Genomic DNA, 54,729 nt, shown 5'->3' with positions numbered 1-54,729 from the left:
GGGGCGGGGGGGGGGGGGGCCCCCCCCCCCCGCGCCCCCCCCCCCCCCCGCTACTCAAACCTCAGGAATTCGGCAGCAACAACCACATCCGGCCGCCCTGCTTCATCTTGCCGGCCAGATCGCCGGCGTCGTCGCCGAGGCCCCAGAAGTAATCGGCGCGCACGCCGCCCTTGATCGCGGAACCCGTGTCTTGCGCGAAGACGAGGCGATTCATCGGCGAGTTCGTCAACGGACGCGTAGTCTGCAAAAACACCGGCGTCCCAAGTGGAATCGAAGTCGGATCGACCGCAATCGACCGCTCCGGCGTCAGCGGCACACCCAGCGCGCCGATCGGGCCGTCCGCGCCGCCGCTCGGCACGCTTTCTCCAGACGGCATCTCACGGAAGAACACGAAGCGCGGATTCGTATCGAGCAGCGCATCGACTCGCGTCGGGTTCGCGCGTGCCCACGCCTTGATGCCCTGCATGGTCGCCTGCGCGGGCGTCAGTTCGCCGCGATCCAGCAGCCAGCGTCCGATCGACTTGTACGGCTGATTGTTGGTGCCGCCAAAGCCCAGACGCACCACGCTGCCGTCTTCCATCACGATGCGCCCGGACCCCTGCACCTGCAGGAAAAAAGCTTCGATCGGATCATCGACCCACACGAGTTCGTTACCGTTGAGCACACCCGCGCGCTCGAGTTGCGCACGCGCCGGCAGCGGCGCGCCCGTGCGATAACTCGCCGGCCAGCGATACAGCGCGGTCTGATACACACCGTGCCGCGTACGCGAACCACGCAGCAAGGGCTCGTAGTAGCCCGTGACGAGACCGTCGAGCGTGCCGTCGGTGTTCGCTAACTGGAATGGCGTGAAATAGGCTTCAAAAAAAGCCCGCGCACTGGTGACGTCGAGGTCGTCGATTTGCGAGGCTGCGGCACATGCGCGCGCCCAGTTCGGTTGACGCGCGAGTCTCACGCAGTTTTGCCGCAACGCGGCCGTCGCGCCGATCAACGAGTCGTCCTGCCAACCCGGCACCTGCTGCCACGCAACGGCCGTCAGCCGTGTCGCAGCAATCTGTCCGGGTATGATCGCGGCACCCGTGGGTGGCGAAACCGAGGGCCGAACCGCACCGCCGCCGCCGCAGGACGCCAGCATCACCGCAACCGAAAGCGCTCCGAGCCATGCTCCGGCCGTGCGGACAAAACGCATACAATGTTCGTTCTTGATGGAAACCGCCATGTCTGATCTGTTCGACGAATACCCGATGCTCATCTTCGCGCTGGAATCGCTCCTCGCGCTCTTCCTGCTCGTCTTTATCGTTGTGTGGACGTCGTCCGGCAAGAAGAAAGCGGCGCGCGCCAACGCGAGTGAACAGCAAAAGCAGCAAAAATCGCAGTAAAGCTGCGCGTTGCACCGCGCATTGAGCTTCTTAAAGACCGCGGACCACGCCCTCGGTTCAATGCAAGGTGCGCGGCATGCGCAGGATGAACTCCGGCACCGGCGCTTCGAAACGCTCGCCGTCCTCGGCCACGCAGAAGTACTCTCCGCGCATGGTGCCGACCGGCGTGGCAATCACCGCCCAACTCGTGTATTCGAAATGCTCGCCCGGTTTGAGCAACGGCTGATGCCCAACCACGCCAAGGCCCTTCACCTCCTGCACGTTCTTGTCGCTGTCGGTGATCACCCAATGACGCGCGATCAATTGCGCGGGTACCTGGCCGGTGTTACGGATAGTCAGCGTGTATGCGAACGCATACTGGCGGCGCTCCGGGTCCGACTCTTCGGGCAGATATTGCACCTGCGCCGAGACGCTGAATTCGTACTGGCTCATCCTGATTCCGGTCTGCTGAAACGGGGTGTTAAAAAACGCGGGAAAGCCCGAACGCCAATGGTTTGCGGGCGCATTGGCGATGCGGCGCTGATGGTTTTGGCATTCTGCTTGATGCGCGGCACGCCCGCAACCGGACAAATCCCTTTGGCCAAGGGCCAATAAGGCGTTTTGTCACCTTCGCCGCTTGAACGTGAGCGGGACTCGACGCGTCCGCGAACCGCTTCGCTTGCGCACAAAACGGTAAAATGGCGCTTTCCCGCTTGCCTCCGCCCCCGCCATGACGCAATTTCGCATCGCTCCAAGCATTCTGTCAGCCGACTTCGCCCGCCTCGGCGAAGAAGTCCGCAACGTTGTCGCCGCCGGCGCCGACTGGATTCACTTCGACGTGATGGACAACCATTACGTGCCGAACCTGACCATCGGTCCGCTCGTCTGTGAAGCGATCCGCCCGCACGTCGACGTGCCGATCGACGTGCATCTGATGGTGCGCCCGGTCGACCGCATCGTCCCGGACTTCGCCAAGGCCGGCGCGAACCTGATCAGCTTTCACCCGGAAGGCTCGGACCATATCGACCGCACGCTGTCGCTGATCCGCGACCACGGCTGCAAGGCCGGCCTGGTGTTCAATCCGGCCACGTCGCTGAATTATCTGGATCACGTAATGGACAAGCTCGATCTCGTGCTGATCATGTCGGTGAATCCGGGCTTCGGCGGCCAGTCGTTCATTCCGGAAGCCCTCAACAAGCTGCGCGAAGCACGCAAGCGGATCGACGCCTACAAGGAACGCACCGGCCGCCAGATCTTCCTGGAAGTGGACGGCGGCGTGAAGGTCGACAACATCGCGGAAATCGCGGCGGCCGGCGCGGACACGTTCGTGGCCGGTTCGGCGATTTTCGGCCAGCCCGACCACAAGGTCGTGATCGAGAAGATGCGCGCGGCACTCGCCAACATCCAGCACTGAGCACCCACGCATAACCGGCACGCACGATGACCACTCCGTTCCCCGCCCCGACTTTCACCGGCCCACGCCTGCAAGCCGCGATCATCGACCTCGACGGCACGATGATCGATACCGCCGACGACTTCACCGCCGGCCTGAACGGCATGCTTGCGCAACTCGACGCGGAGGAAACGTCGCGCGAGGAAGTGGTCGGTTATGTCGGCAAGGGTTCGGAGCATCTGATCCGCAGCGTGCTGGCGCCGCGCTTCGAAACGGAGCATGCGCAGGACCGCTTCGACGAAGCGCTCGCGATCTATCAGGAGGAGTACGCGAAGATCAACGGCACGCACACGCGGCTGTATCCCGATGTCGAAGCCGGCCTGATCGCCATGCGCGAGGCCGGTCTCAAACTCGCCTGCGTGACCAACAAGCCGCATCGGTTCGCGGTGGAGTTGCTGCAGCAGTACGGGCTCGCGCAGTATTTCAGCGTCGTGCTCGGTGGCGACAGCGTGGCGAAAAAGAAGCCGGATCCGCTGCCCATGCTCACGGCCGCGGCGCAACTTGGCGTCGAACCGCAAGCGACGGTGGCCATCGGTGATTCGGAAAATGACGCGCTGGCAGGCCGCGCGGCGGGCATGGCAACGCTCACGGTGCCGTACGGCTACAACCATGGCCAAGCTATACAAACAATAAAATCCGATGGTATAGTTGGTTCGCTGCTCGGCGCCGCCAAGGCGATCGCAGCGCACCATTCCACGACTTGAAAAGTCCTCATCCTCATGTTTCTGAATAAAAAACGGAGTCTGATTAGCATCGACCGGGGAGCCTGGCCCTGGCGTCGCTGGTCGCGCTAACCTCGCCTGAGGTACGCTGAAGCTCGTCTTCGGCAACCGTTTTTTACTTCGCTGCGCTCACGCGTTTTTTCCATCATCTTGTTTCGCTGCATCGGTTGATTCGGCCTGCGTGTACCCGCAAAGTACAGTTGTGCGCTGAAATCCCTTGCACGCGTCGATGGGAAACTCGCGCCGGTCGGTATCATCGTGTCGACACGTCGAACGAACGCCCGACCGGCCGCGCAATGACCCGCTTTGTCCGACGCACACTGCCGCCGGACCACCGTACAGGATCGGAACATGACCGAACTCGAATTCCAGTCCCTCGCCAATGAGGGCTTCAACCGCATTCCGCTGATCGCCGAAGCGCTCGCCGACCTCGAAACCCCGCTCTCGCTGTACCTGAAGCTCGCGCAGAGCGAACGCAACGGCGCGAACTCGTTCCTGCTGGAGTCGGTGGTGGGCGGCGAACGTTTCGGCCGCTATTCGTTCATCGGACTGCCGGCGCGCACGCTACTGCGCACCCGCAACGGCGTGTCGGAAGTGGTGCGCGACGGCAAGGTCGTCGAGACGCACGAGGGCGACCCGCTCGAATTCATCCAGCAATTCCAGGGCCGCTTCAAAGTGGCGCAGCGCCCCGGCTTGCCGCGTTTCGCGGGCGGTCTGGCCGGTTATTTCGGCTACGACGCGGTGCGCTACATCGAGAAAAAGCTCGCGCACACGGCGCCGAAAGACGATCTGAATCTGCCCGACATCCAGTTGCTGCTGACCGAGGAAGTCGCGGTGATCGACAACCTCGCGGGCAAGCTCTATCTGGTAGTTTACTCCGACCCGACGCAGCCCGAGGCGTACACAAAAGCCAAACAGCGTCTGCGCGAACTGCGCCAGCGTTTGCGCACCACCGTGCAGCCGCCGGTCACTTCGGCGAGCGTGCGCACCGAGACCTACCGCGAATTCGCAAAAGACGACTACCTGACGGCCGTGCGCAAGGCGAAGGAATACATCGCCGCCGGCGAATTGATGCAGGTGCAGGTCGGCCAGCGCCTGATCAAGCCGTACCGCGACAATCCGCTCTCGCTGTACCGCGCGCTGCGCTCGCTGAATCCGTCGCCGTATATGTATTTCTACAATTTCGGCGACTTCCACGTGGTGGGTGCATCGCCGGAAATTCTGGTGCGCCAGGAAAAGCGCGGCGAGGATCGCATCGTCACGATCCGGCCGCTCGCCGGCACGCGTCCGCGCGGCAATACGCCGGAACGCGATGCGGAACTCGCAACCGAGTTGCTGAACGACCCGAAGGAAATCGCCGAGCACGTCATGCTGATCGACCTCGCGCGTAACGACGTAGGCCGCATCGCGCAAATCGGCTCGGTGGTCGTCACCGACAAGATGGTGATCGAAAAGTACTCGCATGTGCAGCACATCGTGAGTTCGGTCGAGGGCAAGCTGAAACCCGGCACCACCAATTTCGACGTGCTGCGCGCCACCTTCCCGGCCGGCACGCTGTCGGGCGCGCCAAAGGTCCGCGCGATGGAACTGATCGACGAACTGGAGCCCGTGAAGCGCGGCCTGTACGGCGGTGCGGTCGGCTACCTGTCGTTCACCGGCGAAATGGATCTGGCCATCACGATCCGCACCGGTGTGATCGCGAACGGCAATCTGTATGTGCAGGCGGCAGCGGGTGTAGTCGCGGATTCGGTGCCGGAATCCGAATGGCAAGAGACCGAGAACAAGGCGCGCGCCGTGTTGCGCGCCGCCGAACAAGTGCAAGACGGCCTCGATAGCGACTTCTGACCGGAGACACACCATGCTGCTCATGATCGACAACTACGACTCGTTCACCTACAACCTGGTGCAGTACTTCGGCGAACTCGGCGAAGACGTGCGCACCTATCGGAACGACGAAATCACGCTGGACGAAATCGCGAAGCTCAACCCCGAGCGCATCTGCCTGTCGCCCGGCCCGAGCAATCCGCAACACGCCGGCATCACGCTCGACGTGCTGCGCGAATTCGCCGGCAAGACGCCGATTCTCGGCGTCTGTCTCGGCCATCAGGCGATCGGCGAGGCCTTTGGCGGGCGCGTGGTGCGCGCGCAAACCATCATGCACGGCAAGGTCAGCACGATCGAAACCGACTGCAAAGGCGTGTTCGCGGACCTGCCGAAGCATTTCGTCGTGACCCGCTACCACTCGCTCGCAATCGAACGCGAATCGCTGCCCGACTGCCTCGAAGTATCGGCATGGACCGAAGACGGCGAGATCATGGGCGTGCGTCACAAGGAACTGGCTGTGGAAGGCGTGCAGTTCCATCCGGAATCGATCCTGTCCGAACACGGCCACGCGCTGCTCGAAAACTTCGTGAAGCAGTCGAAGCTCGCCGGCGCGCAAACGTCCAATCGCAACGCTTGATGAAGAGAGACGACATCATGTCGATTACGCCCCAGGAAGCGCTGCAACGGACCATCGAGCACCGCGAAATTTTCCACGACGAAATGCTGCACCTGATGCGGCTCATCATGCGCGGCGAGCTCTCGCCCGTGATGGCGGCCGCGATCATCACCGGCTTGCGCGTCAAAAAAGAGACCATCGGCGAAATCACCGCCGCCGCCACGGTGATGCGAGAGTTTGCCCGGCACGTCGACGTGCCGGACAACTCGAACTTCGTCGATATCGTCGGCACCGGCGGCGACGGCTCGCACACCTTCAACATTTCCACGGCGACCATGTTCGTCTCCGCCGCGGCGGGCGCCAAGGTCGCGAAGCATGGTGGCCGCGGCGTCTCGAGCAAATCGGGCAGCGCGGACGTGCTCGAAGCGCTCGGCGTAAATATCGATCTGCAGCCGGAACAGGTGGCGGCGTCGATTGCGGAAACCGGCATGGGCTTCATGTTCGCGCCGAACCATCATCCGGCCATGAAGAACATCGCGCCGGTGCGCCGCGAACTCGGCGTACGGACCATCTTCAACATTCTCGGGCCGCTGACCAATCCCGCCGGCGCGCCGAATCAACTGATGGGCGTGTTCCACGGGGACCTCGTCGGCATTCAGGTGCGCGTGATGCAGCGCCTCGGCGCGAAGCACGTGCTGGTGGTGTACGGTATGGACGGCATGGACGAAGTCTCGCTCGGCGCGGCGACGCAAGTCGGCGAATTGCGCGACGGCCAGGTTCACGAGTACGAGATTCACCCGGAAGACTTCGGCATGCAGATGGTGTCGAACCGCACGCTGAAAGTGGCCGACGCCACCGAATCCAAAGCGATGCTGCTCGACGCGCTCGACAACAAGCCGGGCGTCGCCCGCGAAATCGTCACGCTCAATGCGGGCACAGCCTTGTATTCGGCAAACGTGGCAGCATCGATCGCGGATGGCATCCAGTTGGCGCGCGAAGCAATTGCGAGCGGCAAGGCACGCGCCAAGGTCGACGAACTGGTCCGCTTCACCCAGCAATTCAAGCAGTAACTACGTAGCGAGATATCCATGAGCGACATCCTCGACCGCATCATCGCGGTCAAACGCGAAGAAGTCCGCGCGGCCGAACAGAGCGCGCCGCTTGAAGAGCTGCGCCTCGAGGCGTCGTCGCGCGACATTCGCGATTTCGTCGGCGCGTTGCGCGCGAAACACGCGGCGGGCCTCGCCGCGGTGATTTCCGAAGTCAAGAAAGCGAGCCCGTCCAAAGGTGTATTGCGCGAACACTTCGTCCCGGCCGAGATCGCGCGTTCGTATGAGAAGCACGGCGCGGCCTGCCTGTCCGTGCTCACCGACGTGCAGTTCTTCCAAGGTAGCGTGGCGTATCTGCAGGAAGCGCGCGCGGCCTGCAACTTGCCGGTGCTGCGCAAAGACTTCATCGTCGATCCGTACCAGATCGTCGAAGCCCGCGCGATGGGCGCCGACGCGATCCTGCTGATCGCCGCCGCGCTCGAAACCTCGCAGATGCAGGACCTCGAAGCGCTCGCGCATTCGCTCGGTCTCGCCGTGCTGGTCGAAGTGCACGATCACGACGAGTTGATGGAAGCGCTCACGTTGAAAACGCCGCTGATCGGCATCAACAACCGCAATCTGCGTACTTTCGAGACGTCGATCGAAACGACGATCGGCATGCTCGAAGCGATTCCGGACGACCGCATCGTCGTCACGGAGTCGGGCATTCTGTCGCGTGTCGATGTGGAGCGTTTGCGCGCGATGGACGTGCATACGTTCCTCGTCGGCGAGGCGTTCATGCGCGCGGATGAGCCCGGCGTGGAACTTGCGCGGATGTTTTTCTGAGCACGTTGTCGCCACACGGCACGCGCTATACGTAGCGGAGCAGGTCATGGGCATGGAACGCGAAATCAAGCTGGCGCTGCCGCCTGCGCAGGTGGAAGCAGCAACGCGTTGGTTCGTCGCACGCACCGAGGCGCAGGGTCGTCCGATCAAGCTGGTGAATATTTACTTCGACACGCCTGCATTGGCGCTTGCGGGTTCGAAAAGCGCCTTGCGTCTGCGTCAGACGCCGGACGGCTGGCTGCAGACCTTCAAGACGGTCGGCGACGCCAAGGATGGTTTGCACAGCCGGCACGAATGGGAAATGTCGGTGGCGGGCGAAAAGCTGGAGATCGATGCGTTGTTACGCGAGTGCGACGAACCGTCCGCTGCGGATGCTTTGCGTCAGGCAGCGCCCGAACTCGTCGAATTGTTCCGCACGAATTTCACCCGGACGCTGTGGCGCGTCGACGTGGACGGCTCAGACATCGAAGCGGCGATCGACCAGGGCGACGTGCTCGCCGAGGTCGATAGCGAAACGCGTCGCGCGCCGATCTCGGAAGTCGAGCTCGAACTGAAATCCGGCGACGAAGCCGCGCTCCACACGCTTGCTGCGGAACTCGGCAAGCAGATAGCCGGCCTCGCGCCGGACAACATCAGCAAGGCGCAGCGCGGTTACAAGTTGCGGGCTGGTTGAGCCACGGTTTGTGCGCTGTGCAAACAACACGGTGCGCCGCCGCCCACACCTTGAGCAACGCCGCGTTTGCTGCGACACTTCCCCGCCATGACCTCCGCTTCCCGTACCCGCTCCAATCCGTCGCAAGCATCGCTGTTCGGCGACGCCGCCTCCGCACCGGCCACTGACGTGACGACCGCGCCGCCGCAGCACTCCGGCGCCAGCGCGCCGCCAACGCTCGAAGCCCAATTCGACGCCCTGCCGCCCGCATGGCGCGCGCATCTCAAACCGTTTATCGAAAGCGACGCCTACGCGCCGCTCTGCCGTTTCGTCGACGGTGAGCGCGCCGCCGGCAAAACCGTCTATCCCGCCGACGTGTTCCGCGCGCTGCGCCTGACGAGCCCCGACGAAGTGAAAGTCGTCATCCTCGGCCAGGACCCGTACCACGGCGAAGACCGCGGCACGCCGCAAGCGCACGGACTCGCGTTCTCCGTGGCGCCGAACGTGCGCACGCCACCGTCGCTGCGCAATATCTTCAAGGAAATCGCCGCAAGCCTCGGCCACGAGACGCCGCCTCACGGCTGCCTCGACACATGGGCAAAGCAAGGCGTGCTGCTGCTCAACACCGTGCTGACCGTCGAGCGTGATTCAGCCGCTAGCCACGCGAAACGCGGCTGGGAAAAATGCACCGACACGCTGATCCATGAACTGGCGATGCGCCACGACGGCCTCGTGTTCATGCTGTGGGGCGCGCATGCGCAAGCCAAGCGCGCGCTGCTCGGCGGCAAGTCGCATTACGTGCTGGAAGCGCCACATCCGTCGCCGCTGTCGGCGCATCGCGGTTTTCTCGGCTGCGGGCATTTTGCGAAGGCCAACGACTATCTTGCGCAGCACGGCCGCGAACCCATCGACTGGCGCCTGCCCGACGAAGCGCAAATGCTTGCGTGAACCCGCAGGCACTAAACATCAGCGCCGAAAAGCGAAAAACGCCACGGACTCAAAATCCGTGGCGTTTTTCATTCCAGCGAGCCAACCGCCGCACTCAAGCGGCGTAGCCAAAAAAACTTACGCAGCAGCGATCGCTTCGCGCGCGGAAGCCAGCGCGGCGCCGGCAGCGTCCGGACCCATGTTCAGGCCTTCGGCGTAGATGAAGTTCACGTCGGTCATGCCGAGGAAGCCGAGGAAGCTCTGCAGGTACGGCGTCTGGCTGTCGTTCGGCGTGCCCAGATACTTGCCACCGCGTGCCGACACGACGTGGACCTTCTTGCCCTTCACGAGCCCTTCCGGACCATTCGCCGTGTACGCGAACGTGATACCGGCGCGTGCAATGAAGTCGAAGTACGTCTTCAGTTGCGACGAGATGCCGAAGTTGTACATCGGTGCGCCGATCACGATGATGTCGGCGGCTTGCAGTTCGGCGATCAACGCTTCGCTGCGCGCGGCGATCGCGGCTTGCTCGGCCGTGCGTTGGTCGGCCGGCGTGAAGAACGCGCCGAGGACGGCGTCGTCCAGGTGCGGCAGCGGTTCAGCTTGCAGATTGCGGACGACGACTTGCGCGCCCGGATTCGATTGTTGCAGCTTGGCGGTCAGCTCGTTGACGAGCAGCGTCGAGTTCGCGCCTTGCGAGCGGGCTGCCGAGTTGATTTGCAGGATCGTGGTCATGGTTGACTCCAGTAGGGGCGCGCAGTGTAGCGCGAGTGAAGTCATTGTGATTTTTTACCGCCTGGGGAAAAAGCCATCCAGCGGCGACGGATTGTTGCACTGGTAGAACAATCCGCCACGACGGGCCGTCCATTGGGGACGGCCCGGACGACGATCAGTTAGCCAGCCAGCGCTCACGCGCCTTGCGCGCCGCAGGCCGCTTGTCGCTGGCGGTAAGCTTGTAGCGCGCCACCTCAGGCCCGTCCAGCTTGACTTGCGCGGTGCGCAGCTCGTCGCGGCGAAAGGCGTGAATCTCGACTTTCGCGCCCGGCTGGTAGCGCGCGAGCAGCCCGTCAAGATTCGAGCCGGTCACGCGCAGGCCGTCGAACGCGATCAGCACGTCGCCGGCCGAGAGCCCTGCTTTTTGCGCGGCGCTGCCTTCATGCACCGCTGCCAGTGTGCAATCCGCGCCGCCGCGCACGCGCGCGCCGAGCGACGGCTTGCCGTTCTTGTCCAATTCGGGCGCGATGTCGACGCCGAACGGCGCGAGCAGCGTGTCGAGGGGCAGATCGCGCGTGCCATGCACGGCTTCGGCGAACAGCTCGGCCAGTTTCGCGCCGGTCGCTTCCGCGAAAATCGCCTCGATCTCGCTTTCGTCGACGCCGACCGGTTTGCCGCGATAGAAATCACGGCCAAAGCGCTCCCACAGCAAACGCATCACGTCGTCGAGCGATTTGCGATTGTTGGTTTGCGCGCGAATCGTCAGATCGAACGCGAGCGCGACGAGCGAACCCTTGGTGTAGTAGCTGACGATCGCGTTCGGCGCGTTCTCGTCCTGCCGGTAGTACTTGACCCATGCGTCGAAGGAGCTTTCGGCGACGGTCTGCTTGAGACGTCCGCTGCCGCGCTGCACGCCGCCGATCACCTTGCCGAGCATGCCGAAATAGTCGTCCTGCGAAATCAGGCCGCTGCGCACGAGGATCAGGTCGTCGTAGTAAGAGGTGAAGCCCTCGAACAGCCACAGCAGCGACGTGTAGTTCTCCACGCTCAGGTCGTATGGCGCGAACACGGCCGGCTTGATGCGCTTCACGTTCCAGGTGTGGAAGTATTCGTGGCTGCACAGGCCGAGGTAAGTCCGGTAGCCCTCGGTGAGCGCCTCACGTCCTTCCACCGGCAGATCACTGCGGTTGCAGATCAACGCGGTCGAAGCGCGGTGTTCGAGGCCACCGTAACCATCGGTGACGGCCTGCGTCATGAACACGTAGCGATCCACCGGCGCTTTCTTCGACTTCGGCTCGAACAACGCGATCTGCGCTTCGCAAATGCGCTTCAGGTCGGCGGACAGACGCGCCATGTCGAGTCCGATCACGCGCCCGGCGATCACGATGTCGTGCGGCACGCCATGCGCCTTGAACGTCGCCAGCGCGAAATTACCCAGCGTGACGGGATGGTCGATCAGTTCGTCGTAGTTCTGCGCGCGATACTCGCCGAAACCATAACGCTTCGTGCCGCGCGCTTCCGGCAGCGCGGTGGCGACGCGCCAGTTGCGATACGCCGCGCCTTCCGGCTTCTGGATATCGACCACGCACTGCGCCTCCTCGTGGCCGAGCGGCGAAAGAAACACGCTCGTGCCGTTGAAAAAGCCCGTCGTGTCGTCGAGATGCGCCGCGCGCACCGACAGATCCCATGCATAGACTTCGTAGCGCAGCGTCAGCGCGCCTTTGACCGGCGCGGCCTGCCACGTGTGCTTGTCGGTCTTTTCGACGCGCACCTTGCGGCCCGCGTCGTTGAAAGCGCGCAGCGTCACGATGTTGCGGGCGAACTCGCGCACCATGTAGCTGCCCGGAATCCACACCGGCAGCATGAAACGCTGGCCGGCCGGATCGGGATCGGCGACGGTCACGGTGACTTCGAACAGGTGAGCGGCGGGTTGCTTGGGAACGATGGTGTAGCGGATCGGCTTCATCGGCGGCGGTTAGAAGAGGTGAGGCGGGGATGTTCGGGCTTGATGCAAAAGGAGGCGCACGTCGCGCCTCCTTTGCTGGATCAGTTCTGCGTGCTCAGTGCACTGCGGACATTTCCTTGTCCAGCCGGTCGGCCGGCACAGCACCGGGCAGACGGCGACCGTCGGCGAGAAACACCGTGGGCGTGCCGTCGACGTTCATGGCGTGGCCAAGCGCCAGGTTCTTGTCGATCGCGGCGGTGTCGCAGGTGCCGGCGGCGGTGGGCGCCTGATGATCCTGCATCCACGATTCCCAGGCCTTCGCGCGATCCGTCGAGCACCAGATCGACTTCGACTTCGCAGTCGAATCCGGCGACAGCACCGGGTACAGGAAGGTGTAGATCGTCACGTTGTCGATCGACTTGAGCGACGTCTCGAGCTGCTTGCAATACGGGCAGTTCGGATCGGAGAACACGGCGATCTTGCGTACGCCGTTGCCCTTCACGACCTTCACCGCGTTCGCAAACGGCAGGCTCGCGAAATCGATGCGGTTGGTTTCCGACAGGCGCGCTTCGGTCAGATTCTTGCGGGTCTTGGCGTCGACCATGTCGCCGAGCATCAGGTAGTCGCCGTTCGCGTCGCTATACACGATCTGCGTGCCGAGGTTCACTTCGTACAGGCCGGCAATCGGCGACTTCGTCACGCTCTTGATCGACACGTCGGAAAGACGCGTCTGCAGCGTGGCTTTGAGCTTGTCGGTGGTCTGGTCGGCCTGCGCGGAGCAGCCGATCGTGACGGCAGCGATGGCAAGCACGGCGGCCGCCATGCGGAAAGTTTTTTTCATGCTGAATTCCTGGTTCAATCGCGCGCAATGCGCGCGCAGTGCTCGTTTCCTGACGTTTCCGGTCTGACCGGAACGGCGTCCATCCGTTCATGATACCTGTGTCGCCGGCCGCGGCATGCCCGGCCGGGTGCTTCAACCCAGCGCAGCCGACACCAGCCAGCGTTTGATGAACGGCTGCGCGCCGACAAACGCCATGCCGGTGTTACGCAACACCTTGGCAAACGGACCGGGGACGGAGAAGAGTTTTTGCAGGCCGTCGGTGGCGATCATCAGCGCACGGATGTCTTCGCGGCGGGCGCGCTCGTAGCGGCGCAGCAGCACCATGTCGCCCAGATCGCGGAACGATTCTTTGCCGGCGACGGTGTCGGCGAGCGCCGCGACGTCGCGCAAACCGAGGTTCATGCCCTGTCCGGCCAGCGGATGAATCAGATGCGCGGCGTCGCCGACCAGCGCGACGCGCGGCGCCACCAGCCGGTCGACCGTTTGCAGCGCGAGCGGGAAACCTTGCGCGGGCGTCACGCAATCGAGCGCGCCGAACTGGCCGCCGGTCACGCGTTCCACATCAGCGGCCAGTTGCGCCGGATCGAGCGCGATCAGTTGCTCCGCGTGCTCAATGCGCGCCGACCAGACCAGCGAAACGTGGCCGTCCGGCATAGGCAGCAGCGCGATGATCTCGCCATCCTTGAACCACTGGTACGCGGTTTCGCCGTGCGGCTTTTCGGCCTTGAAATTGGCAACCACGCCGGTTTGCTTGTAGTCGCGCCGGTCCATCTTCGAACCAATCTGCGCACGCACCCACGAATGCGCGCCGTCCGCGCCGACCACCAGATCGGCGTCGAGCACATTGCCGTTGGCCAGCCCGACGCTCGCGCTGTCAGCTGTGAAGTCCAGCGCCTGAGCGCGGGTGTCGATCCAGGTGAGATTCGGCTGGAAGCGCAGCGCGGCATCCAGCGCGCGCTCGATCACCGACGACTCGACAATCCACGCCAGTTGCGGCACCGAAGCCTGGAACGCGGAGAAATGCAGTTCGGCGTGCGCGTCGCCGTAGACGCGCATGTCATACACCGGCCCGAGTCGCGCCAGGTCGAGTGCCTGCCAGACTCGCAAACGCTCCAGCAAAGCCTGTGAACTCGACGACAGCGCGTAGACCCGCGAGTCGAAGGCGGCGCCGGCGGGCAGCGCCGCGCAGGGTTGCGCGAGCAGCGCCACGCGCAGTCCGCCTTGCGTCAACGCGAGCGCCGCGGTCTTGCCGACGAGCCCGCCGCCGATCACGGCGGCATCAAAGGTCTGGTGGTGTGCGTTCATCCGCGCATTATAGCCGCGGGGGTTGCGGGGGACGGATCGATGCACGCGGCTTTTGAGCCCGAACAACCGCGCCGATGCTCACAGGTGGCCGGCCGCCGCCAACGCCGCGTTCGCTTCGCGCAGCCGCGTGAATTCGCGATCGGAAGACAGGAGCCGCCACGCGCTCGCCTCGAGGTCAGCCTTGCGCTCCCGCTGATCGCCGCGTACGGCGCAGTCCGGGAAAATACGGTCGTAGACGCGCCACAGTGAATCGAAGTCGTTGGCATCGGCGAATTGAGCGATGTGCTTTTTATCGTCGAGCGTTAAGTGGCTTGAGAGGCAATTGACCGTCTGCCGGTCCGAGTTCGCCTGAGCGTCGTCGAAGTTAGGCGAGACCCATGACGCGATCGCGCTGCCTAGCGCGACGACAGCCACGCCCGTGATGACCCACCGTATTGTTCTCATTTTTTCCTCGGAATCGGGCTCTAGCGGCCCTGCGCCAGCGATTCTACCGCGCCTTCGAGAAAATCTTACCTGAACCTTGCATTCGCCGATCGAGCGGCGGGCGCCGCTTTCCCGCTGCCGCGTCGGTGCGCCGATCCGAACGGGTTACAATTGCGCTTTCCGTGAAAACTCGCACCCGGTCGTCGAGCAACGCCCCGATCCGGTGTCTTGTCCCGCTCCGCTGCCTTGGTCCGCCACGCCACCCGCGAAGGCTTCTCGAATCCTGCACACAGCGTCGAGCGCATCACGCAACTTACTGATTCACTGAAGGATTTCCATGAGCCTCAAATGCGGCATCGTCGGCTTGCCTAACGTCGGCAAGTCCACCCTGTTCAACGCGCTGACCAAGGCGGGCATTGCCGCCGAAAACTATCCGTTCTGCACGATCGAGCCGAACGTCGGCATCGTCGAAGTGCCGGACGCGCGTCTGAAGGCGCTCGCTGACATCGTCAAGCCGGAGCGCATCCTGCCGGCCGTGGTGGAATTCGTCGACATCGCCGGTCTGGTGGCCGGCGCGAGCAAGGGCGAAGGTCTGGGCAACCAGTTTCTCGCCAACATCCGCGAAACGGATGCGATCACGCACGTGGTGCGCTGCTTCGAAGACGAGAACGTGATTCACGTCGCGAACAAGATCGATCCGCTGTCGGATATCGAAGTGATCAACACCGAACTGGCGCTGGCCGACCTCGCGACGGTTGAAAAGGCGCTGGCGCGCTATTCGAAGGCCGCCAAGTCGGGTAATGACAAGGAAGCCATCAAGAACGCTGCGGTGCTGGAAAAGGTGCGTGCGCAACTCGACCAGGCCAAGCCGGTCCGCGCGCTTGACCTGTCGGACGAAGAGAAGGCCACGCTCAAGCCGTTCTGCCTGATCACCGCCAAGCCGACCATGTACGTGGCCAACGTGAAGGAAGACGGCTTCGCGAACAACCCGCATCTGGACGCGGTTGCGAAGTTCGCGGCAGCGGAAGGCGCGCCGGTGGTCGCCGTGTGCGCCGCGATCGAAGCGGAAATCGCCGACCTCGACGAAGCCGACATGGAAGTGTTCCTCGCCGACATGGGCATGGAAGAGCCGGGCCTAAACCGTGTGATCCGCGCCGGCTTCAAGCTGCTGGGCCTGCAAACCTACTTCACCGCCGGCGTGAAGGAAGTGCGCGCGTGGACGATCCATGTCGGCGATACGGCGCCGCAGGCTGCGGGCGCGATTCACACGGACTTCGAGCGCGGCTTCATTCGCGCGCAGACGATCGCGTTCAATGACTACATCACCTACAAGGGTGAGCAAGGCGCGAAGGAAGCCGGCAAGATGCGTGCGGAAGGCAAGGAATACGTCGTGCATGATGGCGACGTGATGAACTTCCTGTTCAACGTTTGAGTTTCAGCCTCTGCTTCCGCTTCGGCGTAGACAGCCGCGGGTGAAAACCTGAGCGTTGCCGCCCGCAGCAAGTGACTTCAAGAGAGCCCGCTTTTCAAAGCGGGCTTTTTCATTGACCGCTAGTTGCCTTGGAACGCTCGCAGCGCAGCGGCAACGCCATACCGTCCCTGATCGTCGCCATTTTCGCCGGTGAATCCGCAAGCACCGCGTCGATACCGAGGCACGCCGCCATGCGGTAATCGTCCGCATCGTTCACGGCAATCGCGACGATTCGCACGTCCGGCTTCTGCCGGAAGCACGCGACAGTCGCACGCGTCCACAGCGTGGCCTGCACGTCCGATCGCCCTTCTCCCAGCGTGAACTTCTCCACGACCGTCAGCGCGCGATGCAACTCGAACGCCGTCAGGGCGTGCTCGGCGGGCGCATCCACACAGCCCTGGTTCAGCAAGACACGCACCAGCCGCCCACGCGTTGCGTCGCGCGATTCGAACAGCCTGGCTTGCGGATATGCTGCAAAGCTTTGCTGATAATCCGCTTCGGTCGAATAGATCGATACGCGCTGCCATGCGTTTTCTTCGTCGAGCACGCGCGCGACGGCTTGCGTCTGCGGCCCGGCGGGCAGCGCCTTCATGTCGAGGATGATCGGCATGCCCGCAGGCATGGCACGCAATGCCTGGCGCAGCGTCGGAATGTCCGAAGGCTGGTCACGATACGGATACGCCTGTCCGCGGCGGAAATTCCACCCGGCATTGACGCGAGTGAGTTCAGCCGCGGTATAGGCTGACACCGGCCCTTTCGCGTCGGTCAACGCCGACAGATCGGCCGGCCGATACAAAACCGGCACGCCGTCCTTGCTCAACTGCACGGTGAGCCACATCGCGTCGGCGTGATGTTCGATCGACAGGTGGATCGCTTCGAGCGTGTTCTCCGGCGCATCGCCCGTGCCGCCGCGATGCGCGATGATCGCCGGCAACGAGTTCACCTGCGTGACGGCATCGTTGTTCGTGACCGGCGTGAGCGCACACCCCGACAACGCGAGGGCTATCGTCCAGCCACCTATTGCCAACCGCACTGAGGAACCCAGCATCTGCAATCCTGATTGATGGACACCGTGATGTGACGCACACGAATCGACACGCGCGACTCGAACTCGAGCTCATCATGCCCTCCCACAAACAGCGACGTCCAGCCGGCAACTTCCGGCTTTGCCCTAGCGCAAACTTCCACCTTCAGACGCCGACCGTTTCCGTTTTGTGACAGCGATGTTAAATTGCGGCATTCGGCGTCCGTCAAAAAATGGTGCGCGCCGCCCGGCCACCGTCGCCGGACTGTCATCGAACACAAATAGAATCGCGCGATTCGCATCCGCGCCCGTTCCAATCTGGAGACAAATCGATGAGTTTGAAGCCGCTAATCCGTTCGCTTTCCGTTGCCGCCGTATTGAGTGTCGGCCTCAGCCAGGCGGCCCACGCCGCGACTGAAATCCAGTTCTGGCACGGCATGGAAGCCGCGCTGGGTGAACGGCTGAACGACATCGCCAACGCGTTCAACGCATCGCAAAGCGACTACAAGATCGTGCCGGTCTTCAAAGGCACCTACGACCAGACCCTCGCTGCCGGCATCGCCGCGTATCGCAGCGGCAATGCGCCGGCCATCCTGCAGGTCTACGAAGTCGGCACCGCCACCATGATGCAGGCGAAGAAGGCCGTGATTCCCGTCTCTGAAGTGTTCAAGCAAGCCGGTGTGCCGCTGGATGAAAAAGCCTTCGTGCCGACCATCGCCAGCTATTACAGCGACGCCAAAACCGGCGAGCTGATCTCGATGCCGTTCAACAGCTCGACGCCGGTGCTCTACTACAACAAGGACGCCTTCAAGAAAGCCGGCCTCGATCCGAACCAGCCGCCGAAAACCTGGGCCGAACTGCAGACCGACGCGCAGAAGCTGAAGGCGTCGGGCATGGCGTGCGGCTATTCGTCGGGCTGGCAAAGCTGGATCCAACTCGAGAACTACAGCGCCTGGCACGGCGCGCCGTTCGCGTCGAAGAACAACGGCTTTGACGGCCCGGACGCGCAACTGGAATTCAACAAGCCGCTGCAGGTCGCGCATATTCAGTTCCTGCAGAACATGCAGAAAGAAGGCACGTTCACCTACGTCGGCCGCAAGGACGAACCGGTGTCGAAGTTTTATAGCGGCGACTGCGGGATCATCACCAACTCGTCGGGGTCGCTCGCCACGATCAAGAAGTACGCGAAGTTCAACTTCGGCACCGGCATGATGCCGTACGACGCAAACGTGAAGGGCGCGCCGCAGAACGCGATCATCGGCGGAGCGAGCCTGTGGGTGCTGTCGGGTAAGGATCCTGCCGTCTACAAGGGCGTGGCGAAATTCCTCTCGTATCTGTCGTCGGCACCGGTCGCCGCCAAGTGGCATGAGGACACCGGCTATCTGCCGGTCACCACTGCCGCGTATCAGCTGACGCAGCAGCAAGGCTTCTACGAGAAGAATCCGGGCAGCGATACCGCCATCAAGCAGATGCTCAACAAGCCGCCGCTGCCGTACACAAAGGGCTTGCGTCTGGGCAACATGCCGCAGATCCGCACTGTCATCGACGAAGAACTCGAACAGGTTTGGGCACAGAAGAAGACGCCGCAACAGGCGCTCGACGCCTCCGTGTCGCGTGGCGATGAACTGCTGCGCCGCTTCGAAAAAGCCGGCAACTAAGCAGTCGCCGGCAGGGTTTCGGTGCGCCCGCACCGGAACCCCTGGTTGCAGCAGAACCTTGGGAATCATCGATGGAAAAGCGCTCCAGCTTCGGCACCAGCCTGCTGCCCTACCTGCTCGTCGCGCCGCAACTCGCGATCACGCTGCTGTTCTTTCTGTGGCCGGCCGGTGAGGCGCTCTGGCAATCCACGCAAAGCCAGGACGCGTTCGGCACGTCGAGCGAGTTCGTCGGACTCGCAAACTTCAAACAGCTTTTCATCGACCCGCTCTACCTGTCGTCGTTCTATACGACGCTGGTCTTCTGCGCGCTCGTCACGGTGTCGGGGCTCGTGATCTCACTGCTGCTCGCGGTCTGCGCCGATCGCGTGACGCGTGGCGCCAAGACTTATCAAACGCTGCTGATCTGGCCGTACGCCGTCGCGCCCGCCATCGCCGCCGTGCTGTGGTCGTTCCTGTTCAACCCGAGCATCGGCCTCGTCACCTACGCGCTGGCCAAATACGGCATCGTCTGGAATCACGCGCTGAACGCGGGCCAAGCGATGTTCCTCGTGGTGCTCGCGTCCGTCTGGAAACAGGTCAGCTATAACTTTCTGTTCTTCTACGCGGGCTTGCAGGCGATTCCGCGCTCGCTCATCGAAGCGGCGGCGATCGACGGCGCCGGTCCGGTGCGGCGCTTTTTCGGCATCGCACTGCCGCTTTTGTCGCCGACCAGTTTCTTCCTGCTGGTGATCAACATCACCTATGCATTCTTCGACACCTTCCCGGTGATCGACGCCGCCACCGGCGGCGGTCCCGCGCAAGCCACCCGCACGCTGATCTACAAGATCTTCGCCGAAGGTTTCCAGGGGCTCGACATCGGCAGTTCGGGCGCGCAGTCGGTGATTCTGATGGTGATCGTCGTTGCGTTGACGGTCGTGCAATTCCGCTTCATCGAACGCAGGGTTCAATACTCATGATCGAGAACCGCCGCGGTTTCGACCTCTTCTGCCACGCGGTGCTGATTCTCGGCGTCGTGCTGGTGGTGTTTCCGGTGTACGTCGCGTTCTGCGCGGCAACCATGAGCGAGCACGAAGTGTTCAGCGTGCCGCTGTCGCTGGTGCCGAGCACGCATCTGTTCGAGAACATCGCGACCGTCTGGTCGCAAGGCAGCGGCAACGCGGCGGCGCCGTTCGGCCGCATGCTGTTCAACAGCCTCGTGATGGCGCTGGTGATTTCAATCGGCAAGATCGCGGTCTCGATGATCTCCGCCTACGCGATCGTGTTCTTCCGTTTTCCGTTTCGCAACCTCGCGTTCTGGCTGATCTTCATCACGCTGATGCTGCCGGTCGAAGTGCGGATCTTTCCGACCGTGCAAGTCGTCTCGTCGATGCATCTGAGCAATACGTATAGCGGTTTGACGTTGCCGCTGATCGCCTCGGCCACCGCGACATTCCTGTTCCGCCAGTTCTTCATGACGCTGCCGGACGAATTGATGGAAGCGGCGCGCATCGACGGCGCCGGCGCCATGCGGTTCTTCTGGGACGTCGTCTTGCCGCTGTCGAAGACGAACATGGCCGCCCTGTTCGTGATCACGTTCATCTACGGCTGGAATCAGTACCTGTGGCCGATTCTGATCACGAGCCAGCAGTCGCTGACGACGGCGGTGGTCGGCATCAAAAGCATGATCGCGTCGGGCGACACCGCGACCGAATGGCACCTCGTGATGACCGCGACGCTGCTCGCCATGCTGCCGCCGCTCGCTGTCGTGCTGACGATGCAGCGCTGGTTCGTGCGCGGACTCGTGGACGCGGAGAAGTAAGCGGCGCCCGTTTGAGCAAGCTCCTTCCGGCATTGAAATAACAACACCGCGCGATCCGCGGCACGCAACGAAAGGCTAAAACGGCATGGCTGCACTGACTCTGCAAGGCGTGAAAAAAACCTACGACGGCAAACAGTTTGTGTTGCACGGCATCGACGTGGACGTCGCCGACGGCGAGTTCGTCGTCATGGTCGGCCCGTCCGGTTGCGGCAAATCGACCTTGCTGCGGATGGTGGCGGGGCTCGAGCGCATCTCCGAAGGTAGCATCTCGATCGCCGGCAAAGTGGTCAATCAACTGGAGCCGAAGGATCGCAACATCGCGATGGTGTTCCAGAACTACGCGCTCTATCCGCATATGAGCGTGGCTGAGAACATGGGCTACGCGCTGAAGATCGCGGGCATCGAACGCGCGCAGATCGAAAAGCGCGTGAACGCTGCCGCGCAAATTCTCGAACTCGAAGCGCTGTTGCAACGCAAGCCGCGCGAGTTGTCCGGTGGGCAACGGCAACGTGTCGCGATGGGCCGCGCGATCGTGCGCGAGCCGGCCGTGTTCCTGTTCGACGAACCGTTGTCGAATCTCGACGCGCGCCTGCGCGTGCAGATGCGGCTCGAAATCCAGCGCCTGCATGCTCGGCTTGCAACGACGAGTCTGTACGTGACGCACGATCAGATCGAAGCGATGACGTTGGCCCAGCGCGTGATCGTGATGAACAAGGGCCACGCGGAGCAGATCGGCGCGCCGACTGAGGTCTATGAACGGCCTGCCACGGTGTTCGTCGCGAGCTTTATCGGCTCGCCGGGGATGAATCTGCTGGAAGGCCGCGTGTCGGACGACGGCGCTCTGTTCGAAGTCGCCGGCAACGGTCCGAAGCTGCCACTGACGGACGTGGCATCGATCGGCCGCGAAGTCGCCAAAGGACGCGAGTGGACGCTCGGCATTCGTCCGGAACACATGAGCCCGGGCCAGGCAGATGCGCCTCACGCGACGCTCACCGTTGATTCCTGCGAACTGCTCGGCGCGGACAATCTCGCGCACGGCCGCTGGGGCAAGCACGACGTGACGGTCCGTTTGCCGCACGCGCATCGGCCCGCGGCAGGCGAAGCGTTGCAAGTAGCGCTGCCCGCGCGGCATCTACATTTCTTCGATCCGGCGAGCGGACGACGCGCGAATTGAGGCCCGGCAAAACACACAAGCGGTCAAAATAACAAGCACTCGAAAGACCATGACAGGCATGACTCGCAACACCCTGCGCGCCTGCGCGGCAGTTGCGGCGGCGCTGCTGTTCAGCGTGTCGTCGGCGCTCGCGTATGTCGCGTCCGGCACCGCGCCCGATGAGGCGAACCTCAGCAATCACAACACGTACACCAATCGCGACGGCAACACCGTGCACGCGCCCGCCCGCTCGTTATCCGGCAAGGCGCCGGAAGGCGCGACCGCACGTTGCCGCGATGCCACGTACAGCTTCAGCCAGCATCGCAGCGGCACGTGTTCGCGGCATGGTGGCGTGGCGGACTGGCTCTGATCATCCGAACGGGCCCTGGCCGAACGGACACCCGTTGCCGTCCCGCGCTCCTGCCGAAGTACAATGCCACCTGAAGAACCCGCCCGCGCGCGGGGCGTCGCGAAGCTCGACGCCGCGCTTCACGCCGCGCCGGCCGGCCATAACACCGATTACCCATCCACCCACGATCGCCCGCCCCCACGCGGCCGGCGTCGTCAACGTCTATTGCAAGCAAATGGCCCAATACGTCTTCACCATGAACCGGGTCGGCAAAATCGTGCCGCCCAAGCGTCAAATCCTGAAAGACATCTCGCTGTCGTTTTTTCCCGGCGCGAAGATCGGCCTGCTCGGCCTGAACGGCTCGGGCAAGTCGACGCTGATCCGCATCATGGCCGGTGTGGACAAGGACATCGAGGGCGAAGCCACGCCGATGCCGAACCTGAACATCGGCTATCTGCCGCAGGAACCGCAGCTCGATCCGAACAAGACGGTGCGTGAAGCAGTCGAGGAAGGTCTCGGCGACGTGTTCAACGCGCAAAAGAAGCTCGACGAAATCTACGCGGCCTACGCCGAACCGGACGCCGATTTCGACGCGCTCGCCGCCGAGCAGGCGAAGTACGAAGCGATCCTCGCGACATCGGATGGCGGCAACGCCGAGCAGCAGATCGAAATCGCCGCCGACGCGCTGCGCCTGCCGGCCTGGGACGCGAAAATCGAACATCTGTCGGGCGGCGAAAAGCGCCGCGTCGCGCTGTGCAAGCTGTTGCTCGAAAAGCCGGACATGTTGCTGCTCGACGAGCCGACCAACCACCTGGACGCGGAATCGGTCGACTGGCTCGAACAGTTCCTGACGCGCTTCCCGGGCACCGTCGTGGCCGTGACCCACGATCGCTACTTCCTCGATAACGCTGCCGAGTGGATTCTCGAACTCGACCGCGGCCACGGCATTCCGTGGAAGGGCAACTACAGCAGCTGGCTCGACCAGAAGGAAGAGCGCCTGAAGCAGGAAGAATCGTCGGAGTCGGCGCGTCAGAAGGCGATCAAGAAGGAACTGGAGTGGGTGCGCCAGAACCCGAAGGGCCGTCAGGCGAAGTCGAAGGCGCGTATCGCCCGCTTCGAGGAACTGAACAGTCAGGACTACCAGAAGCGCAACGAAACCTCGGAAATCTTCATCCCGGTCGGCGATCGTCTGGGCAATGAAGTGATCGAGTTCAAGAATGTCAGCAAGTCGTATGGCGACCGTCTGCTGCTCGACGACGTCAGCTTCAAGATTCCGGCGGGCGCGATCGTCGGCATCATCGGGCCGAACGGCGCGGGTAAGTCGACGCTGTTCCGCATGCTGACCGGCCGCGAACAGCCGGATTCGGGCGAGATCGTGCAAGGCCCGACCGTCAAGCTCGCGTACGTGGATCAAAGCCGCGACGCGCTCGACGGCTCGAAGACCGTGTTCGAGGAAATCTCCGGCGGCGCCGACGTGCTGACGGTCGGCAAGTACGAAACGCCGTCGCGTGCCTATATTGGCCGCTTCAACTTCAAGGGCGGCGACCAGCAGAAAGTGGTCGGCAATCTGTCGGGCGGTGAACGCGGCCGGCTGCATCTGGCCAAGACGCTGATCGCGGGCGGCAACGTGCTGCTGCTGGACGAACCGTCGAACGATCTGGACGTCGAAACGCTGCGCGCGCTCGAAGACGCCTTGCTCGAATTCGCCGGCTCGGTGCTGGTGATCTCGCACGATCGCTGGTTCCTCGACCGGATCGCTACGCACATCCTCGCGTTCGAAGGCGATTCGCAAATCACGTTCTTCGACGGCAACTACCAGGAATACGAAGCGGATAAGCGCGCGCGTCTGGGTGAAGAAGCTGCGCGTCCGAAGCGTCTGCGTTACAAGCCGATCGCACGATAAGCCTGGACTGAGGGGCCTGCGCGCCGGTTGGGCTGACGCACGGGCCGTCTTCGACTGGGCGCGTTCCGGAAGGCGCGGGCGAGGCATGCGCCGCGAATGCCTCGCGTCGGCGGTATGAGCGGTAGGGCACACGCATTGCGTGTCATGGCGTGCTACATGTCATCGCGGCGAGACGCGTGCATTCTGCGTTCCGCCCGGACGAACACCTCTAAGCGCGCCCACCCAATGAGCGCACAGGCCGATCACTGCCACACCGCGCGCCACGCGGTGACGAGGAGGCAAACATGGCGATGTCGAAGGGCAAGCGCTGGGCCGTCGCCGTGGGCGGCGTGCTGCTGGTGCTGATCGTCGTCGTGGTCGGTGCCTTGCAGTTCGCGCAACGCGAGGTCAAGGAGCGCGTGATCGCGGCGCTCGGTCCCTTGGGCAGCGCCGAAACCATCGACGTCGGCCTCACCTCGGTTCATCTCACCAACGTTCTTCTCAAAGCGCCGCCCGGTTGGCCGGCCGGCGATCCGCTCCGAGCGGACGAGATCACCGTCACCCCTGACATTCGCGATCTGATCGCGCGGCGCATGCATATTCGCAGCGTGGTGGTGCGCGGCTTCGACATTGCCGTGCTGCGCACGAAGGACGGCACGATTCGCTTGATGCCGAATCTGCGCGAGTCGCTGGACCAGGCCGACAACGAAGCCAGCGGCTCGGCGGTGTCCATTCCCCGCGAAAAGCAGGTCGATCACATCAGCTTCGAGCAGGGCAACTTCCACTTCTACGACATGACGGTCGGGCCGCCGCCGTTCAAAGTGACGGTCAGCGATGCCAACGCGACGGTCGACAATCTGCACCTGCCCGCCCTCACTGAACCGACCAACGTCAATGTGACGGGCTCGATCAAAGGCCCGGCGCACACGGGCACGGTGTCGTTCGGCGGCTGGATCAAGATCGCCAGCAAGGATTCGCAGACCACCAGCAAACTGCGCGGTGTCGACATCGTGATGCTCGACCCGTACCTGATCAAGAAGGCCGGCGCCAAGGCGCAAGTGACAGGCGGCACGGTCGACCTGACGGTCGACTCGACGGTAAGAAACTATCAGTTGCACGCGCCCGGCACGCTGACGGTCCACAATCTGCAACTCGCCGACACCGGCAGCCCGCTCGACACCTTCATGTCGATTCCGACCAAGGCGGCAGTCGCCGCGCTCAAGTCGCACAACGGCGACATCACGCTGCATTTCGTGCTGGATGGGAATTTGCGCGACCCGAAATTCTCGGTGCAGGAAGGCCTGATGAAGCGCATCGGTACCGGCTTTGCGAAGGCGCTCGGGGTGAGCGTCGAGGACGTGGCAAAGGGCGCGGGGCAGACGGTGAAGGGCCTAGGGAATGCGTTGAAAAATCTGCTTGGGCAGTAGGTCGTGGCGCGTGTGCCGATGCGGTGCTACTTGGCCAGCAGGCCGGACGCCTGCGCCGATGCAGTACTACCTGGCCAGCAGGTCTGGCGACATGCGCCGGTGCGATGCTGCGTGACCAGCGGTGGGGGTGGCATGCGCGGACGCAGAGCCTTTAGCCCAGCAGATCGACTCGAAGTACGCCGCGCGGCGACAGGCATCGCGGCGCCGTTGAAACGCCGGCGCGCCGCCTCCTTGCCTGCGAGCCTCAGCTTAGACCGGCAGCCCCAACTCGCGCAGCTTCGCTTGAGTTTGCGCCGCGCTAGTGTGATGTACACCGTGCCAGCCGAGGGCCGTCGCGGCCTCGGCGTTCTTCAGGTTGTCGTCGATGAACACGAGCTCGCCGGGCTCGATGCCCGGCAATTGCGCCTCGATCCGTTCGCGCATGGCCGCGAAAATGGCCGGATCTGGCTTCACCATCTTCACCCGCCCTGAGACGACGATGTCGCGAAACCGCCGCAGCACCGGGTAATGTTCCCACGCATACGGAAAGGTCTCCGCCGACCAGTTGGTCAACCCGAAGAGCGGCACCTCGGCCGCTTCGAGCTTCTCCATGATTGCCACGCCCTCTTCCAGCACGCCGGCCACCATCTCGTGCCAGCGTTCGTAGAACGCGCGGATCAGCGCTTCATGATCGGGAAACGTCGCAACGAGCTCTTCGGTGGCCTCGACGATCGGCTGGCCGCCGTCCTGACGAATCACCCAGTCCATCGAGCAGACGTGGGTCAGAAACCAGCGGCGCTCGGTCTCGTCAGGGATCAGTTCCCGATACAGATACTCGGGGCTCCAGTCGATCAGCACGCCGCCGAAATCGAACACCACTGCCTTGATGGCCATGCACTCTCCGTAAGCAGTTTCCTGAAGGCGATCAGATGGGTTGCGTGCGCAACTCCAGCCACGCCTTGGCGTCGCCCGACACGTGCGGCGACAGGCGCGTGCGCACGGTCTCGTGATACGCATTGAGCCACGCGCGTTCGTCCTCGCGCAGCAGCGACAGATCGAGGCAACGCGTGTCGATCGGGCACAGCGTCAAGGTCTCGAACTTGAGGAAGTCGCCGAACTCGGTTTGGCCGGCCGGCACGTTCAGCACGAGATTCTCGATCCGCACACCCCATTTGCCCGGACGGTAGATGCCGGGTTCAACCGAGGTGATCATGCCTTCTTCCATCGCCGTCCACGGTTCGGCCGGCGCGTAGTGGGAGATCACCTGCGGGCCTTCGTGCACGTTCAGGAAATAGCCCACGCCGTGGCCGGTGCCGTGGCCGTAATCGGCGCCGGCTTCCCAGATCGGCGCACGGGCGATCGCGTCGAGCATCGGTGAACGGATGCCGCGCGGGAACTGCGCGCGCGACAACGCCATGGTGCCCTTCAGCACGATCGTGAAATCGCGCCGCTGCGCTTCGCTGACGGTGCCGATCGGCACCACGCGCGTGATGTCGGTCGTGCCGCTCAGATACTGCGCGCCGGAATCGATCAGCAACAGGCCGTTGCCCTCGATCACGGAATGCGAGTCCTCAGTGGCGCGGTAATGCGGCATCGCGCCGTTCGCGTTGAAGCCGGCGATCGTCGCAAAGCTCAGCGACACGAAGCCCGGACGGCGCGCGCGAGCCGCCGTCAGATGTTCGTCGATGGTGAGCTCGGTGATCGTCTCGCGGCCCAGCGCGCCTTCGAACCAGGCGAAAAATTCCGCCAGCGCCGCGCCGTCCTGTTCCATCGTCTCGCGCACATGCTCGGCTTCCGCCTCGGTCTTGCGCGACTTGAAGAAGGTGGATGGATTGACCGCCTCGACCACGTTAACGGTCGACGGCACCGATTGAAGCGAGCCGAACGTGATGCGGCGCGGGTCGATCAGCAGCGTGCTGCCGGCGGGCAGCGCGGCCAGTGCGTCCGCGGCCTTCGCATACGGCTCGACGCTGATGTTGTCCTTCGCCAGCGCATCGGCCAGCGCCTGCGGCACCTTGCCGTCGGCGACGAACAGCGACGCGTGGTCGACGCCGATCAGCGCGTGCGCCACGAACACGGGGTTGTAGCTGACGTCGGCGCCGCGCAGATTCAGCAGCCACGCGAGGTCGTCGAGCGTGGAGATGAAGTGCCATTGCGCGCCCTTGTCCGCCATTGCGCGGCGAATCTGCGCGAGCTTGTCCGAACGGGCGACGCTCGCATGCGGCGCGACGTGTTCGAACACGGCGGCCGCCGGCAGCGACGGACGCTGCGGCCAGATCGCGTCGAACAGATCGACGTCGGTGCGCAACTGCACGCCGCGCGCGTTCAGCGCCTGGCTCAAGGCCCGCGCCGCCGCCACGCCGAGCACGGCGCCGTCAACGCCGACCGTGGCACCTGCCGGCACGTTCTGAGCGAGCCATTCGAAATGCGGCACAGTCTGCTGGCCGCCGGTCATCTTCATCAACTGAACGCCGGTGCCGGCCAGTTGCGCGTTGGCCTGTTCCCAATAACGGCTGTCTGTCCAGACGCCGGCGAAGTCCGCGGTCACCACCAGCGTGCCGGCCGAGCCGGTGAAGCCGGACAGCCACTGCCGGCCTTGCCAGCGCCCAGGCAGATATTCGGACAGATGCGGGTCGGCGGACGGCACGAGGTAGGCGGCGACGCCTTCGCGCGCCATTGCGTCACGCAAGGTGGCAAGCCGTTCGGGAATGGAGGAAGTTTCGGGGAGTCGGGCATTCATCGGAGTCACCTGCAAATATTCATCGACGGGAAAGCAAGCCGACCGTCACGGCAACGGCGATCAACGCGACGGCGGTGCAAACCGGCCATTCGAGCGTATCGCCGTCATGGAAGAGACCAATCACGTTGCCAGCCATGTGCGCGACGGCCGCGCCCAGCACGCCGGCCAGCAGCGCCACCCACCACCGGGCGCGACTCGCGCGTCGCAGCGGATGCAACCACCAGCCCGCGAAGCCAATCGCTGCCCCTAACACTACAAGGCCGGGCCACCCCATTAACGGCTGGCCTCGCGCAGTTTCGGATTCGTCTCATGGGCGCAAGGGGCCAACACAGCTAGCATTTTTGTCTCATTAACTACAGAAGTTCAGCACGGCGCTTTCCGCATAGCGGTTGAGTTTAGGGGTCGGGGTGATGTTAGGCAAGCTGTGAGCCTTACGGAAAAGCCTGGTCCCCGGTCATTGCCACGCTGAAAGCGCGTCATGCGAATCGCCCTTATCGAGCCGGACTTGCGGCACGCTGAACTGGTCGGCCGGCTGGTCTTCGCCGGCGGTCATCTGTGTCAGCACTTCATCGCGAGCGTCCCGTTTCTGACGCGCGCCAACGAAGAATTCTTCGACCTTCTCATCACCGAAAGCTGGGCCGGCGACCATTCCGCCGAAGACGTCATCCCGCGCGCTCGCGCCATCCTGCCGGGCTTGCCGGTGATGGTGCTGATGTCGGCGCCACGCGAAAGCCAGATTGTCGCCGCGCTGCGCGCCGGTGCCGACGACTGCCTGACTAAACCAGTCCGCGGCCCCGAGATGCTGGCGCGCGTGGACGCGCTGCTGCGCCGCGCCGGGCTGCGGCGGCCGCCCAACCGGCGGCGCGACGTCATCGGCGAATATGCGTTCGACGCGGCGCAATTTGCCGTCACATTCCGTAAGCAAACGGTCACGCTGACGCCAAAGGAATTCCGCCTCGCACTGCTGCTTTTCAGCAATCTCTCGCGGCCGGTGTCGCGAGCGCATATCCTTGAAAACGTCTGGACGCGCCGCCGCGACGTAAGGTCGCGTACGGTCGACACGCACGCGTCCCGCGTGCGCAGCAAATTGCAGCTTCATCCTGAACATGGCTACTGCCTGACGCCGCTTTACGGCTACGGCTACCAACTCGACGCGATCCCGCCGGAAGCCGTTGTAAACGCGGAATAAGCTGCGCACAATGTGAAAATCGTGGAAACGCTATAATATTGGGCTAAACCATAGCTCCCCCAAATGCAGCTTCTAACGATCGGAATCAATCACCACACTGCGCCTGTCGCCTTGCGCGAACGCGTGGCGTTTCCGCTCGAACAGATCAAGCCTGCATTGGACACCTTCAAGAGCGTCTGGCTCGGCCCGTCGGCCCGCACGGCGCCAGAAGCGGCCATTCTGTCCACCTGCAATCGCACCGAACTCTACTGTGCGACCGACGACCAGGCCGCGCGCGAAGCCGCGATTCAGTGGCTGTCCAAGTACCACAACCTGCCCATCGACCAACTCGCGCCGCACGTCTACGCGCTGCCGCAGTCGGAAGCCGTGCGCCACGCGTTCCGCGTCGCGTCCGGGCTGGATTCGATGGTGTTGGGTGAGACGCAAATCGTCGGACAAATGAAGGATGCGGTGCGTACCGCGTCCGAAGCCGGCGCGCTCGGCACCTATTTGAACCAGCTGTTCCAGCGCACCTTCGCCGTGGCGAAAGAAGTGCGCAGCACGACCGAAATCGGCGCGCAGTCGGTTTCCATGGCGGCCGCCGCCGTGCGCCTTGCCCAGCGGATTTTCGACAAGGTCTCGAACCAGCGTGTGCTGTTCATCGGCGCGGGCGAAATGATCGAGTTGTGCGCCACGCACTTCGCGGCGCAGCAGCCGAAGGAACTCGTCGTCGCGAACCGTACGGCCGAGCGCGGCACACGTCTCGCCGAGCGCTTCAACGGCCGGGCCATTCCGCTGTCGGAACTGCCCTCGCGCATGCATGAGTTCGACATCATCGTGTCGTGCACTGCGTCCACCTTGCCGATCATCGGTTTGGGCGCGGTCGAGCGGGCAGTCAGAGCGCGCCGCCATCGGCCGATTTTCATGGTCGACCTGGCCGTGCCGCGCGATATCGAACCCGAGGTCGGCAAGCTCGAAGACGTGTTCCTGTACACCGTCGACGACCTCGGCGCGATCGTCCGCGAAGGCAATGCGTCGCGGCAAGCCGCGGTCGCGCAGGCCGAAGCGATCATCGAAACGCGCGTGCAGAATTTCATGCAATGGCTGGACGCGCGCAGCATCGTGCCGGTGATCCGCCATATGCACACGCAAGCCGACGTGCTGCGTCGCGCCGAAGTCGAACGCGCGCAGAAAATGCTCGCGCGCGGCGACGATCCGGCTGCCGTGCTCGAAGCGTTGTCCCAATCGCTCACCAATAAGCTGATCCACGGTCCCACGCACGCGCTCAATCGCGCGAGCAGTGAGAACCGTGACACGCTCATCGAACTCATGAGCGGTTTCTACAAACACTCCGGTTCCACGGAGCGTTAGCGGCGCAGCCACCGCCGCGCTGTCCGGGCTACCCGCAAGTGGCCCGCGACGTGCTTCTGACCAGGGCATCCGCCCACTTCCCTAGTCGTCGTCCTTGCCGGAGCCCGCTCCGATACCCGTCCGATGAAAACGAGCATGCAACGCAAGCTCGACCAGCTCACTACCCGGCTGGCCGAACTGAACGATCTGTTGAGCCGAGAGGACATCACCTCGAATCTCGACCAATACCGCAAGCTCACGCGGGAACACGCGGAGCTCGGGCCGGTGGTCGACCACTACGCGCTGTGGCGCCAGGCCATGAACGACGCCGCCACCGCGCAGGAATTGCTGGCCGATGCGTCGATGCGCGACTTCGCCGAAGACGAAATTCGCGCGGCCCGCGAGCGCATGGAAAAGCTCGGTGCCGAGTTGCAGAAAATGCTGCTGCCGAAAGACCCGAACGACGATCGCAACATCTTCCTTGAAATCCGCGCTGGCACGGGCGGCGACGAATCCGCGCTGTTCGCGGGCGACCTGCTGCGCATGTACCTGCGCTTTGCCGAGCGCAACCGTTGGCAAGTGGAAATGATGTCGGCGAGCGAGTCGGACCTGGGCGGCTACAAGGAAGTGATCGTGCGGATCGCGGGCGAAGCCGCTTATTCGAAGCTCAAGTTCGAGTCCGGCGGCCATCGCGTGCAACGCGTGCCGGCGACCGAAACCCAAGGGCGCATTCACACGTCGGCATGCACGGTCGCGGTCATGCCGGAAGCGGACGAAATCGGCGAAGTCGAGATCAATCCGGCCGATTTGCGGATCGACACGTTTCGCGCGTCCGGCGCGGGCGGGCAGCACATCAACAAGACCGATTCCGCAGTGCGCGTCACGCACTTGCCGACGGGGATCGTCGTCGAATGTCAGGACGACCGTTCGCAGCACAAGAACAAGGACCGCGCGCTGAAGGTGCTGGCCGCGCGCATCAAGGACAAGCAATCGCACGAGCAGCAGGCGAAAGAAGCCGCCACGCGCAAGAGCCTGATCGGCTCGGGCGACCGCTCGGAGCGGATTCGCACGTACAACTTCCCGCAAGGGCGGCTAACGGATCACCGCATCAACCTGACGCTCTACCGTCTGGACGCGATCATGGACGGCGATCTCGACGAGCTGATCGCGGCGCTCGTCAGCGAGCATCAGGCCGAGTTGCTGGCCTCGCTGGGCGACGCGGACTAAAGCGCGCATGACTTCGGCCACGCCCGCCGCGCCCACCACACCCGCCGCGCTGCTGCGCGCCTCGACGCTGCCGCCGCTCGAAGCGCGCATCCTGCTCACGCATGTGCTCGGTTGGCGCCCCACGCAGCTGATTACGCGCAGCGACGAAGCGCTCGACACCGAGTTTGTCGAGCGTTACCAGGCGCTGGAAGCACGGCGCGTAGCCGGCGAACCGGTGGCGCAACTGGTCGGCGCCCGGGAATTTTTCGGACTGGATTTCGAAGTCACGCCGCACGTGCTGATTCCGCGCCCCGAAACCGAATTGCTGGTCGACACCGCGCTGACGGCGCTGGAAAACCTCTCGCGGCCTCGCGTGCTCGATCTCGGCACAGGCACCGGCGCCATTGCCGTCGCGATCGCGTCGATGCGGCCCGACGCGCAGGTGTGGGCGCTCGACCGTTCCGCCGAAGCGCTGGCCGTCGCCACGCGCAACGCCGCCCGCCTGCTCGACGCGAAACGCCCCGGCGGCGCCCTGGCATTGACGCAAAGCGACTGGTACGACTCACTCGACGCCACGTTGCGCTTTGACGTGATCGTCAGCAACCCGCCGTATATCGCAAGCGGCGACCCGCATCTATCAGAAGGCGATCTGCGCTTCGAACCGCGCGGCGCGCTCACCGACGAAGCCGACGGACTCAGCGCGATCCGCGCCATCATCGCTGGTGCGCCCACACGGCTTGCCGCCGATGGCGTATTGTGGATCGAGCACGGTTACGATCAGGCCGAAGCCGTGCGCGAGTTGCTGACGGCGCAAGGTTTTGCGGAAGTCCGCTCGGAGCGCGATCTGGCCGGCATCGAGCGGATCAGCGGCGGGCGTCTGGCCGGCCAGGTCCCACCTGATAGCCACACACTCTGAACGGACAAAGCGGCGCTCGGCCGGCTGTATCGAAATCCGCTATCATTTCAGCCTATTCCCTACACATAACGGAACCGCAAGGTCAGTCATGGATACGCAACAACGCATCAAGCAAATCGTCGACGAAAACAACGTCGTCCTCTTCATGAAGGGCACCGCTCAGTTTCCGATGTGCGGCTTTTCGGGCCGCGCCATCCAGATCCTGAAGGCGTGCGGCGTCGGTGAGATCAAGACCGTCAACGTCCTCGAAGACGACGAAGTCCGCCAGGGCATCAAGCAGTTCTCGAACTGGCCGACCATTCCGCAGCTGTACGTGAAGGGCGAATTCGTCGGCGGCTCGGACATCATGATGGAAATGTACGAATCGGGCGAATTGCAACAGTTGTTCGCCGCGGCCTGAGCGGCCACGGTTCACACGTTTCGATCCCCAAGGTGCCGCGAGCCATGGAAACACGCGCTGCGGCGCCACGCCGGCTGATCGTCGCGATCACCGGCGCGACCGGTGCCATCTACGGCATCCGGATACTCGAAACGCTGCGCAGGCTGGGCGGCGTCGAGAGCCATCTGCTGATTTCGAGCGCGGGCTGGCTCAATATCCAGCACGAACTCCAGTTGAGCAAAGAGGACGTGCATCCGCTCGCGGATGTCGTCCACTCGGTGCGCGACGTCGGCGCGAGCATCGCGTCCGGCTCGTTTGCCACCGACGGCATGGTCGTCGCCCCTTGCTCGATGAAGACGCTCGCGAGCGTCGCGCACGGTTTCTCGGACAACCTGATCACGCGCGCCGCCGATGTCACGCTCAAGGAGCGCCGCCGCCTCGTGCTGCTTGTGCGCGAGACGCCGCTCAATCTGGCACATCTGCGCAACATGACGGCGGTCACTGAAATGGGTGGCGTGATCTTCCCGCCCTTGCCTGCTTTCTACAACCAACCCGCTTCCATCGACGAAATGGTCGATCACACCGTGGCGCGCGTGCTGAATCTGTTCGCGCTCGGACCGGCGTTGTCGCCGGCGTGGGCCGGGCTGCGCGGCGCGCAGGAATAGCACGTCCGCCGCGGCGTGCGATATCCGCGCATACGTACGGATTCACAACATCTGCGACACAATCAATTCTGTTTTCACCCGTTTATCAAATCGCGGTGCAACCCTATATTGGTAGCAACCCAATCTCTGCGCCGCGCTCTCGCGGCCGCGCTGCTGCCATGAACCGCTTACCCTCGCTTTTCCTGTCCCACGGCGCACCCACGCTGCCGATCGACCCGTCGTTGCCGTCCGCCGAATTCGGCACGCTGAGCGCCCAGTTGCCGCGTCCGGAAGCCGTGCTGATGCTGTCGGCCCATTGGGGCACGGCGCAGCCAGTGGCGAGCACGTCCACGGCGCCGGAAACCATCCACGATTTCTACGGTTTTCCGCGTCAGTTGTACGAAATTCAGTACCCGGCGCCGGGCGCGCCCGATGTGGCGCGCCGCGCCGCTGTGCTGCTCGGCGAAAACGGCATCCTCACGGGCGCCCAGCCGCACGGACTCGATCACGGTGCATGGGTGCCGATGCTGCTCATGTTTCCGGATGCCGATATACCCGTCGCCCAGTTGTCGATCCAGCCGCACATGGACGCGGCGCATCACTTCCGCGTCGGCCGGGCGCTGCGGTCGTTGAAAGAAGACGGCGTGATGGTGATCGGCTCCGGCCAGATCACGCACAACCTGCGCGCCGCCGACTTTTCCGCGCGCCCGGAGGATGCCGATCCGCGCGTCGCCGAATTCACCGACTGGTTCGAGGAAAAGCTCGCCGCGCACGATATCGACGCCCTGCTCGACTACCGCCGCCAGGCACCGCACGCGGTGCTGATGCATCCTACCGACGAGCATCTGCTGCCGGTCTTCGCCGCATTGGGCGCGGCGGACGACGATTATTCGCTGGCCATCCAGTCGCTCGGGACCTATCAGCGCTCGCTCGCCATGACGAACTACGTGTTCGGCACCGCCTGACGCCGCGTCGATAAGCACGGCAGAAAGAAAAACCCCCGCCTGAGCAACTCGGGCGGGGGTTTCTTACAGACTTCAGCGCAGCGCTTTAATGAGCGCCCATGCCTTCGAGCACTTCGTCATGCTCTGTGCGCTCGTCCAGATATTCCGAGCGATAACCACTCGTCACGCCCCAGTAGTAGAACGCCAGCGAAAACGCGATGACCACCACCATGTCCCAGCCGTAAGGGATGAGGTCGTGTCCACCGAATTGCTTGCTGCCGATCAGCGACAGAATCGCCATCACCGGCAGATAAGCGACCAGCCACCATGCCGCCTTCAGATCACGCCCCCAACCGGCAAAGCCCGACTTCGCCTGGAAGTAGAAGTACACCGGCAACGCGACGACCATCAGCAGAATGATTTCGCCGGTCAGTGGCCACTTCGCCCAGTACAGGATCAGCGATGCGCAGACGAACGCGAACGGCGCAATGATCTTCATGCCCGGAATATGCAGCGGACGCTCGAGGTCCGTCGCCGCGCGGCGCAAGGCCATCAGGCTGATCGGGCCGGTCAGGTATGAGATCACGGTCGCGACCGAAATCACCGCCGCGAGCGAACTCCAGCCGCGGAAGAAGAACAGGAAAATGAACGACACCAGCAGGTTGAACCACATCGCCTGACGCGGCACGCCGTAGAACGGGTGAACGTTGCCGAACATTTTCGGCATCGTGTTGTTGCGCTCCATCGCGTAGATCATGCGGCTGGTGGTCGCCATATAGGTCGTGCCGGTGCCGCTCGGGCTGACGAATGCGTCGACGTACAGCAGGATCGCCAGCCAGTTCAGGTTCAGCGCGATCGCGAGCTCCGCAAACGGCGAAGCGAAGTTGAAGTGGCTCCAGCCCTTCATCACGTCGCTCGGATTCACCGCGCCGATATACGCAATCTGCAGCAGCACGTAGATCACCAGCGCGAGCAGGATCGAGCCGATCACCGCGAACGGCACGCTCTTGGCCGGGTTGCGCGCTTCACCCGCGAGATTGATCGGGCTCTGGAAACCGTTGAACGCGAAAACGATGCCGCTCGTCGACACCGCCGTCAGCACCGCCGACCAGCCGTACGGCGCGAAGGTACTCGCTTCGCCGAAGTTTTCCTTGTGAAAGCCCGTCAGCATCAAGCCGAGGATCGTCGCGCCGGGAATCAGAAACTTGAAGATCGTGATCGCCGAATTGGCGCGCGCGAACAGTTTCACGCCCCAGTAGTTCAGCATGAAGTAAATGATCACGAGCGCGGCGGACAGTAATAACCCGTTAGTAGTTAATGACCCATCCACGAATAGCGCATGCGCCCAGGGATAGGGCCACGTGCTCATATATTGAATGGACGCTTCAGCTTCGATGGGAATCACCGAGACAATGGCGATCCAGTTGGCCCATGCGCTAATGAAACCAACCAGCGCACCGTGCGAATAGCGCGCGTAACGCACCATGCCGCCGGACTCCGGGAACATCGCGCCGAGTTCCGCGTACGTCAATGCGATCGCGAGAATCACGACCGCGCCGATCACCCATGCACAAATGGCAGCGGGACCGGCAATCTTTGCGGCCTTCCACGCGCCGAACAGCCAGCCGGACCCGATGATCGAACCCAAGCCCGTCAGCATCAGCGCGAACGGCCCGATGTTCCGTTGTATAGAACTTTTCACGTCTTCTCCTGTGTCGGCTGGAGTGAGTGCTTTGGCACGTACTCCGGCCCATGCAAGTTTGCAGCAGAACCATGTCGGCACCACGTGACATCGCCTTGGGGCGCTGGAGACGGGTGACGCGCATGCGTACGCGACGGCCCATTCCAAATAGGTGCAACCGACGCGAGGCGCGTAGTTTAACGGTTGCACCCAGTCCCTGCAGCGAAACTAAGGGTTCTCCCTAGCAAAAAATTCGGACGAATAGCAAGCTTTGTAAGCAACTTTTACGCCAAGTTGATGAAAGTTCGTAAAGTTGTCGGGAGACTGTTGACCTTCTCTCAAAATCGCCGTATAACGTTCGGGCAGGATTTCAAGCGGCGAGTGAATTGGTCTTTCGTAGTTCGCCCATCAACGGTACTCCGGTTGGTCCCATTACCCCCTTCCTTGATTTTCATGCACCCTCTGGGCTTCGGCCTTATTTACCATCTTTAGGAACAAGTAATATGGAAACCGGTACCGTCAAGTGGTTCAATGACGCAAAGGGCTTTGGCTTCATCACGCCGGACGGCGGCGGCGAAGATCTGTTCGCGCATTTCTCGGAAATCCGCACGGAAGGCTTCAAGACGCTGCAAGAAAACCAAAAGGTTACGTTTGAAGTAAAGACGGGCCCGAAGGGCAAGCAAGCTGCTAACATCAAGCCGGTGTAAGCAACACGCTTCCTTCTGGACGCAAAAAAACCCCGCCTCGGCGGGGTTTTTTTATATCCACCGCTATTGCAAAAGGTGATTATCTTCGCAGTATGCGGTTGATGATTTTGGTTATCCAAATAGACGTCGCGCGTGAATGCCGAGTCCAGTCGCGACACTCGCAAGGCGATCACCGAATACCGCTTTAGCATCCGGAAATGCCGCCGCCAATGCGCCCGATAGAAACGCCAATCCGGTCGAACCGCCCGTAAAGTAAATCGCGTTGACGTCGCGTGTCGCGACACCGGCCGCCTGCACCGTGTCGCGCGCCGCCTGCACGATGCGCAGCGTTTCGTCTTGGCCGGCCTTGATGAGTTGCGCCTCGTCGAATGCGAGGCGCAGGTCGTCTTCCACTTCGTCGAGGTCGATCACGGTCTCTCCGCCCGCCGCCACGCCGATCTTCGCCTCTTCCGCGTGCGCCGCCAGCGCATGACCCAGCCGGCGGTCCACAACGCGCATCAGGCGGTCGTAATGCTTGACCTCCGTGAACAGATGCCGCATTAGCGCGAGTTCGCTGACGCGCTTCGGCGCGTAGACGGTATTGATCAGATGCCAGGTCGCCAGATCGAAATAGATCCGGTTCGGAATCTCACGGCCTTCCGGGTCGAGCGTCTGATAGCCCATTTCGCGCAGGATCGTCGCCAATTCCACGCGACGGTCGAAATCCGTGCCGGCGACGTGCACGCCGTGATGGGCCAGCACGTCGTCCTTGCGCTCGACGCGCTTCATCCGCTCCGGCCCGACCCGTACCAGTGAAAAGTCCGAGGTACCGCCGCCGATGTCAGCCACCAGCACGAGCCCTTCTTCCGTCAGATGCGATTCGTAGTCGAACGCAGCCGCGATCGGCTCATACTGAAAGTGAATTTCCCGCAGGCCAACCGAGCGCGCGGCGGCTTCGAGTTGCTGCTGCGCCATCTGATCGGCGCGCGGGTCGTCGTCGACGAAAAACACCGGGCGGCCCAGCACGGCGCGATGGATCGGACCGCCGGCGCTTTTTTCGGCCGAGCGCTTGAGGTGCTCGACGAAAATCGCGATCACATCCGTGTACTTGATCGCGGAGCCGTCGCCGAGATCGGTGGAGTTCTCGGCGAGTGGCGAGCCGAGAATGCTCTTCATCGAGCGCATCAGACGACCGTCGAAGCCGTCAATGTAGGCTGCTAGCGCCGCCCGCCCGAATTCGCGGGTGTTTTCGTCGGTGTTGAAAAAGACCGAGGTGGGCAGCGTCGTGTAGGCGCCCTCGACCGGCGCGAGCTTGAGCGCGCCGCCGACAGGAACGGCCACAGCCGAGTTGGAAGTACCGAAGTCAATCGCGCAATAGTTCATGGCAGGAATCGCCGCTCACGGCTGGCGCGGACAGAAAGGGGAGCGGCTTTGTAACACGAAAGCCCAATCAGCATCAACTGACGCTTTGGGCACACTCGCGATAACGTAAGAGCCCAGCTCGACGGAACGAATATTGCTCATTTTGACAGGATACGCCGCCAATTTTCGGAATTGAGGAGGCTTCAAGCAATGAGCGCGCCGCCTACTGCCGCTGTTCATGAAAAAAACGCCACCGTCGTCGAAACCGATCTGCCCTCGCGGCTCGACCGTCTGCCGTGGGGCCGGTTTCACTCGCTGCTCGTGGTGGCGCTTGGCGTGACGTGGCTGCTCGACGGCCTGGAAGTCACGCTGGCGGGCGCGGTCGCGAGTGCGTTGAAGTCTAGTCCATCGTTGCACTTTACCAACGCCGACGTCGGTCTGGCCGGTAGCGCCTACATCGCCGGCGCGGTTCTCGGCGCGTTGGGATTCGGCTGGCTGACCGACCGGCTGGGCCGCCGCAAGCTGTTTTTCATCACCCTCGCCCTGTATCTGGCAGCGACTGCGGCAACCGCGCTGTCGTGGAATCTGGCCAGCTTTCTCCTGTTTCGGTTCCTGACCGGCGCCGGGATCGGCGGTGAATACACAGCGATCAATTCGACGATCCAGGAATTCACGCCGGCGCGCCTGCGCGGCTGGACCGATCTCGGCATCAACGGCACGTTCTGGGTCGGCGCGGGGCTCGGCGCGGCCGGCTCGCTGATGCTGCTCGATCCGCATCTGCTGCCCGCGGACTGGGGCTGGCGCGCCTGCTTCTTCATCGGCGCGGTGCTCGCGCTGGGGATTCTGCCGATGCGCATCTGGCTGCCCGAAAGCCCGCGCTGGCTGCTTACGCACGGCGACGAGCGCGACGCGCGCTCAATCGTCGAAGGCATCGAAACGCGCTTTCGCAACGAAGGCCACACGCTCTCCGACGACGACCTCACGCGCCTGCGCTTGCGGGCGCGCGGACATACGCCGCTGCGCGAGGTATTCCACACGCTCTTCAACGTGCATCGACGGCGCGCCCTGGTCGGCCTGTCGCTGATGACCGCGCAGGCGTTTTTCTACAACGCGATCTTTTTCACCTACGCGCTGGTGCTCACCGACTTCTACCACGTGCCGGGCGACCACATCGGCTGGTATCTGCTGCCCTTCGCGCTCGGCAATTTCCTCGGACCGCTGCTGCTCGGGCGGCTCTTCGACGTGATCGGACGGCGCAAGATGATCGCTGCAACCTACGCCATCTCTGGCGTCCTGTTGACGCTGAGCGGTTACCTGTTCGAGCAAGAAATGCTCACCGTCGTCACGCAGACGATCGCGTGGATGGTGATTTTCTTCTTCGCGTCGGCGGCCGCGAGTTCGGCTTATCTCACGGTTAGCGAGTCGTTTCCGCTGGAAATTCGTGCGCTGGCCATCGCGGTTTTCTACGCGTTCGGCACGGCGCTCGGCGGCATCGCCGGGCCGGCGTTTTTTGGCCGGCTGATCGACACGCATCAACGCAGCGAGGTGTTTTCGGGCTATCTCGTCGGCTCGGGCCTGATGCTCGCGGCGGCGGTGATCGCGGCGATCTGGGGCGTCGATGCGGAGCGCAAGTCGCTGGAGAGCGTGGCCACGCCGTTGTCGAGCGTCGCGGACGGCGTCGAATGAAAAACGCGCGGTCAGCGCCGCGCGTCTTACCTCAATACACAAGCCGAAAGAAACCGCTCAGAACGCCTTCTTCCACCCGCCACCGTAGGCGATTTCCGCCAGCGGCAGACGCTGACGCACCGACTTCTCGCGCTCGCGCAACACCGGATCCAGTTTGTCGACGTCGCCGTAATGACCGAGCGAAATCATCGCGATCACTTCGACGTCGCTCGGCAGCTTGAATGCCGTGCGGAACGCGTTCGGGTCGAAGCCGCTCATCTGGTGCGCGGCAAGTCCTAGCGCATGCGCCTGCAATACCAGCGCCATCGCCGCGGCGCCCGCATCGTACGGCGCGCAGCGATTCACCTCGCCCTTGTTGGTGAGCGTATGCGTGGTCACCGCGATCAGCACCGGCGCCGGCGCATTCCAGCCCTGGTTGAACGGTACCAGCGTGGCAAAAGCCTGCTTGAACGAGACTTCATCGACGCTGCGGTCGAATACGAGGAAACGCCACGGCTGCGCGTTGTATGAAGACGGCGCCCAGCGTGCCGCTTCGAGCACGGCTTGCAGATGCTCGCGGCTCACCGGCTCGCTCGAATACGCGCGCGGGCTCCAGCGGCCTGCAATCAGCTCGTGAATGGCAATTGCGGTAGGGGCGGGTTTGTTGGCCATGCGCTTCTCTCGGTCGAAATTCATGATCGACGGGCAACTGCCCGGGGTCACATAGCATAACCGGGCTTCGGCACGCGTGCGCCAACAAGCGAGCAGTTTGTTTAGCGCTGGCGGCGATAGCGAAACGGCCCCTTGCGGGGCCGTGATTTTCGCGATGCCCGGATCGCCGCGCGCGGCTTTATGCCACCTGCGGTTCCGGCACTTTGGCGGGCCGGTTGATCCGCAACACGATCACCGCCGCCACGAGGCACAAGCCGCCAGAAATCATCGACGCCACCGTGTACGTGCCGAGACTCGCGCGCAGCATACCCGCGCCGAGCGCCGCGAACGCCGCACCGAGCTGATGGCCGGCGACGATCCAGCCGAACACCACCGGCGCCGACTCCTTGCCGTAGACGTCGGTGGCCAGACGCACGGTCGGCGGCACGGTCGCGATCCAGTCCAGACCGTAGAACACGGCGAACAGCGGCAAACCGAAGAAGTCGATGCCGAACGCGTGCGGCAGAAACATCAGCGACAAACCGCGCAGACCGTAATACCAGAACAGCAGCACGCGGCTATTGAAGCGGTCCGACAACCAGCCCGACAGCGTCGTGCCGAACAGATCGAAGATGCCCATGGCGGCGAGCAGGGAGGCGCCCTGCACTTCCGTCATGCCGTAGTCGCCGCACATCGCGATCAGATGGGTGCCGACATAGCCGTTGGTGCTCGCGCCGCAGATAAAGAAGCTGAAAAACAGCAGCCAGAAATCGCGGGTCTTGCTCGCCATGGCGAGTGTGCCGAAGGCGATTGCCAGCGGATTCTGTTTGGTGACGGTGCTGTTGATGGGCGAATCGTGCGGCTCGCCGTACGGGCGCAGCTTCATGTCGGCCGGGCGCTCGGGCAACAGAAACGCAACCAGCGGAATCACGATCGCGGCCGCAATGGCAACGACCCACACCACTTGCCGCCAGCCGTGGTGCTCGGCGATGGCCGCGAGCATCGGCAGGAACACCAGTTGGCCGGTCGCTGAACTCGCCGTGAGAATGCCCATGACGAGGCCACGCCGCGTGGTGAACCAGCGCGTGACCACCGTCGCCGACAACGACAGCGCCGCGACGCCCGTCGAACCACCGACCATCACGCCCCAGATCAGCACCATCTGCCACGGGTGCGTCATCAGCGACGACAGCGCCACGCCTGCCGCCATCGTTCCAAGCGCAGCCAGCAGCGTGGGGCGCACACCGAACCGTTGCATCGCCGCTGCCGCGAACGGTCCCATCAGACCGTACAGCGCGATGTTCACGGAGATCGCCAACGAAATCGTTGCGCGGCTCCAGCCGAATTGATGCTCGAGCGGCACCATCATCACGCTGGGCGTGGCGCGCGTGCCGGCCGCCGCAAGCAGTACCAGAAACACCACCGCGACGGTCAACCAGCCGTAGTGGAAACGTCCGCCAATCAGTCTTGCTGCCCAGTTCATCGGTTCTCCAATCGACACCTGCTCCGCAGGCGACGCCGCTTATATTCTTACGAGTTCGGTAAAGGACTTGTGACAGATCAGTCACAATAGGTGTTGCGATCTTAGTTACTGGTCGGTAACATGTCAAGGCGTTAATTGAATTCAGGTGGCTATCCATGTCCGACAGTGAATCCCGCAAACCGGCCGCGGCCCGGCGCACGCGCGGCGCGCAGACCGCCGGGCCGCAGGCGCAACAGCACTTGCTCCGTGCGGCGGACGAACTGTTCTATCGCGAGGGTGTGCGAGCCGTCGGCGTGGACGCGGTCGTCGAGCGCGCCGGCGTGAACAAGATGAGCTTGTACCGGCAATTTTCGTCGAAGGACGAGTTGGTCATGGCTTATCTGGAGCGCAAGGACGAGCAGTTCTTCGGCTACGTGGAGAGGAGCTTCGCCAAACATCCGGGCGAGCCGGCCCGGCAGCTTCAGCAATATTTCGACGACCTCGCGGTGCGCGCGTCGATCGATGACTATCGCGGCTGCCCTTTCGTGAACGTGTCGGTGGAGTTTCCGGACACGGCGCATCCGGCGCGGCAGTTCGTGTTTCACAACAAGGCGCGCCTGATGGCGCGGCTCACGGAACTGACGACGGCAGCGGGCGCCGATGATCCAGCAGCGCTCGCCAATGCGCTCGGTTTGATGATCGAAGGCGTGTATGCGGCCAGCCAGACATACGGCCCCGGTTGCGGGCCCATTCTGGCCGCGCCGAAAGTCGCCGCGCAGTTGATCGCCGCTGCGTGCGGCGCGGCTGCGGTGTCGTCGTCGACTGACTGAAATTTCTGCTTTGCGGCCCTGTTTGCGCGAGGCGCGAATCGATGCCCATCCGCACCGTTAAAATGGCGCTTTATCTCCCGCGCCGCCTGCCATGTCGTTGTCCGCTGAATCCCACGATGCCGTCGTTGCCGCTACTCGTCACTGGCTGACCGAGGCTGTGATCGGCCTCAACCTGTGTCCGTTCGCGAAGGCAGTCCACGTGAAAGGACAGATTCGCTATGCCGTCAGCGATGCCGTGGACATGGAAGGTGTGCTGGCCGATCTGGAAACCGAGCTTCAGACGCTGGTCGCGACCGACCCGAATGCCGTGGATACGACGCTGTTAATCGTGCCGCAGGCGCTCAGCGATTTTCTCGACTACAACGACTGCCTGTTTTTCGCCGAGCGCATGCTCAAGCAGCTTCGGCTGGAAGGGGTCGCTCAGATCGCCAGCTTTCACCCTCTTTATCAGTTTGAAGACAGCGACCCTGACGATATCGAGAACTACACGAATCGCGCCCCGTATCCGATTTTGCATCTGCTGCGCGAGGACAGCATCGAACGCGCGGTTCAGGCTTTTCCCGATGCGGAAGAGATTTACGAGCGGAATCAGGAAACGCTCCGGCGAATCGGCCTGGCCGGCTGGAATGCGTTGATGAAGCGGTAAATTCACACAGCAGCCCGAAACCAAGCCACTGTGCAACAGCACGCGATCAGGCCGAAACAAAGAACCGTTCCTTCAATTCCTCGATCCCGAGCGTTTCCATCACCTCGTTCAAGCGCTCGGCCGGCCGGCGCCTCGGCAAATCCTTGTACTGGGCGATGATCAGTTCATTCTTCATGGAATGCTCCCAGCCCACCAGTTCGGTCACGCTGACCTGATATCCGTGCGCTTCGAGCTGCAAACACCGCAGCACGTTCGTGATCTGACTCCCGAACTCCCGCGTGTGCAACGGATGCCGCCAGATCTCCGTCAAGGCGTTCGCGAGCGATTTGCTCTTGTTCTGTCGCAACACCCCCGCCACCTCGGCCTGACAGCACGGCACGACCACGATGTACTTCGCCTTCTTTTCGAGCGCGAAACGCAGCGCGTCGTCGGTCGCGGTATTGCAGGCGTGCAGCGCCGTGACAATATCGATCTGGGCCGGCAAGCGGTCCGACGTGATCGAGTCCGCCACCGACAGATTCCGAAACGACATGCCCGTAAAATCCAGCCGGTCAGCCAGTTCCTCCGACTTCGCGACGAGCTCCTCGCGCGTTTCAATGCCGTATATGTGTGACGCACCGCCCGCATCTTCCTGAAACTCCTTGAAGAAAAGGTCGTACAGGATAAAACCTAGATAGGACTTGCCCGCGCCGTGGTCGACGAGGGTCACGGCGCCCTGCTTGTCCTTGAGGTCTTTGAGCAGCGGCTCGATGAACTGGAACAGGTGATAGACCTGTTTCAGCTTGCGGCGGCTGTCCTGGTTCATCTTGCCGTCGCGTGTGAGGATGTGAAGCTCCTTCAGCAACTCGACGGATTGGTTCGGACGGATTTCGTGCGTTTTGCTGGACATCGGGGGAAATCGCCAAGAATTGCAACGTGAACGTGCGACAGGTGACGGAAAAAGGGAAAAGTTGCTGCCAGTTTACCCAAAGTGCGGCTTGCTGACCGAAGGAGCCGCGCGAAGCATGTCAGAAAGGGCATCAACTGGAACACTTCCTGCTCAAAAAGCGTCTCGCGGAAGGTTCCAGAAAGGCGCAAAAGCAGCTTGCGTAACGGCCGGGCCCGATGGCACCGGCCGTGCCGCCTATAACAACGGGCTGCGGCCGTGGCTTTCACCACGCGAACCGAATGCATGTGGGGAGGACGGTCCCGGAACACGGGCCGAACGTTACGTAACCAGCAGCGCGCCGAGACGTCAAGCGGACGCGCGCTCGGAAAATAGAAGAGGCGGCAATGGATACGGTACCCAACGGAAACGTCGAACAGAAATTTCAGGAAATGCTGGCGAAACTCATCGCCACCCCGGCGTGGTCCGAGAAGCAGCAACTCGAACTGGAAATGGCTCGCGACATCTCGACGGAAATGCTCCGTCTGGCCGAAGTCATGCGCGACGGCAGCGTGGACATGGAAACCTGCCTGACCATGCTCAAGTACGCCAAAGTGCTCGACTTCGTCATGACTACGCTCGCATCGCGGCGCGATATCAAACCGCAGACGCTGCGAGTCATTTTCAAGCTCGCCGGACTCAAGGTGGACGAGGCGTACCCCGGCTAAGACATAGTTCGACGATGCTGCGACCCGCGCGGGCGGCAAGGCGCCGCTCGCGCGGGTCGCTCGTTCTGTAGCGCCCCGAAAGACGGCAACTCACGCGCGCGGCGCCTCGACCGGTGGCGTGCCGTCGTGAAAGAGCGTCTTGAGTTGCGAGCGCAATTCCGGCGAATCCGTATGTTTGTGCACAGCGACCGCATGCTGCACGGCGGCGTCGAGCAATTCGCTCTCGCTGTCGGCAGACAGGGCGACGGTGCAGTTCATTTCGCTCGGAAACTCACGGCAATCGATGTATTTGCGGGACATGGCAGTCTCCTTGATCCAGACGACGTTCAGACATCCACGCAGGCAGCAGACGCGCGGACCACATCGCCGGCCGTGACACGGCGGCTCCGATCGCGCGGATAGCGCCGTGGCAGGGAGGGCGGCGAGTTGATTTGACGCGAGGAAGACGCGCACAGCGTCCGATGGAAGGTGTCTGAAAAGTATAGGTCGCGCCGGTCGATAACAAAGTCGCCGACGTGAATCAGGCGGATGCAGGACCGCCTCAACCCAGCCTTTTTCGGCCTGCTGGGCCGGCCGCGCGTTTGCCCTGCGCTGCCCGTGGTGTGAAAATAGCGCCCTTCGCGCCGCCGGCTCATCCGAACCGTCGGCGCGCCGCCTCTTCCGTTCATCCGCAGGCCCGCATGTCATCCTCATTCGATTCCGCCCGCGTCGCCGTGATCGGCGGCGGCCCCGCCGGCCTGATGGCCGCCGAGGCGCTCGCTCAGCAAGGCGTGCAGGTCGACGTCTATGACGCCATGCCGTCGGTCGGCCGCAAATTTCTGATGGCGGGCAAGGGCGGCATGAACATCACGCATTCGGAGCCGCTCAAGCCGTTCCTCGGCCGCTACGGCGCGCGCCGCGAACAGATCGCACCGCTCGTGCAAGCCTTCGATCCCGACGCCCTGCGCGCGTGGTTGCATGCGCTCGGCGTGGAGACGTTCGTCGGCAGTTCGGGGCGCGTTTTTCCGACCGACATGAAAGCCGCGCCGATGCTGCGTGCGTGGCTCCATCGACTGCGCGAGACGGGCGTGCGCTTTCACATGCGCCACAAGTGGACCGGTTGGGACACCGAAGCCGGCGACGCCGCGACGCATACGCTCCGTTTCGCGACGCCCGACGGCGAACGAACCGCAACCTTCGATGCCGTGGTGTTCGCGCTGGGCGGCGCAAGCTGGCCGCGGCTCGGATCGGACGCCGCCTGGGTCCCGCTGATGGCCTCGCGCGACGTGCCGGTGACGCCCTTGCTGCCCGCGAACTGCGGCTTCGACGCGGACTGGAGCCCCTATCTGCGCGAGCGTTTCGCCGGTCAACCCGTCAAGCCTGTGGCCATCGCGCTCACCGGCGTAGACAATAAAGTCCACAATCGACAAGGTGAAATACTTCTGACCGAAACGGGCCTCGAAGGGAGTTTGATTTATGCCTTGTCGGCCGTGATCCGGGAGCGGATTCTGGCCGACGGCGATGTCACGATCGCCCTGGATCTGGCGCCGGGCTTGCCTTTAGAGCGCGTCGTCGCCGAAGTCACACGACCGCGCGGCTCACGCTCGATGTCGAGTCACCTGCACGGACGAATCGGAATTGGCGGGGTAAAACTGGCTTTGTTGCACGAGATTTTGTCGAAAGAAGCCTTCGCCGACGCCAATGGTCTCGCGCACGCGATCAAGGCGCTGCCCGTGCGTCTCACCCGCGCCCGGCCGATCGCGGAAGCGATCAGCACCGCAGGCGGCGTTCCCTTTGAGGCCCTCGACGAGCACTTGATGATCGAGCGCCTGCCCGGCGTCTTCTGCGCGGGCGAGATGCTCGACTGGGAAGCGCCGACGGGCGGCTATCTGCTCACCGCCTGCTTTGCCAGCGGCCTCGCGGCAGGGCGTGGCGCGGCGGCGTATGTCGGCAAGTTCAAGGGGCGCGGCGCGCTGGCGTGACGTGTCGCCCTCGCATAAAAGCGAGAGCAGCGCATCTCACCGCTTATTGAGCCTTCAGACGCCACAGCGACGTCACTTCGGCCATGCGCGCCGTATGCAGCGCATCGGTTTCATCGGTCGACTTGGGGTGTCGCGGACGAATGTCCTCGCGACCCACCACGGTCAATCCCGCCTTGTCGATCGCGGCGACCAGGAAGTCGCGCGTGCGCAAACCGAGATGCTCGGCGAAATCCGACATGATCAGCCAGCCCTCTCCGCCCGGCGACAGATGCTCCGCCAACCCGTTGAGGAAACCAAGCAGCATGCGGCTTTCCGGATCGTAGATCGCGTACTCGATCGGCGAAGCGGGCCTCGCTGGCACCCACGGCGGATTGCATACCACAAGCGGCGCGCGGCCTTCCGGAAACAGATCGGCCTGCACGACCTCGACCTGCTGGTCGTAGCCGATACGCGTCAGGTTTTCGCGCGCACAGGCGAGCGCGCGCGGATCCTGATCGGTAGCGATAATTTTCTTCACGCCGCGTTTGGCGAGCAGTGCCGACAACACGCCCGTACCGGTGCCGATATCGAACGCCTTGTTCAGCGAAGGCAGCGGCGTGCGCGCGACGAGATCCACATACTCGCCGCGCACCGGCGAAAACACGCCATAGTGCGGATGGATCCGGTCGCCCAGTGCGGGAATCTCGATACCCTTCTTGCGCCACTCGTGCGCGCCGATCATGCCGAGCAGTTCGCGCAGCGACACGACGGACGGCTCGTCAGCGGACGCTCCGTACGTCTCGATGCAGGCTTGTTGGACATCCGGCGCGCGACGTAGCGGAATAGCGTACGCGGCGTCGAGCGGAATCAGGATCATGCCGAGCGTGCGCGCGCGTTGCGACTGCGCCTGGCGATGCAGATTGAATGCGTCGATCGGCGTTTCGCCGTGCTTGCGAGGTTTGCGCTCCAGCCGGCGCGTCACCGCTTGCAGCAGTTGGCGAGCGTTCTGGAAATCGCCGTTCCATAGCAGGGCCGTCCCTTCGCACGCGAGCCGGTAGGCGGAATCGGCGGTGGTGCGGTCGTCTGCGACAATGACGCGCTTGGGCGGCGGCACGGCCGCTTCGGAGCGCCAACGCGCGGAGCGGGGGCCGTCGGCTTCGGGCCAGGTGATGGTTGCAGGGCTGGTCATATGAGGTGGGATCGGTGTTGCGGGAGCGACGCGCTGAGAAGCCGCGTCATCGGGGGCGTTGCCCGCCGGAGTACTTGGAAGCGTTGCCGACTGACGCCCGAATAGTACCTCTGTCGTCCGGGTTCGCGGTGCGCGTTCGTCGGCGGGGACGGGTGAAGCGCGTTTATCTCCGGGCTCGACCGGCAAATCGTAGACTAAAAAGTCCACAATCGACAAGGTGAAAGAGATATGGTGATTTTGGACCGTTTCGCGCCTCACCGATGCTTCATGAAGCCGTTCTTTTTGTGGACTGAAGGGCCGTGGCGGCGGTTCGGACACGGCGCTTTATCGATAAGCGCGCACCAATGAAAAACGGGGTTTCTGACTGAACAGAAACCCCGTTTAGTACAACTGGTGCCGGCTGCAGGACTCGAACCCGCCACCTCATGATTACAAGTCAAGCGCTCTACCTGATGAGCTAAGCCGGCATGAGGCCGTGATTCTACTTCATTTTACGATCTTGAGGCGAGCCCTTCCGCCGCCTTTCGATCCGTCGTCGTCAGGCTGCGGACCGTCCGTCTCGCTATCGGCTTTAGCGGTGGCGGCATCGGTCGCCGGCGCCGTTTCGACCGCGCGTGGCGCGGGCGCTTCGGTCTCATCCGCCACTTCCGCGTCGGCGCCCGAATCCTGCGCTTCACCGCCCGTCGACTCGACCGGGAACGCCATGCCCTGGCCGTTTTCGCGCGCGTAAATCGCGAGAATATTGGCGATCGGCACCTCGATCTTGTGCGACTTGCCGGAGAAACGCGCGCTGAACTCGATCCACTCGTTGCCCATCTGCAATTGGCTGGTCGCCTCGAAGCTGATGTTCAACACGATTTCGTTGTCGCGCACAAACTGACGCGGCACGCGCGTCTGATTGTCGACCCGGACCGCGATGTGCGGCGTATAGCCGTTATCCGTGCACCACTCGTAGAGCGCGCGCAGCAGGTAAGGCTTGGTGGAAATCTCTTGCATCAACAGTCCTCTTACCGGGCGCGGGCCCGCGCTCAGTCAGCCGCGCGGCGCCCTCACCCCAAAGCCAAACTCAACGACGCATCACCTTTTCCGACGGCGTCAGCGCTTCGATATAAGCCGGGCGGCTGAAAATTCGCTCGGCGTACTTCATCAGCGGTGCGGCGTTCTTCGACAGCTCGATGCCGTAGTGGTCCAAACGCCACAGCAGCGGCGCGATCGCGACGTCGAGCATCGAGAACTCTTCGCCGAGCATGTACTTGTTCTTCAGGAAGATCGGCGCGAGCTGCGTCAAACGATCGCGGATCGCGAGGCGGGCCTTCTCGTGATTCTTCTCGGCGGCCTTGCCCTTTTCGTTTTCGAGCGTGCCGACGTGCACGAACAGTTCTTTCTCGAAGTTCAGCAGGAACAGGCGGGCGCGGGCGCGCTGAACCGGATCGGCCGGCATCAGTTGCGGGTGCGGGAAGCGCTCGTCGATATACTCGTTGATGATGTTCGATTCGTACAGAATCAGGTCCCGTTCGACGAGAATCGGCACCTGACCATACGGATTCATCACGGCGATGTCTTCCGGCTTGTTAAACAGGTCGACGTCGCGGATCTCGAAGTCCATGCCCTTTTCGAACAACACCAGCCGGCAGCGCTGGGAGAACGGGCAAGTTGTGCCGGAATACAGAACCATCATGTTTACGTTTCCTCAAAAAGCTGAAAGGCCAGCGCGCGGAAAAACCGTCCAACAGGTTTTTCCTGGCGCCGGCCCCACGCCGGGTGACGGCGTGATTATTTGATATGTTTCCAGTACGCGGCGTTCAATCGCCAGGCGAAAAAGCTCAGGATACCGAGGAACAACAGCACCCACACGCCAAGCTGTTTGCGGGTTTTCTGGGTCGGTTCGGACATCCATGACAGGTACGACACGAGGTCGGCCACAGCAGAATCATAATCTACCGGCGACATCGTCCCCGGAGTGACCTGCTGGAAGCCGACAAATTTGTGTACCGTCTCGCCAGTTTTTTCGTCGGTTTCGTCACCGAACTTCGCGGTACGTTGCCCCTGAAGCTGCCACAGCACGTGAGGCATGCTCACGTTTTCATACACCAGATTGTTCCAGCCGGTCGGCCGCGTATTGTCGCGATAAAAAGTGCGCAAATACGTATACAGCCAGTCCTTGCCGCGCGCCCGCGCTTCCACCGACAAATCCGGCGGACTCGCGCCGAACCACGCTTGCGCGTCGGCCGGCCGCATCGCCACGGTCATGGTGTTACCGACTTTATCCGTGGTGAACAGCAGGTTCGCCTGAATTTCGTTCGGCGCGATGCCGATGTCGGTCAGGCGGTTGTAGCGCATCAGGTTCGCGCTGTGGCAATTCAGGCAGTAGTTTACAAACAATTGCGCGCCGTGCTGCAAGGAAGCGAAATTCTCCGCGTTATCCGGCGCGCGGTCGAGAGGAAAATTCTCGTCCGCGTAAGCCGGGGCGGCCAGCACCGCGAGCAGTGTCGCGCCGATCAGCGCGCACTTCGTAAGCAGTTTTTTCATTCGTGTTCTCCTGGCTCGCGATTAGTGAGGCTTGAACCGCACCCGTTCGGGCGGCTGCTTGAACGTGCCAAGCCGCGTCCAGAACGGCATACCGAGGAAAAACGCGAAGTAGATCAGCGCACAGACTTGCGCGATCAACGTGGCGGCCGGCGACGGTGGTTTAGTGCCGAGGAAGGCCAGCGTCAGGAACACCGCCACGAAGATCCCGTAGAACACCTTGTGAAAAAACGGCCGGTAGCGAATCGACTTGACCGGCGAACGGTCGAGCCACGGCAGGAAGAACAGCGACACCACCGCGCCGCCCATCACCACCACGCCCCAGAACTTCGACTCGGTAAAGGCCATGGCCAGAATCACCAGCACCGCGAGCACCGGCAGGCCGAGCTTCCACTTGCCGCGCGCGCGCACGAGCGCGAGCAGGCCGAGCAGCCCGATCACGACCATCAGGACGATCTTGAATGGATCGGTGGTGGCGCGCAGCATCGCGTAGAACGCCGTGAAGTACCACACCGGCGCGATTTCAGGCGGCGTCTGCAGCGGGTTGGCCGGCACGAAGTTGTTCGCTTCGAGGAAGTAGCCGCCCATCTCTGGCGCGAAGAAGATGATCGCCGCGAAGATCAGCAGGAACACCGTCACGCCCATGAAATCGTGCACCGAGTAGTACGGGTGGAACGGAATGCCGTCGAGCGGAATGCCGTCCGGGTCCTTCTTCGCCTTGATCTCGATGCCGTCCGGATTGTTCGATCCCACTTCGTGCAGCGCGACCAGGTGAGCGACCACCAGACCGATCAGCACCAGCGGAATCGCGATCACGTGAAACGCGAAGAAGCGGTTCAGCGTGACGTCCGAAACCACATAGTCACCGCGAATCCACAGCGACAGATCCGGCCCGATGAACGGAATCGCCGAGAACAGATTCACGATCACCTGCGCGCCCCAGAACGACATTTGCCCCCACGGCAGCAGATAGCCGAAAAACGCCTCGGCCATCAGGCACAGGAAAATCGCGCAACCGAAAATCCACACCAGTTCGCGCGGCTTACGGTACGAGCCGTACATCAGCCCGCGGAACATATGCAGATACACGACGACGAAAAACATCGACGCGCCCGTGGAGTGCATATAGCGGATCAGCCAGCCCCACGGCACCTCGCGCATGATGTACTCGACCGACGAGAACGCGAGCGTCGCGTCGGGCTTGTAGTTCATGGTGAGGAAGATGCCGGTGACGATCTGGTTGACCAGCACCAGCAGCGCGAGCGAACCGAAGAAGTACCAGAAGTTGAAGTTCTTCGGCGCGTAGTACTCGGAAACGTGCTTCTTCCAGGTGGAAGTCAGTGGAAAGCGCCGGTCGATCCAGCCGACCAGCCCGGTCGTCTCTACTTCGTGTTCGATCGCCATTACGCTTCTCCTTTCTCGTCCTTGCCGATCACGAGGCCGGTGGCCGAGGTGAACATGTAAGGCGGGATGTCGAGGTTCTGCGGCGCGGGTTTGTTCTTGAAGACGCGGCCGGCCATGTCATAGGTCGAGCCGTGGCAAGGGCACAGGAAGCCGCCTGGCCAGTCGTCTGGAAGATTGGGCTGCGCGCCCTCCTGGAAGCGCGGCGTCGGCGTACAGCCCAGATGGGTGCACACGGCGACGGCGACGAAAAGGTTCTTGTGGTCGGTGCGTGAACGGAACTCGTTGTTGCAGTACTCCGGCAACGGCATCGAAAAAGGATTCTTGGTGTGGGGATCCGCTACTTCGTTATCGGCTTTCTGGACATCGGCGAGCATTCTGTCGGTGCGGTTGATGATCCACACCGGCTTACCACGCCAGGCAACGGTCTTCATGTCGCCGGGCTTGAGATCACTGATATCGACTTCGACCGGGGCACCTGCTGCCTTGGCCTTTTCAGATGGTGCAAACGAACTAACAAAGGGTACGACAGTGGCAACGCCTCCTATGCCACCTGCTACGGTCGTCGCTATCAGCCAGGTACGGCGGCTGCCGTCGACGCGTTCATCTTCCTTGTCTCGCATCACACGCCCCACTTCTGAGTTGGATTTTTCCTTCACGTCTCTTCTACCGCCGCTAGTTTGCGCGAATGGAGTCGCCATTTACAAGGGCCGATTGCCAAAAACCGTGCGAAGCCTTTGATAAATCAGGGTTTCTCCGTACGAATCGCAAACCTTTTTGCATCTCCTTTTAAGTGCCCTCTCCGTTATTCGTGCCTTTTTCTTCGCTAATGCGTTTTAGGTCGATCTGGCGATTCAAACGGGATTGGGGATATCGATAAAGAGGTGCTCGATATCGAACTGCTCGGACAGATGCTTGCCCACCGCCTGCACGCCGAAGCGCTCGGTGGCATGGTGGCCGGCAGCGAGAAAAGCCACGCCGCTTTCCGCCGATGTGTGCATCACCGACTCCGACACTTCGCCGGTCAGATAAACGTCGGCGCCCGCGTTGATGGCCGCGTCGAACATGCCTTGCGCGGCGCCCGTGCACCAGCCTACGCGGCGCAGTTCGCGGTCCGCGTCGCCGAACACGAGCGGCGTGCGGCCGAGCGTCTGCTCGACTTGTGCGGTGAAGTGCGCGAGCGTGATCGGCATGGGAAACGTGGCGAGCCAGCCGAGGTCGTTCTCGCCGAAGCGAGCGTCGCTGATCCAGCCCATCTTCGCGCCAATCTGCGCGTTGTTGCCGAACTCGGGATGGTCGTCGAGCGGCAGGTGATAGGCGAACAGGTTCAGGTCGTTGGCGATCAGCAGCTTCAGCCGTGCGTGTTTGCGGCCGGTGATCTGCGGCGCTTCGTTGCGCCAGAAATAGCCGTGATGGACCAGCACGGCGTCCGCGCCCCAGTCGAGCGCGGCCTCCAGGAAGGCCGCCGAAGCGGTCACACCGGTCGCGAGCTTATTGATCTTGCGACGCCCTTCGACCTGCAGTCCATTGGGGCAATAGTCCTTGAAGCGCGCGGTTTCAAGGAGATTGTTCAAGTACAATTCAAGTTCGATCCGATCCATATAAACCTCTAGTCTTCAGATGCTTAGACGCTTTTGGCTGTTCTTTGCCCAAGCGGTGACCGTGCTGTTGGCGCTAATGTTCATCATTGCGACCCTCAAACCGCAGTGGCTCCAGCGTCAAGGGCAATTCGGCAAGCAACTCGCCGAACCGATCGTCGCCCTGCGGGAAGTAGCGCCAGGCATCGGCAGCGGCCCAGCTCAGGCGTCGTACGCGGACGCCGCGCAAAAGGCCATGCCCGCGGTCGTCAATGTGTTCTCCAGCAAGGATGGCTCACTGCCACCCGACCCGCGCGCGAAAGATCCGCTGTTCCGCTACTTCTTCGGCGACAAGAACCGCAAGCAGCAGGAACAGCCCGCGTCCAATCTGGGCTCCGGCGTGATAGTGAGTTCGGAAGGTTACATTCTAACGAACCAGCACGTCGTGGACGGCGCCGATCAGATCGAAATCGCGCTGGCCGACGGCCGCACGACGAATGCGAAGGTAATCGGCGTCGATCCGGAAACGGATCTGGCCGTGCTCAAGGTCAACATGACCAACCTGCCCACCATCACGCTCGGCCGCATGGACCAGACGCGCGTGGGCGACGTCGTGCTCGCCATCGGCAATCCTTTCGGCGTCGGCCAGACGGTGACCATGGGCATTGTCAGCGCGCTTGGGCGTAATCACCTGGGCATCAACACGTTCGAAAACTTCATTCAGACCGACGCGGCCATCAACCCGGGCAACTCGGGTGGTGCGCTGGTCGACGTAAACGGC

55 protein-coding genes and 1 tRNA gene (1 of these 56 only partly in view) are annotated in these 54,729 nt (G+C 62.9%); 31 read left to right on the top strand and 25 right to left on the bottom strand.

Annotated elements, in window-relative coordinates:
- Nucleotides 1-61: 61 nt before the first annotated feature.
- Nucleotides 62-1,186 carry a murein transglycosylase A gene (gene mltA / locus PQR32_RS29225; protein WP_408235162.1) on the bottom strand — a complete coding sequence of 375 codons (1,125 nt, stop codon included), beginning with the start codon at nucleotides 1,184-1,186 and terminating at the stop codon, nucleotides 62-64.
- 28 nt (nucleotides 1,187-1,214) lie between these two features.
- Here mltA and PQR32_RS29220 point away from each other — a divergent pair, with 28 nt between their 5' ends.
- On the top strand, nucleotides 1,215-1,376 hold the full coding sequence (locus tag PQR32_RS29220; protein WP_012434443.1) for a hypothetical protein: 162 nt from the start codon (nucleotides 1,215-1,217) through the stop codon (nucleotides 1,374-1,376).
- 57 nt (nucleotides 1,377-1,433) lie between these two features.
- Here the strand turns inward: PQR32_RS29220 and apaG are convergent, their stop codons facing one another.
- Nucleotides 1,434-1,808, bottom strand: a complete 375-nt coding sequence (gene apaG / locus PQR32_RS29215) for a Co2+/Mg2+ efflux facilitator ApaG/CorD (protein ID WP_132376796.1) — start codon at nucleotides 1,806-1,808, stop codon at nucleotides 1,434-1,436.
- Nucleotides 1,809-2,085: 277 nt separating this feature from the next.
- Here apaG and rpe point away from each other — a divergent pair, with 277 nt between their 5' ends.
- From rpe to PQR32_RS29175, 8 genes are all read left to right on the top strand, one after another.
- A complete protein-coding gene (gene rpe, locus PQR32_RS29210) occupies nucleotides 2,086-2,769 on the top strand; it encodes a ribulose-phosphate 3-epimerase (RefSeq protein ID WP_310813776.1) in 684 nt (227 codons plus the stop codon).
- A gap of 26 nt (nucleotides 2,770-2,795) precedes the next feature.
- On the top strand, nucleotides 2,796-3,512 hold the full coding sequence (locus PQR32_RS29205) for a phosphoglycolate phosphatase (RefSeq protein ID WP_408235159.1): 717 nt from the start codon (nucleotides 2,796-2,798) through the stop codon (nucleotides 3,510-3,512).
- Nucleotides 3,513-3,881: 369 nt separating this feature from the next.
- A complete protein-coding gene (gene trpE / locus PQR32_RS29200) occupies nucleotides 3,882-5,375 on the top strand; it encodes an anthranilate synthase component I (RefSeq protein ID WP_408235156.1) in 1,494 nt (497 codons plus the stop codon).
- Nucleotides 5,376-5,388: 13 nt separating this feature from the next.
- Nucleotides 5,389-5,991: an aminodeoxychorismate/anthranilate synthase component II gene (locus PQR32_RS29195; protein WP_408215461.1), complete on the top strand. Its 603-nt coding sequence runs from the start codon at nucleotides 5,389-5,391 to the stop codon at nucleotides 5,989-5,991.
- 17 nt (nucleotides 5,992-6,008) lie between these two features.
- Complete coding sequence (trpD, locus tag PQR32_RS29190; protein ID WP_408235152.1) at nucleotides 6,009-7,040, top strand: anthranilate phosphoribosyltransferase; 1,032 nt, start codon at nucleotides 6,009-6,011, stop codon at nucleotides 7,038-7,040.
- Nucleotides 7,041-7,058: 18 nt separating this feature from the next.
- On the top strand, nucleotides 7,059-7,844 hold the full coding sequence (gene trpC, locus PQR32_RS29185) for an indole-3-glycerol phosphate synthase TrpC (protein ID WP_408235149.1): 786 nt from the start codon (nucleotides 7,059-7,061) through the stop codon (nucleotides 7,842-7,844).
- A 46-nt stretch (nucleotides 7,845-7,890) separates the two neighbouring features.
- Nucleotides 7,891-8,517 carry a CYTH domain-containing protein gene (locus PQR32_RS29180; RefSeq protein ID WP_408235146.1) on the top strand — a complete coding sequence of 209 codons (627 nt, stop codon included), beginning with the start codon at nucleotides 7,891-7,893 and terminating at the stop codon, nucleotides 8,515-8,517.
- Between the two features lie 87 nt (nucleotides 8,518-8,604).
- Nucleotides 8,605-9,444 (top strand): uracil-DNA glycosylase, encoded by an 840-nt coding sequence (locus tag PQR32_RS29175; protein ID WP_408235143.1) that lies wholly within the window; start codon nucleotides 8,605-8,607, stop codon nucleotides 9,442-9,444.
- Nucleotides 9,445-9,561: 117 nt separating this feature from the next.
- Here PQR32_RS29175 and PQR32_RS29170 read toward each other — a convergent pair whose 3' ends face one another.
- The 5 genes from PQR32_RS29170 to PQR32_RS29150 all read right to left on the bottom strand — a co-directional run bounded on the left by PQR32_RS29170 (nucleotide 9,562) and on the right by PQR32_RS29150 (nucleotide 14,672).
- Nucleotides 9,562-10,158: an FMN-dependent NADH-azoreductase gene (locus tag PQR32_RS29170; RefSeq protein ID WP_408235140.1), complete on the bottom strand. Its 597-nt coding sequence runs from the start codon at nucleotides 10,156-10,158 to the stop codon at nucleotides 9,562-9,564.
- Between the two features lie 154 nt (nucleotides 10,159-10,312).
- Nucleotides 10,313-12,103 carry a M61 family metallopeptidase gene (locus PQR32_RS29165; protein ID WP_408235137.1) on the bottom strand — a complete coding sequence of 597 codons (1,791 nt, stop codon included), beginning with the start codon at nucleotides 12,101-12,103 and terminating at the stop codon, nucleotides 10,313-10,315.
- Between the two features lie 94 nt (nucleotides 12,104-12,197).
- Nucleotides 12,198-12,923, bottom strand: coding sequence for a DsbC family protein (locus tag PQR32_RS29160; RefSeq protein ID WP_408235134.1), 726 nt, complete (start codon nucleotides 12,921-12,923; stop codon nucleotides 12,198-12,200).
- Nucleotides 12,924-13,055: 132 nt separating this feature from the next.
- Nucleotides 13,056-14,228 (bottom strand): UbiH/UbiF family hydroxylase, encoded by a 1,173-nt coding sequence (locus tag PQR32_RS29155; RefSeq protein WP_408235131.1) that lies wholly within the window; start codon nucleotides 14,226-14,228, stop codon nucleotides 13,056-13,058.
- A gap of 78 nt (nucleotides 14,229-14,306) precedes the next feature.
- Nucleotides 14,307-14,672, bottom strand: coding sequence for a hypothetical protein (locus PQR32_RS29150; RefSeq protein WP_408235128.1), 366 nt, complete (start codon nucleotides 14,670-14,672; stop codon nucleotides 14,307-14,309).
- Between the two features lie 316 nt (nucleotides 14,673-14,988).
- Here PQR32_RS29150 and ychF point away from each other — a divergent pair, with 316 nt between their 5' ends.
- Nucleotides 14,989-16,083 (top strand): redox-regulated ATPase YchF, encoded by a 1,095-nt coding sequence (ychF, locus tag PQR32_RS29145; RefSeq protein WP_408235125.1) that lies wholly within the window; start codon nucleotides 14,989-14,991, stop codon nucleotides 16,081-16,083.
- Between the two features lie 109 nt (nucleotides 16,084-16,192).
- Here ychF and PQR32_RS29140 read toward each other — a convergent pair whose 3' ends face one another.
- Entirely contained in the window at nucleotides 16,193-17,170 is a 978-nt protein-coding gene (locus PQR32_RS29140; RefSeq protein WP_408235122.1) for a glycerophosphodiester phosphodiesterase family protein, read from the bottom strand.
- A 308-nt stretch (nucleotides 17,171-17,478) separates the two neighbouring features.
- On the opposite strand from PQR32_RS29140, the gene ugpB reads away from it, so the two are divergent.
- From ugpB to PQR32_RS29105, 7 genes are all read left to right on the top strand, one after another.
- Nucleotides 17,479-18,804 (top strand): sn-glycerol-3-phosphate ABC transporter substrate-binding protein UgpB, encoded by a 1,326-nt coding sequence (gene ugpB / locus PQR32_RS29135; RefSeq protein ID WP_408235119.1) that lies wholly within the window; start codon nucleotides 17,479-17,481, stop codon nucleotides 18,802-18,804.
- Between the two features lie 71 nt (nucleotides 18,805-18,875).
- The gene (gene ugpA, locus PQR32_RS29130) at nucleotides 18,876-19,760 is read left to right on the top strand and encodes a sn-glycerol-3-phosphate ABC transporter permease UgpA (RefSeq protein ID WP_408235116.1); all 885 of its coding nucleotides are present in this window, start codon (nucleotides 18,876-18,878) and stop codon (nucleotides 19,758-19,760) included.
- A complete protein-coding gene (gene ugpE, locus PQR32_RS29125) occupies nucleotides 19,757-20,602 on the top strand; it encodes a sn-glycerol-3-phosphate ABC transporter permease UgpE (RefSeq protein ID WP_007180267.1) in 846 nt (281 codons plus the stop codon). Before ugpA ends, ugpE begins: the two co-directional genes overlap by 4 nt.
- 85 nt (nucleotides 20,603-20,687) lie before the next feature.
- The gene (locus tag PQR32_RS29120; protein WP_408235114.1) at nucleotides 20,688-21,776 is read left to right on the top strand and encodes a sn-glycerol-3-phosphate import ATP-binding protein UgpC; all 1,089 of its coding nucleotides are present in this window, start codon (nucleotides 20,688-20,690) and stop codon (nucleotides 21,774-21,776) included.
- Between the two features lie 49 nt (nucleotides 21,777-21,825).
- Entirely contained in the window at nucleotides 21,826-22,125 is a 300-nt protein-coding gene (locus tag PQR32_RS29115) for a DUF3761 domain-containing protein (protein ID WP_408235111.1), read from the top strand.
- A gap of 214 nt (nucleotides 22,126-22,339) precedes the next feature.
- Nucleotides 22,340-24,007: an energy-dependent translational throttle protein EttA gene (gene ettA / locus PQR32_RS29110; RefSeq protein ID WP_408235108.1), complete on the top strand. Its 1,668-nt coding sequence runs from the start codon at nucleotides 22,340-22,342 to the stop codon at nucleotides 24,005-24,007.
- Nucleotides 24,008-24,291: 284 nt separating this feature from the next.
- The gene (locus PQR32_RS29105; RefSeq protein WP_408235105.1) at nucleotides 24,292-25,413 is read left to right on the top strand and encodes a DUF748 domain-containing protein; all 1,122 of its coding nucleotides are present in this window, start codon (nucleotides 24,292-24,294) and stop codon (nucleotides 25,411-25,413) included.
- A 249-nt stretch (nucleotides 25,414-25,662) separates the two neighbouring features.
- On the opposite strand, the gene PQR32_RS29100 is transcribed toward PQR32_RS29105, so the two are convergent.
- Genes PQR32_RS29100 through PQR32_RS29090 form a run of 3 tightly spaced genes read right to left on the bottom strand, consistent with a single transcriptional unit; the run spans nucleotide 25,663 to nucleotide 28,406 of the window.
- Entirely contained in the window at nucleotides 25,663-26,286 is a 624-nt protein-coding gene (locus tag PQR32_RS29100; RefSeq protein WP_408235102.1) for an HAD family hydrolase, read from the bottom strand.
- A 31-nt stretch (nucleotides 26,287-26,317) separates the two neighbouring features.
- Nucleotides 26,318-28,132: an aminopeptidase P family protein gene (locus PQR32_RS29095; protein WP_408235099.1), complete on the bottom strand. Its 1,815-nt coding sequence runs from the start codon at nucleotides 28,130-28,132 to the stop codon at nucleotides 26,318-26,320.
- 19 nt (nucleotides 28,133-28,151) lie between these two features.
- Nucleotides 28,152-28,406: a hypothetical protein gene (locus PQR32_RS29090; protein WP_310813754.1), complete on the bottom strand. Its 255-nt coding sequence runs from the start codon at nucleotides 28,404-28,406 to the stop codon at nucleotides 28,152-28,154.
- 204 nt (nucleotides 28,407-28,610) lie between these two features.
- On the opposite strand from PQR32_RS29090, the gene PQR32_RS29085 reads away from it, so the two are divergent.
- The 7 genes from PQR32_RS29085 (at nucleotide 28,611) to PQR32_RS29055 (ending at nucleotide 34,760) form a co-directional block, all read left to right on the top strand.
- Entirely contained in the window at nucleotides 28,611-29,321 is a 711-nt protein-coding gene (locus tag PQR32_RS29085; protein ID WP_408235096.1) for a response regulator transcription factor, read from the top strand.
- Between the two features lie 63 nt (nucleotides 29,322-29,384).
- Nucleotides 29,385-30,671, top strand: coding sequence for a glutamyl-tRNA reductase (hemA, locus tag PQR32_RS29080; protein WP_408235093.1), 1,287 nt, complete (start codon nucleotides 29,385-29,387; stop codon nucleotides 30,669-30,671).
- A gap of 123 nt (nucleotides 30,672-30,794) precedes the next feature.
- Nucleotides 30,795-31,877, top strand: a complete 1,083-nt coding sequence (prfA, locus tag PQR32_RS29075; RefSeq protein WP_408215404.1) for a peptide chain release factor 1 — start codon at nucleotides 30,795-30,797, stop codon at nucleotides 31,875-31,877.
- A gap of 7 nt (nucleotides 31,878-31,884) precedes the next feature.
- Nucleotides 31,885-32,772 (top strand): peptide chain release factor N(5)-glutamine methyltransferase, encoded by an 888-nt coding sequence (gene prmC / locus PQR32_RS29070; protein ID WP_408235089.1) that lies wholly within the window; start codon nucleotides 31,885-31,887, stop codon nucleotides 32,770-32,772.
- Between the two features lie 88 nt (nucleotides 32,773-32,860).
- Entirely contained in the window at nucleotides 32,861-33,172 is a 312-nt protein-coding gene (gene grxD / locus PQR32_RS29065) for a Grx4 family monothiol glutaredoxin (protein WP_012434475.1), read from the top strand.
- 44 nt (nucleotides 33,173-33,216) lie between these two features.
- Nucleotides 33,217-33,816 (top strand): UbiX family flavin prenyltransferase, encoded by a 600-nt coding sequence (locus tag PQR32_RS29060; RefSeq protein WP_408235086.1) that lies wholly within the window; start codon nucleotides 33,217-33,219, stop codon nucleotides 33,814-33,816.
- Between the two features lie 158 nt (nucleotides 33,817-33,974).
- Nucleotides 33,975-34,760: a DODA-type extradiol aromatic ring-opening family dioxygenase gene (locus PQR32_RS29055; protein ID WP_408235083.1), complete on the top strand. Its 786-nt coding sequence runs from the start codon at nucleotides 33,975-33,977 to the stop codon at nucleotides 34,758-34,760.
- Nucleotides 34,761-34,845: 85 nt separating this feature from the next.
- On the opposite strand, the gene PQR32_RS29050 is transcribed toward PQR32_RS29055, so the two are convergent.
- On the bottom strand, nucleotides 34,846-36,441 hold the full coding sequence (locus PQR32_RS29050; RefSeq protein WP_408235080.1) for an APC family permease: 1,596 nt from the start codon (nucleotides 36,439-36,441) through the stop codon (nucleotides 34,846-34,848).
- A 482-nt stretch (nucleotides 36,442-36,923) separates the two neighbouring features.
- Between PQR32_RS29050 and PQR32_RS29045 the strand changes: the two genes are divergently transcribed.
- The gene (locus PQR32_RS29045) at nucleotides 36,924-37,127 is read left to right on the top strand and encodes a cold-shock protein (protein WP_007180251.1); all 204 of its coding nucleotides are present in this window, start codon (nucleotides 36,924-36,926) and stop codon (nucleotides 37,125-37,127) included.
- 111 nt (nucleotides 37,128-37,238) lie between these two features.
- Here PQR32_RS29045 and PQR32_RS29040 read toward each other — a convergent pair whose 3' ends face one another.
- Complete coding sequence (locus PQR32_RS29040) at nucleotides 37,239-38,489, bottom strand: Hsp70 family protein (RefSeq protein WP_408235077.1); 1,251 nt, start codon at nucleotides 38,487-38,489, stop codon at nucleotides 37,239-37,241.
- Between the two features lie 189 nt (nucleotides 38,490-38,678).
- Between PQR32_RS29040 and PQR32_RS29035 the strand changes: the two genes are divergently transcribed.
- A complete protein-coding gene (locus tag PQR32_RS29035) occupies nucleotides 38,679-40,154 on the top strand; it encodes an MFS transporter (RefSeq protein WP_408235074.1) in 1,476 nt (491 codons plus the stop codon).
- Between the two features lie 57 nt (nucleotides 40,155-40,211).
- On the opposite strand, the gene PQR32_RS29030 is transcribed toward PQR32_RS29035, so the two are convergent.
- Nucleotides 40,212-40,805: a nitroreductase family protein gene (locus PQR32_RS29030; RefSeq protein ID WP_408235071.1), complete on the bottom strand. Its 594-nt coding sequence runs from the start codon at nucleotides 40,803-40,805 to the stop codon at nucleotides 40,212-40,214.
- Between the two features lie 178 nt (nucleotides 40,806-40,983).
- Nucleotides 40,984-42,267, bottom strand: a complete 1,284-nt coding sequence (locus tag PQR32_RS29025; RefSeq protein WP_408235068.1) for an MFS transporter — start codon at nucleotides 42,265-42,267, stop codon at nucleotides 40,984-40,986.
- Between the two features lie 155 nt (nucleotides 42,268-42,422).
- On the opposite strand from PQR32_RS29025, the gene PQR32_RS29020 reads away from it, so the two are divergent.
- On the top strand, nucleotides 42,423-43,076 hold the full coding sequence (locus tag PQR32_RS29020) for a TetR/AcrR family transcriptional regulator (protein WP_408235065.1): 654 nt from the start codon (nucleotides 42,423-42,425) through the stop codon (nucleotides 43,074-43,076).
- Nucleotides 43,077-43,167: 91 nt separating this feature from the next.
- Nucleotides 43,168-43,722, top strand: coding sequence for a DUF1415 domain-containing protein (locus tag PQR32_RS29015; protein WP_408235062.1), 555 nt, complete (start codon nucleotides 43,168-43,170; stop codon nucleotides 43,720-43,722).
- Between the two features lie 46 nt (nucleotides 43,723-43,768).
- On the opposite strand, the gene PQR32_RS29010 is transcribed toward PQR32_RS29015, so the two are convergent.
- Nucleotides 43,769-44,611: a class I SAM-dependent methyltransferase gene (locus tag PQR32_RS29010; RefSeq protein WP_408235059.1), complete on the bottom strand. Its 843-nt coding sequence runs from the start codon at nucleotides 44,609-44,611 to the stop codon at nucleotides 43,769-43,771.
- Nucleotides 44,612-44,994: 383 nt separating this feature from the next.
- Here PQR32_RS29010 and PQR32_RS29005 point away from each other — a divergent pair, with 383 nt between their 5' ends.
- Complete coding sequence (locus PQR32_RS29005; protein WP_012434486.1) at nucleotides 44,995-45,315, top strand: type II toxin-antitoxin system HicA family toxin; 321 nt, start codon at nucleotides 44,995-44,997, stop codon at nucleotides 45,313-45,315.
- A 90-nt stretch (nucleotides 45,316-45,405) separates the two neighbouring features.
- Here PQR32_RS29005 and PQR32_RS29000 read toward each other — a convergent pair whose 3' ends face one another.
- Nucleotides 45,406-45,615, bottom strand: a complete 210-nt coding sequence (locus PQR32_RS29000) for a DUF1059 domain-containing protein (protein ID WP_310813738.1) — start codon at nucleotides 45,613-45,615, stop codon at nucleotides 45,406-45,408.
- A gap of 380 nt (nucleotides 45,616-45,995) precedes the next feature.
- Between PQR32_RS29000 and PQR32_RS28995 the strand changes: the two genes are divergently transcribed.
- Nucleotides 45,996-47,276, top strand: a complete 1,281-nt coding sequence (locus PQR32_RS28995; protein WP_408235054.1) for a TIGR03862 family flavoprotein — start codon at nucleotides 45,996-45,998, stop codon at nucleotides 47,274-47,276.
- A gap of 43 nt (nucleotides 47,277-47,319) precedes the next feature.
- Here PQR32_RS28995 and PQR32_RS28990 read toward each other — a convergent pair whose 3' ends face one another.
- The 8 genes from PQR32_RS28990 to PQR32_RS28955 form a co-directional block, all read right to left on the bottom strand.
- Nucleotides 47,320-48,444, bottom strand: coding sequence for a methyltransferase (locus tag PQR32_RS28990; protein WP_408235051.1), 1,125 nt, complete (start codon nucleotides 48,442-48,444; stop codon nucleotides 47,320-47,322).
- Between the two features lie 391 nt (nucleotides 48,445-48,835).
- Nucleotides 48,836-48,911: transfer RNA gene (locus PQR32_RS28985), tRNA-Thr, on the bottom strand.
- A gap of 19 nt (nucleotides 48,912-48,930) precedes the next feature.
- Complete coding sequence (locus PQR32_RS28980) at nucleotides 48,931-49,440, bottom strand: ClpXP protease specificity-enhancing factor (RefSeq protein ID WP_408235048.1); 510 nt, start codon at nucleotides 49,438-49,440, stop codon at nucleotides 48,931-48,933.
- Nucleotides 49,441-49,510: 70 nt separating this feature from the next.
- Nucleotides 49,511-50,122 carry a glutathione S-transferase N-terminal domain-containing protein gene (locus tag PQR32_RS28975; RefSeq protein WP_006052302.1) on the bottom strand — a complete coding sequence of 204 codons (612 nt, stop codon included), beginning with the start codon at nucleotides 50,120-50,122 and terminating at the stop codon, nucleotides 49,511-49,513.
- Nucleotides 50,123-50,217: 95 nt separating this feature from the next.
- The gene (locus tag PQR32_RS28970) at nucleotides 50,218-50,973 is read right to left on the bottom strand and encodes a cytochrome c1 (RefSeq protein WP_408235045.1); all 756 of its coding nucleotides are present in this window, start codon (nucleotides 50,971-50,973) and stop codon (nucleotides 50,218-50,220) included.
- Between the two features lie 21 nt (nucleotides 50,974-50,994).
- A complete protein-coding gene (locus tag PQR32_RS28965; protein WP_408235042.1) occupies nucleotides 50,995-52,374 on the bottom strand; it encodes a cytochrome b in 1,380 nt (459 codons plus the stop codon).
- A complete protein-coding gene (gene petA, locus PQR32_RS28960; protein ID WP_012434493.1) occupies nucleotides 52,374-52,994 on the bottom strand; it encodes a ubiquinol-cytochrome c reductase iron-sulfur subunit in 621 nt (206 codons plus the stop codon). Before petA ends, PQR32_RS28965 begins: the two co-directional genes overlap by 1 nt.
- A gap of 231 nt (nucleotides 52,995-53,225) precedes the next feature.
- Nucleotides 53,226-53,972, bottom strand: a complete 747-nt coding sequence (locus tag PQR32_RS28955; RefSeq protein WP_408235039.1) for a Nif3-like dinuclear metal center hexameric protein — start codon at nucleotides 53,970-53,972, stop codon at nucleotides 53,226-53,228.
- Between the two features lie 19 nt (nucleotides 53,973-53,991).
- On the opposite strand from PQR32_RS28955, the gene PQR32_RS28950 reads away from it, so the two are divergent.
- Nucleotides 53,992-54,729: the 5' portion of a Do family serine endopeptidase gene (locus PQR32_RS28950; RefSeq protein ID WP_408235036.1), read on the top strand. Its footprint extends 489 nt past the window's final position; 738 of the gene's 1,227 nt are visible here — the first part of the coding sequence; the start codon lies at nucleotides 53,992-53,994; its stop codon lies off the right edge, out of view.

Source organism: Paraburkholderia dipogonis, assembly GCF_046027395.1.
Lineage (GTDB): Bacteria > Pseudomonadota > Gammaproteobacteria > Burkholderiales > Burkholderiaceae > Paraburkholderia > Paraburkholderia dipogonis_A.
The sequence above is the reverse complement of the archived record's forward strand: the minus strand, read 5'-3'. Positions and strand labels throughout refer to the sequence as shown.

Excerpts from the sequence above, each read along its gene's own strand:
- PQR32_RS29120 (WP_408235114.1), top strand. The coding sequence starts at position 20,688 with ATGGCTGCACTGACTCTGCAAGGCGTGAAAAAAACCTACGACGGCAAA.
- ychF (WP_408235125.1), top strand. The coding sequence starts at position 14,989 with ATGAGCCTCAAATGCGGCATCGTCGGCTTGCCTAACGTCGGCAAGTCC.
- ugpB (WP_408235119.1), top strand. The coding sequence starts at position 17,479 with ATGAGTTTGAAGCCGCTAATCCGTTCGCTTTCCGTTGCCGCCGTATTG.
- PQR32_RS29220 (WP_012434443.1), top strand. The coding sequence starts at position 1,215 with ATGTCTGATCTGTTCGACGAATACCCGATGCTCATCTTCGCGCTGGAA.
- PQR32_RS29025 (WP_408235068.1), bottom strand. The coding sequence starts at position 42,267 with ATGAACTGGGCAGCAAGACTGATTGGCGGACGTTTCCACTACGGCTGG.
- PQR32_RS29150 (WP_408235128.1), bottom strand. The coding sequence starts at position 14,672 with ATGAGAACAATACGGTGGGTCATCACGGGCGTGGCTGTCGTCGCGCTA.
- grxD (WP_012434475.1), top strand. The coding sequence starts at position 32,861 with ATGGATACGCAACAACGCATCAAGCAAATCGTCGACGAAAACAACGTC.
- ettA (WP_408235108.1), top strand. The coding sequence starts at position 22,340 with ATGGCCCAATACGTCTTCACCATGAACCGGGTCGGCAAAATCGTGCCG.
- PQR32_RS29005 (WP_012434486.1), top strand. The coding sequence starts at position 44,995 with ATGGATACGGTACCCAACGGAAACGTCGAACAGAAATTTCAGGAAATG.
- PQR32_RS29100 (WP_408235102.1), bottom strand. The coding sequence starts at position 26,286 with ATGGCCATCAAGGCAGTGGTGTTCGATTTCGGCGGCGTGCTGATCGAC.
- PQR32_RS28955 (WP_408235039.1), bottom strand. The coding sequence starts at position 53,972 with ATGGATCGGATCGAACTTGAATTGTACTTGAACAATCTCCTTGAAACC.
- PQR32_RS29160 (WP_408235134.1), bottom strand. The coding sequence starts at position 12,923 with ATGAAAAAAACTTTCCGCATGGCGGCCGCCGTGCTTGCCATCGCTGCC.
- PQR32_RS28965 (WP_408235042.1), bottom strand. The coding sequence starts at position 52,374 with ATGGCGATCGAACACGAAGTAGAGACGACCGGGCTGGTCGGCTGGATC.
- trpE (WP_408235156.1), top strand. The coding sequence starts at position 3,882 with ATGACCGAACTCGAATTCCAGTCCCTCGCCAATGAGGGCTTCAACCGC.
- PQR32_RS29205 (WP_408235159.1), top strand. The coding sequence starts at position 2,796 with ATGACCACTCCGTTCCCCGCCCCGACTTTCACCGGCCCACGCCTGCAA.
- PQR32_RS29035 (WP_408235074.1), top strand. The coding sequence starts at position 38,679 with ATGAGCGCGCCGCCTACTGCCGCTGTTCATGAAAAAAACGCCACCGTC.
- trpD (WP_408235152.1), top strand. The coding sequence starts at position 6,009 with ATGTCGATTACGCCCCAGGAAGCGCTGCAACGGACCATCGAGCACCGC.
- PQR32_RS29045 (WP_007180251.1), top strand. The coding sequence starts at position 36,924 with ATGGAAACCGGTACCGTCAAGTGGTTCAATGACGCAAAGGGCTTTGGC.
- PQR32_RS29085 (WP_408235096.1), top strand. The coding sequence starts at position 28,611 with ATGCGAATCGCCCTTATCGAGCCGGACTTGCGGCACGCTGAACTGGTC.
- trpC (WP_408235149.1), top strand. The coding sequence starts at position 7,059 with ATGAGCGACATCCTCGACCGCATCATCGCGGTCAAACGCGAAGAAGTC.
- ugpE (WP_007180267.1), top strand. The coding sequence starts at position 19,757 with ATGATCGAGAACCGCCGCGGTTTCGACCTCTTCTGCCACGCGGTGCTG.
- PQR32_RS29060 (WP_408235086.1), top strand. The coding sequence starts at position 33,217 with ATGGAAACACGCGCTGCGGCGCCACGCCGGCTGATCGTCGCGATCACC.
- ugpA (WP_408235116.1), top strand. The coding sequence starts at position 18,876 with ATGGAAAAGCGCTCCAGCTTCGGCACCAGCCTGCTGCCCTACCTGCTC.
- PQR32_RS29055 (WP_408235083.1), top strand. The coding sequence starts at position 33,975 with ATGAACCGCTTACCCTCGCTTTTCCTGTCCCACGGCGCACCCACGCTG.
- mltA (WP_408235162.1), bottom strand. The coding sequence starts at position 1,186 with ATGCGTTTTGTCCGCACGGCCGGAGCATGGCTCGGAGCGCTTTCGGTT.
- PQR32_RS29095 (WP_408235099.1), bottom strand. The coding sequence starts at position 28,132 with ATGAATGCCCGACTCCCCGAAACTTCCTCCATTCCCGAACGGCTTGCC.
- PQR32_RS28975 (WP_006052302.1), bottom strand. The coding sequence starts at position 50,122 with ATGATGGTTCTGTATTCCGGCACAACTTGCCCGTTCTCCCAGCGCTGC.
- PQR32_RS29000 (WP_310813738.1), bottom strand. The coding sequence starts at position 45,615 with ATGTCCCGCAAATACATCGATTGCCGTGAGTTTCCGAGCGAAATGAAC.
- PQR32_RS28980 (WP_408235048.1), bottom strand. The coding sequence starts at position 49,440 with ATGCAAGAGATTTCCACCAAGCCTTACCTGCTGCGCGCGCTCTACGAG.
- prfA (WP_408215404.1), top strand. The coding sequence starts at position 30,795 with ATGAAAACGAGCATGCAACGCAAGCTCGACCAGCTCACTACCCGGCTG.
- prmC (WP_408235089.1), top strand. The coding sequence starts at position 31,885 with ATGACTTCGGCCACGCCCGCCGCGCCCACCACACCCGCCGCGCTGCTG.
- PQR32_RS29175 (WP_408235143.1), top strand. The coding sequence starts at position 8,605 with ATGACCTCCGCTTCCCGTACCCGCTCCAATCCGTCGCAAGCATCGCTG.
- PQR32_RS29105 (WP_408235105.1), top strand. The coding sequence starts at position 24,292 with ATGGCGATGTCGAAGGGCAAGCGCTGGGCCGTCGCCGTGGGCGGCGTG.
- petA (WP_012434493.1), bottom strand. The coding sequence starts at position 52,994 with ATGCGAGACAAGGAAGATGAACGCGTCGACGGCAGCCGCCGTACCTGG.
- rpe (WP_310813776.1), top strand. The coding sequence starts at position 2,086 with ATGACGCAATTTCGCATCGCTCCAAGCATTCTGTCAGCCGACTTCGCC.
- apaG (WP_132376796.1), bottom strand. The coding sequence starts at position 1,808 with ATGAGCCAGTACGAATTCAGCGTCTCGGCGCAGGTGCAATATCTGCCC.
- PQR32_RS29015 (WP_408235062.1), top strand. The coding sequence starts at position 43,168 with ATGTCGTTGTCCGCTGAATCCCACGATGCCGTCGTTGCCGCTACTCGT.
- PQR32_RS29090 (WP_310813754.1), bottom strand. The coding sequence starts at position 28,406 with ATGGGGTGGCCCGGCCTTGTAGTGTTAGGGGCAGCGATTGGCTTCGCG.
- PQR32_RS29030 (WP_408235071.1), bottom strand. The coding sequence starts at position 40,805 with ATGGCCAACAAACCCGCCCCTACCGCAATTGCCATTCACGAGCTGATT.
- PQR32_RS29010 (WP_408235059.1), bottom strand. The coding sequence starts at position 44,611 with ATGTCCAGCAAAACGCACGAAATCCGTCCGAACCAATCCGTCGAGTTG.
- PQR32_RS29170 (WP_408235140.1), bottom strand. The coding sequence starts at position 10,158 with ATGACCACGATCCTGCAAATCAACTCGGCAGCCCGCTCGCAAGGCGCG.
- PQR32_RS28970 (WP_408235045.1), bottom strand. The coding sequence starts at position 50,973 with ATGAAAAAACTGCTTACGAAGTGCGCGCTGATCGGCGCGACACTGCTC.
- PQR32_RS29040 (WP_408235077.1), bottom strand. The coding sequence starts at position 38,489 with ATGAACTATTGCGCGATTGACTTCGGTACTTCCAACTCGGCTGTGGCC.
- PQR32_RS28995 (WP_408235054.1), top strand. The coding sequence starts at position 45,996 with ATGTCATCCTCATTCGATTCCGCCCGCGTCGCCGTGATCGGCGGCGGC.
- PQR32_RS29180 (WP_408235146.1), top strand. The coding sequence starts at position 7,891 with ATGGGCATGGAACGCGAAATCAAGCTGGCGCTGCCGCCTGCGCAGGTG.
- hemA (WP_408235093.1), top strand. The coding sequence starts at position 29,385 with ATGCAGCTTCTAACGATCGGAATCAATCACCACACTGCGCCTGTCGCC.
- PQR32_RS29140 (WP_408235122.1), bottom strand. The coding sequence starts at position 17,170 with ATGCTGGGTTCCTCAGTGCGGTTGGCAATAGGTGGCTGGACGATAGCC.
- PQR32_RS29115 (WP_408235111.1), top strand. The coding sequence starts at position 21,826 with ATGACAGGCATGACTCGCAACACCCTGCGCGCCTGCGCGGCAGTTGCG.
- PQR32_RS29165 (WP_408235137.1), bottom strand. The coding sequence starts at position 12,103 with ATGAAGCCGATCCGCTACACCATCGTTCCCAAGCAACCCGCCGCTCAC.
- PQR32_RS29155 (WP_408235131.1), bottom strand. The coding sequence starts at position 14,228 with ATGAACGCACACCACCAGACCTTTGATGCCGCCGTGATCGGCGGCGGG.
- PQR32_RS29020 (WP_408235065.1), top strand. The coding sequence starts at position 42,423 with ATGTCCGACAGTGAATCCCGCAAACCGGCCGCGGCCCGGCGCACGCGC.
- PQR32_RS29195 (WP_408215461.1), top strand. The coding sequence starts at position 5,389 with ATGCTGCTCATGATCGACAACTACGACTCGTTCACCTACAACCTGGTG.
- PQR32_RS28990 (WP_408235051.1), bottom strand. The coding sequence starts at position 48,444 with ATGACCAGCCCTGCAACCATCACCTGGCCCGAAGCCGACGGCCCCCGC.